Source organism: Paenibacillus contaminans, from assembly GCF_003285015.1.
Taxonomy (GTDB): Bacteria; Bacillota; Bacilli; order Paenibacillales; family NBRC-103111; genus Paenibacillus_V; species Paenibacillus_V contaminans.
The window spans coordinates 461,372-519,042 of record NZ_QMFB01000003.1 but is presented as its reverse complement, the minus strand read 5'-3'; the positions used below and the strand labels follow the sequence as shown (position 1 = coordinate 519,042).

Sequence of the window (57,671 nt, the reverse complement as noted above, 5' to 3'; positions counted from 1 at the left end):
CTGAAGGATGCCGGCATATACAAATGGGGCATGAGCTTCAATAAACTGTACGATTACATGGCGGCTTCCTTGCCGACACTCGTTCTCGGCAAAAAACAGGTTTCGACGCTGGAACAAGCGGAAGGCGGATTGCTTGCCCAAAGCCCGGAGGAACTGGCGCAAACCTTATGTCAGCTGCGGGATAACGAATTACTGCGACGGTCGTTAGGCAGCCGGGCGCGGGCATACGCAGAGAAGCATCATTCTTGGAAGACGCTTGCCGAAACGCTCCATAACGTTTTGAAGCATGATGCCGTTCAACAACAGCCGGAACAGCAGCAAATATCGAATAAGCGGGGGTTGGAAGCATGAATAGAGCACAAGCAGCGGACCGTCATACGACCGATCATGTTTCGTTTGGAGAATACGCGGTTCTTGGCCGCAATGTTACCTTCGGGCATAACGTTACTATCGGACACCATGTCGTCATTTACGACGATACGGTTATCGGAGACAACGTCACCATTCAAGATCATGCCGTCATCGGCAAACAGCCGACGAAGGCGAAACATTCCATATTAAAACAAACGTCAGCTCTACCGCCTGCCGTGATCGGCGACGGATGCATCATCGGCACCTCCTCCATTGTTTACGCCGGTACGAAGCTGGAGCGCGATGTGTTTGTTGCCGATCTGGCCACGATTCGCGAGCGGGTCGCCATAGGCAGCGGTACGATAATCGGGCGAGGAGCCTCCGTAGAGAACGACTGCACCGTCGGAGCCAGATGCAAACTGGAAACCAACTGTTATATTACCGCATACTCCGTACTTGGCGATTATGTATTCATCGCACCATGCGTTGTGACCAGCAACGATAATTACATGGGACGAACGAAGGAGCGGTTTGCCAAAATGAAAGGCGTTACGGTCAAAAACGGAGGACGCATCGGAGCCGGCGCGATAACGCTACCGGGTATCGTCATCGAGGAAGACGGCACTGTCGGCGCTGGGAGCGTAGTGACGAGGGACGTTATTTCGAGGGAGCTTGTCGCCGGAATACCCGCGCGTAAATTCCGCAATGTTCCAGAAGAACAGCTGCTGGAAAATCAGTAGATTGCACAACACGCTCGTCTTAAACGAAAAATGGGGGCAGTGAGTCGATGAAAAGGGTGTTCGATCTGGTTGTAGCGACCGGTTTGCTTGTGGCGTTTGCTCCGCTGCTGCTTATCGTGGCCTTGCTTATTCGAATATTTTTAGGGTCGCCGGTACTTTTCTTACAAGTAAGGCCCGGTTTGAATATGAAGCCGTTTACGATCTACAAATTTCGCACCATGAAAGACATCCGGAACGATGAAGGGGAGCTGCTGCCCGATGAGTTAAGGCTAACGCCCTTCGGCAACATCATTCGTAAATTCAGTTTGGATGAATTCCCGCAGCTGCTGAACGTAGTTAAGGGAGAAATGAGTCTGATAGGCCCGCGCCCGCTGTTGATGCAATATTTGCCGTATTATACCGAGAGGGAAAAACTAAGGTTTAGCGTTAGACCCGGGATGACCGGTCTCGCTCAAATTTCCGGACGGAACACGCTCGGGTGGAACAGTCTATTGGAACATGACGTACATTATGTGGAAAACTGGTCGTTTGCCCTGGATATGAAAATTTTTTTCAGGACGATCGTCAAAGTGATTCGGCAGGACGACATTAGTATTGTCACAAGCATGGCCAAAGCGGATTTGAACAGGGAACGTTCCATGAATCAACAGCCCTAAAGCCTGTTACGGAACAAATCTCCAAAGGAGCAACAATACATGAATGTTGAGCTGCTGGCTTTGAAAAGGGAGCATATAGCGAAAATACCTCAATACACGGCATCGTGGATCAGACCTGAAGTATTCGATTTGACGATTTTCTCTTGCGCCGGGTACACGGACTATTTGCTGTACTTGGAAAATCTGCCGGCCCGCATGCGTCCTAACATACTGATCGGGGCGTATTTGGGGGATGAATTGCTCGGCTTTGCGGAGTGGCGCCGCTTGGAGAACGCAATGTTCTTAAATAACTTATTCGTTCAGCCCGGCTGCAGGGGGACCGGAGTCGGAAGAATACTGGTTGATTTCGGAATACGTCTGGCTTCTGAGGAAAAGCTGTCGTCGGTTGCGCTGGATGCGTTCGATTGGGCTCCCGATACGATAGGATGGTATGAAAGATTAGGGTTTATCCAGGTTATGCGGCAATTTTATCTGACTTGCCCCAATCCGTATTCCGTCATATCGAGAGAATCCGCAGCGGTTTCGCTTCCTTCGGAAAGAAGCGGAGATGCTTGGCTCCAGAACGATTCCGGCTTCATATTGGAAGACTATCCCCAAGCTGAAGCTTCCCAGGAGCGCTTCGGCTTCTCCAGTTTCAGGGTGAAAATCGGAGGGGGTTCCGTAGTCGTCGGCAGGCTCGGCGATCGCTGGTTCCGCTTTACAACGAATACAAGCCGGATCGATGCCGAATTGCTGCAAAGTCTCGCGCTGCTCGACGACAACCGTTCTTTGCTTATTCTGTCTCAGCAAACGGACGCGGAAAACGGCTTAAAGCCAATTCCGGTATGCGGGAGCGTTCGGCTTCAGCTGAACAGATAAGGACAAGAGAAATTGTACGAAATAGATTGACATGATACATAACGTGTCATAATATGTAGTTAATGATACAAATAGTATCGGAGGATGCTTATGTTGACGCACTGGTTCGTTATGGATACGACAAATGCTTCGCAATGGCGCCGGATTATCGATCAATTGGAATGCGCCGATGTTTTTTATACGCCCGAGTATTGCAACTTGTATGAAAAGAATGGCGAAGGTATGGCGCAGTGTTTTGTCTATCAGGAAGGCGATAATCTCGTTTGTTATCCTTTCTTGCTGCGTAAGATCAAAGAGCTGCCAAGATATGCGAACAGCCAAGTTGCGGACGGACTCTACGACATCGTTACTCCCTACGGCTATGGCGGTCCGATTACGAATGTCGCGGAACCGGCGGAACGGTTGAAGCTCCTTGAAAGCTTCGAACGGATTTTCGACGAATACTGTAAAGAAAAACGTATTGTCACCGAATTTGTTCGATTCCATCCTCTGCTGCGCAATCACGATTATTATTTGGACATTGCTCCCCAGTTCAATCGCAATACCGTATATATCGACTTGCGACTCTCCGAAGAAGAAATTCAAGAGCAATTTAGCGGCCCCTGCAAAAACCGTATACGGAAAGCCGTGAAAGAAGGCTTGACCGTTCATTCTACAAAATCCGGAATCGAATCGTTTATCACCATGTACTACGCCACAATGGATAAGCTCGGAGCGGATTCCTTCTACTATTTTCCTAAGGAAACCTTCTACAACACGATGGATTTATTGGAGGGGAATTCCGATATTCTGGAAGTGCATCTGAATGAAAAAGTCATTTTGTCCGGTTTATTTCTGCACTACGGTCCATACCTTCATTTCCACCTGATCGGATCCGACAAAGATTATCTTCATCTGGCGCCGACTAATCTTCTTTTCGACTACGCGGCTAAATGGGGAAAAGCAAACGGCTTCACGTATCTTCACCTTGGCGGCGGATATAAAGCGGACGATAGTTTGTACAGATTTAAGAAGCATTTCAATAAAGGCGACGATCTCGACTTCTATATCGGCAAAAAAGTCCGCTGTGCGGAAGAATACCGCTTGCTGACGACGGAATTCGACGGAGAACGGTACGGCGATTATTTCCCGATATACCGGCACCCTCGACTGAACGATCCGATATCGATAGCTCAATAACTATTTCGATGTATAGGAGCTGGGATCCATTGTCAAACCATAACCGAATCTACTTGTCTCCCCCCCATATGGGAACGGAAGAACAAGCGTACATTGCGGAAGCTTTTGATACAAATTGGATCACTACATTAGGACCGAACGTCCAGCATTTTGAAAGTGAGCTTTCGGCAATGGTCGGAAGCAAAGGCGCTGTAGCTTTGAGCTCGGGAACGGCTGCGCTACATCTTGCCTTGCAGCTGCTTGATGTCGGCCCCGGAGACACGGTTTTTTGTTCAAGCTTGACGTTCGTGGCGAGCGCAAACCCGATCCGGTATTTAGGGGCGGAACCGGTGTTTATCGATTCGGAGCCGGCCTCCTGGAATATGTCGTACCATGCGTTACAACGGGCGTTTCGCGATGCGTTTATTCAAAATAAGATGCCGAAGGCCGTTGTCATCGTTAATTTGTACGGGCAAAGCGCCGATCTCGAGCCGCTTTGCGCGTTATGCGATTTGTATGGCGTACCGATCGTTGAGGATGCGGCTGAATCGCTTGGCGCTACTTATCAGGGGAAGGCGAGCGGTACGATCGGACGCTTCGGTATTTTTTCCTTTAACGGCAATAAAATCATTACGACTTCGGGCGGAGGAATGCTCGTCTCTGACGATACGGCCGCGTTGGAACGGGCGCGCTTTTTGTCCGCCCAGGCGAGAGAACCGGCCATTCATTATCAGCATCACGAAACCGGGTATAATTATCGGCTGAGCAACATTTTGGCGGGAGTCGGGCGCGGCCAGTTAAAGGTGCTGGATGAAAGGATTCGTTCCAAACGCGCCATATTCGAACGCTACCATACGGAGCTGTCTACGCTTCCGGGCTTCGGCTTTATGCCCGAGGCTGAATACGGCAAAGCTACGCGCTGGCTTTCGGTTATGACCGTTGATCAAGTCCAAGCCGGTACGACGGCAGATGAGATCATACAGCGCCTTCACGAGAACAATATTGAGGCACGGCCCGTCTGGAAGCCCCTTCATCTCCAACCCTTATTTGCCGGCTGTGCCTATTATCCTCATGAATCGGAAAGCAGCTTGTCGGAACAGTTATTTCGGCAGGGAATATGCTTGCCGTCCGGCTCGAGCTTGAAGGAGGAGGAGCAGCGGCGCGTCATGGATTGCATATTGTCGTGCTTGCGTCCTGTTCGTATGGTTTCCGGCGGCGGCGGTTCCTATTAAACCGCATCCTACGATCGACAGTGAGTAGAAGAGGAGAACAAGCATGCGTTCTGCGGAGTTAAACGCTCAAACCCTTTTGGTCGAGCTGACGGATTTTTTGGTTCAAACGAAGGAGAAACAACAGGCTGCGGATTCGGTGGCGCCTTATATTGAGGATTTGAAACAGCGTCTGCAGAAGTATATGCAAAATAGCGTTTATTCGGCCTAAGAGCATAGATGGCGAGAGGCGGCAGGTTATTTTGGATAAAAAAGTGATTCCGGAGCTGTTCGTTTTGCGGTGTGCGGCATGCTTGAGCATCGTGCTACTGCATGCGCTTGCTAGAGTTTACGGGGAGAATGAGCAGGCGGTCAACTATATGAGTTTGCTCTTAACTTTCGGAACTCCGGTATTCGTGTTTATTTCCGAATTTATTATTTCTTATTCTTATCCGAAGAAGCAGTCGGGACAGTTCTGGTCGAAACGGCTGAAATTCATTTTGCTTCCTTATGTGATTTTCGGCGCCTTTTACGCCTTGGTTAAAGCTTTTGAGGTGTCCTCCGCCAAAGGGATCGAATATAGCGCCGCGGCGGTTCAACTGCTGTGGAGGCATATTTTGCTGGCTGATTATCATGGATACTTTATCATCGTCATCTTTCAATTTTATCTTTTGCATAGCCTCTTTGTGAAAACGATAGAACCTCGTTACTCGCCCAAAACGGTCATCGGCGTCAGCTTGCTTATCCAATTGTTGTATTTAGGTTTTTTCAACTTTGTCCCTGCTCCTTCGTCATCCGCCGGGGCTTATATTTGGAACAAGTTTTACTGGGTTCCCTTTCTAGGCTGGTTGTCTTACTTCTCGATCGCTTTTTATTGCGGCAAATATTACGGCGAAATGAAAAGCTGGCTGCTTCTCCGCTGGAAATGGGTCGTATGGCTGCCTGTACCGGCGGCAATTTTGCCGGTCGTTTTATACGGAATGGGCGTGAATGAACAGATCATTTCGAAGAGGGTAGATATGGTGCCTTTCGTTATCGCAATGATCGGTTTCTTATTCGCCTTGTCGCTCAAGATGCGCAGTGTACCGCGCTGGATCGTTCTTGTCAGCCAATACTCTTTCGGCATGTATTTATTCCATCCTTTCTACATGGCGGTAATGAAAAAGGCGGAACCGATGATTCCGATAACGATTCATCCGCTGCTGCTCGTTTCCCTGTACTTCATTTGCGGGGCCGTCCTTTCGGCGCTAACCGTATCGCTTGTGAACCTAACAAAGATCGGCCCTTATCTTGTAGGAAAAATAGGCATCGGCATGAACAAGCAGGATACCGATAAGAGGTCAACTGCAGCTAGACCGCGAGTGAACGAAGCATAGCTCCGCATGCAGGAAATGGAGGAATGACGGTGTACGATATGAATGCATTGAAAGTCTACTGCTGTTCTTGCAACTGTTTGTTGCCGCGAGAGCAGGCTCAGCAAATTTTTCAAACCGGCTATTATAAAATCGTTTTCCCGCTTGGCGTATGCGTGAAGTGCGCTAACGACGAATCGAGCGAGCTGATGTTTTTGCCGGGGCATGCCAAGACGACCCCCATAGAAATGTGCGCATTCTAGGTTAAAACGATTTAAATCTCGGGAGGGTCATTCAAATGTGCGGGATTGCAGGAATTGTATCCAAAACAGGCAGTCGTTATGACGAATCCGTCATGCGGAACATGCTTTCGTCTATCGCCCACCGGGGCCCTGACGACGAAGGTCTGTATGCCAATGACAGCTTTATCGTCGGTCACCGCCGGCTTTCTATTATTGACGTAAGCGAACAAGGCCATCAGCCGATGCATTATAAACAGTTCACGATCGTCTTTAACGGTGAAATATATAATTACTTAGAGCTCCGGGAGCAATTGCTTAAGCTGGGTCACGTCTTCACGACCAAGACGGATACGGAGGTCATTCTTCATGCTTACGAGGAGTGGGGAGAGCAATGCTTGCAAAAGTTCCGCGGAATGTGGGCTTTTGCGATAGCGGACGCGAAGCGAAATAAGTTGTTTTGTTCACGCGACCGCTTCGGGATCAAGCCTTTCTACTATTACAATGATCCGGACCGTTTTCTGTTTGCTTCGGAACTGAAGGCGCTACTGACAGCGGGTATTCCCGCTCATGCGAATATGGATACGGTGCTGGTTTATTTGGTCGTCGGATATTCGCATATGAGCGAAAATACGTTTTTCCGCGAAATCTACCAGCTGCCATGCAGTCATTATGCCTGGATCGACTTGCATACCGGACAGATGGACATTCACAGATATTACGATCTTTCTATCGAGGATCGGTCGTCTGTCGATGCTTCTCAGTATGCGGATGCATTCGAGGAGTCCGTAAAGCTGCATTTGAGAAGTGACGTACAGGTAGGTACGTGTTTATCCGGAGGTTTGGATTCATCGACACTTGCGGCGGTTTCCGCGAGTTTTATCCAGCAGGAGAAGGAAGAGTACCCCTATATAGCCGTTACCGCCCAATCGGAAGCCAGCTACAACGACGAAAGCCATTACGCCAAACAGGTAGTGGATCATTGCAGTCTGCAATGGGAGCTTACCAAGCCGACATACCGCGATTTTGCCGATAACATCGAGCAGTGTTTGCATGTTCACGACGAGCCGGTAGGCGGACCGTCGATGTTTATGCAATATTGGGTGATGCGGGCCGCCAAGAAGGCTGGCATCAAAGTGATTCTTGACGGGCAGGGCGGCGATGAAACGCTGCTCGGCTACGAACGTTATTATCCGTCTTTTTTCTGGTACTTGTTGACGAAAGGAAACGTAGTCCGGATGCTAAAAGAATATTATTTGGCGTCCAAGCATTCCAAGCTAACCCTGAAACTGTTATCCGGCTATATGGTCTATTTTCTTATCGTATCCGTACGAAAAAAAGTTTTGTCGCGCAGAGCGTCGTCTTACGTCAAAAAAGAAAATATCGAGCGGGCCCTTAAAGTATTCGATACGATGGGAAGCCGCTCGTTGCATATCGGCGAGCTTCAAAAGACGGAACTGCTTCAGTACCAGATGCCTAAGCTTTTGCAATATGAGGACCGTAATTCGATGGCTCATTCGATCGAGGCGAGAGTCCCCTTCGTCGATCATGTTTGCGTGGAAACCGCTCTTTCTTTACCGCATGAAAATAAAATCAAAAACGGCTATACGAAGTATGCCTTGCGTCTACTTGCAGACCGTATTTTGCCTCAAAGCATAGCTTGGAGAAGAAACAAATACGGTTTTGAAGCTCCGGATAAAGTATGGCTTGTGGAGCATTTGCCGATTATGCAGGGGAAGGTCGACGCCTCGAAGCTGATACGCGAGATTTGCGCAGAAGTGCCTGACCTGAGCGGTTTGCCGCTCGAGATCCGCTGGAGGCTCTATAATATTGCGGTTTGGGAAGAACAGCATAACGTTTCATAATCGTTGATTGCGTTCGGATTGATGCCGGAAGAGGTTGTAGCATGCGCCTGAAACTGAGCGGGAAACGGAATGGCAGGAAATGGATTTCCCTCATACTGACGGTTATGGCCGTCAGTTTCGCTCTTGTCATCGCCAATAACCAGGATTCACCGCCTGTGGAGAAAGTGATCGGTATTCGGCCGAGCAAGACGAAGAGTACGATTTACACGAAGGAAAAGGTTAAGGCAGCCCGATTAAATATCAATAGGTATGAATGGGCTAAAGAGGAGCGGGACATAGCGGTTGAAAGAGCGGAGCGGTACTTGAAGCTCGGCTACGTAAAATTATGGGAAGCGGTGACGGCTCAGAGCATACCTCGCAGCATGGCCGTTAACCAGCAAGCGGGGAGTCCGGTAACCGGACGCAAGATCGACGAGTTTGGCGCTTATCCCTATAAGTTCGAGCCGCTCGAAGAACCCTGGAAGCTGGTGGACCCTTCAAGCGGCTACAAATTTCCTACTAACGATTTTGAAGCGTATTACCGCAGCGGACTGGATAAGAACGGGACGTTCTCCCCCGACCTGGCAGACAAACGTTATCTAGTCAACGAGCTTTATCCCGAAAAGGGTGAAAAGTGGGGGGTAGACGACGGGGCGGGATGGGTGGACGATCAGGGCAACAAGTTTACATTTATTGCTTATTACGCGCACTGGGCCTTATGGGACGACTTCATACGCAATGCCCTTCTTTCCTTTCGCGATGCCTATTTGTTTACCGGGCAGCAAAAATATGCCGATGCGGGCGTCATCATGCTCGACAGAGTGGCGGACGTGTATCCGCAAATGGATGTGTCTGCATTTGCGAAACAGGATGGCTTCATCAATAACGGCGGCACCGGACAAGGCAAGATTCTCGGTTCCATTTGGGAAGCCGGACTTATCCGCGATTTCATCAGCTGTTATGATGCTTTCTTTCCGGCCATGTCGAGCGACAAGGCGAGGTTTGTCGCTTTTTTGAAGGGGCAAGGCGAGAAGGGCAAGGGAGGGAAGTTAAAACAAACAGCCGCAGGCGTCAAAAAAAATATTGAGGATGGGCTGCTTCGCCAAGTTTATCCCGCTGTGAAAAAAACGCAAATTTTCGGTAATGCGGGATTTCACCAAAGCGCGCTTGCAATGGCTGCCGTCGTGCTGGATGAAAAGAATACGAGCCGGGAATGGATCGATTTTATTTTCAAGCCGGGCAACTTGACGACGGAAAACGGCAATCCGATTCTAACCGGTGGAGATTTGTCCGCCTTGATGGTGAATGAAGTGGATCGTGACGGGTACGGCGACGAAGCTTCACCCGAGTATAACAGTTATTGGCTGGAACACCTCCGGCTTGTCGCAGATATTTTGGAAGGATACAGCGGTGCGAAAGGTTACGATTTGTACGAAAATCCTAAATTCCGGAAAATGTTTTCGGGTTTTATCGATATCGTGATGGCAGGCAAGTTCACCCCTCAAATCGGCGATTCCGGGGCGGCCGGCGATGCCAGAATATATGCCCGCCTCAGCAACGTGCTGAAAGGCTTCATGAAATTCGGAGATCCAAAATTTGCCCAAGCGGCTTATCGGCTAAACGGAAATTCTCTTGAGGGGATGCATGGAACGATTTTTGACGATGAGCCTGTGGCTGTAGCAGGACGTGTGAAAACCATCATAGACCAATCAGGGGAACTGAACGCAGGCAGCGTAAACTTGACGGGATATGGCTTCGCAGCGCTTGTAAACGGAGGTTCGCCGGCAGGAGCCGAAAGCGCAGTACCTTCTTTCGAGTCTTCCGAAGACAATTTGCAGGATGTTTGGATGTACTATGGAAGAACGGGGGCCGCTCATTCGCATAAAGACGCTTTGAACATCGGTATCCATGCATTTGGTCTCGATCTGACCCCGGATATGGGATACGTTACATTCCCTACGGACAATCCGCTTCGAATGAGATGGGAATCGAATACCGTCAGCCATAATGCTGTCGTTGTCGACCGGAAGCCGCAATCTCCTGCCTGGGTCGGGCTTCCTAGGCTCTTCGACGATAATGGACGCGTCAAACTTATGGAAATGGAAGCACCTTTTGCTTACCCCCAAACGGAGAAATATCAGAGGACGACGGCGATGATTTATGCAGATCCGAACAACGGGTATACGGTCGATTTTTTTCGCATAAAGGGAGGCCAGGAGCATGTCTTCAGCTTTCACGGCGCGGAATCGTCGGTAGCCGCAGAAGGGCTCAGATTGGTTGAACAAAACGGCGGCACATACGCCGGCGCGGAGGTGCCTTATCGAGACGAGGCCTATTCGCGCTCCAATACTAGCGGGTTCAACTACTTGACGGAAGTTTCACGAGACAGCATGCCGCCTGGCAGGTTCAGCGTCGATTGGAGCATCGTCGATACGCGCAAGCTTCTGAAGAAGCCCGAAAATATCCATCTAAAGCTAACGATGCTAGGCGAGCTGAATGAGGTTGCGTTAGCGGTCGGGCAGCCTCCGCAGAACAAGCCGGGAAATCCCGAGAAGCTTCATTTTTTGCTGGCCAAACGTACCGGAACGAATCTGTCAAGTGTATTTACATCAGTCATTGAGCCCTATAGAAACGAATCGTTTATTCGGTCCGTTCAGTTGGCGGCCGTTACGCGAAACGGAAAAACGGTTGATGGGATGGAAGCCAGAGCGCTCAAGGTAGAACTGAAAAGCGGCCGCGTGGATTATATTATCAGCGCTCTCCAGCCGAATGTTTCTTATTTGATCGACGGACGAATCCAGTTCAAAGGAGCCTTCGGCGTATATTCGGAGAACAATAACGTTCCGGAGTATGGTTACGTAAACGGCGGGACGACGATAGGCGAACTGAAAAATCCTTTCGTTCAAACGGCAGGGGGAGTTGTCTCCGGAACCGTCGTGGATTTTACCCGAAGCCCTGCGGATTCCAATCAGATTACGATTCGGCTCGAACGGCCTCTAAGCGAGGAGTTGGAAAGCTTGATCGGACGTATGATTTACGTAGAGAATGATTATTTGCGGCTGGCTCCAAATCAAGCAAGAAACGCCGTTTATCCGATCAAGGGCGTCAAAGCGGAAGGAGGAAACCGGATCGTTATCGATATCGGTAACGTTACGCTCATACGGGGCTGGAGAAACCCTAACGATACCTCCCGAGGCTACCAGTACGACATTCAACCCGGAAATCAAATAACGATTCCGCTTCCCGTTCAAAAATATCGTTTTTCGTAATATTTTGTAGTTGCATGAATTTATAATAGCAGGTTATGATAGGTATGATACAAAATGTATCTTTGTGCGATGTTTGATTAAGGGAAGAAGAAGGCAAATAATGACGCATAACGTCGGGGCGACCTCCTCTAGTCTTGAGCGGAATGCGGGATGATGCGGTTAGCTCATGTATTTATAGATACATAATGTATCTATTCTGGGACACTGTGAAAAGGGAGATATGTACAATGCAAACCAAAATTTGTGTGCTTGGACTTGGTTATATCGGATTCCCGACTGCTCTCATGTTCGCCAAGGCAGGCTTCGACGTTATTGGGGTCGATGTGAATGAGAAGGTGATCGCCGCCATCCATGACGGACGTCTTCATCTGGAGGAGAACGGGCTTGACGTTTTTTTTCAAGATGTTCGCAGCAATCACCTGTTTCAAGCGATGAACGCGCCGGTAAACGCGGATGCCTTTATTGTCGCGGTACCGACTCCGATCAACGAAGATCACACGGCCAATTTAAGTTACGTAGTCTCGGCGGTCGATACGCTTCTTCCGCTTCTGAGCAAAGGCAATACGGTCATTATCGAATCGACGATTCCGCCGCGTACGGTTGACGATATCGTCGCGCCGCTTCTTCAAAACGCAGGCTGGCAGGTTGGAGAAGACATTTACTTGGCGCATTGCCCGGAACGGGTGCTTCCCGGTAAAATATTGCGGGAGCTCGTCGAGAACAATCGTATAGTGGGAGGCTATAATGCGGCTTCGGCGGACAAAGCGGCGGCATTGTACGAGTCGTTCGTAAAAGGCGAAATCGTTCGGACTACGGCGGTTTCTGCCGAAATGATAAAGCTGATGGAAAATACTTACCGCGACGTCAACATCGCTCTGGCAAACGAGCTTGCGATTATTTCTTCCAATCTGGGAATCGATGCTTTGGAGGTCATTCGTTATGCCAATAAACACCCCAGGGTTAATCTGCATTCCCCGGGGCCGGGCGTAGGCGGACATTGCATTGCGGTAGATCCGTATTTTATTATCGAGAAAGCGCCGTTCCTAACGCCGCTTATGACAACTGCCAGAGAAATCAATAACGCGATGCCGGAATTTGTTGCCGAACAGGTCGAAAGAATCGCAGGAAGGGCACCCGATAGAACGATAGCCGTTTTTGGCGTAACCTACAAAGGAAACGTGGACGATATTCGAGAAAGTCCGGCGCTTGAAGTCATTTCTCTGCTGGAGATGAGAGGGTTCCGGGTAAAAGTTCACGACCCCCACGTTTCTCAGGAGAATGCGCCGTTCCCGTTATATTCGCCGGCCGACGCCTTGCAAGGGAGCGATTGCATGCTTGTCCTCGCGGATCATAACGAGTTTAAGGATTTGAACGAACAGCTGTTAACCCGGATGAATCGAGCGGTTATATTCGATACGAAAAATTGTATCCGGCTGAAGTCGGCTGTGCCTGCTGCGTTATACAATTATGGAAATCTTCACGAGGCTCATACGGCCGAATCGGCGGAACATACCAAACAAGAAATCGCAACGGCTATGGAGTAAAAACGGCCAAAAACAAAGCCTTAAGGAATCGCTTACGATTCCCAAGGCTTTGTTTTTCAAAATATCGGGAATTTATAAGTGTTACACCCAGCTTGATCCGTTCCACAATAAAATCCTGTCGACGGACCGGTCCTTGTATAAATATCCCGCATCGTTCGAGGTAAGCGCGGGACGTTGTGCGGTTGTACCGAAGCCGCAGCCGGTAGCGCTCCATGCCCCCGGGGTGCCGGATGCGACACAAGTCCATAAAGCAATGTTTTTGACAAGGGTAGGCGCATTATTGACGATTTGGTCGCCCTGCTTCCATGTTCCCGAGACCGGTGCAGCGTTTCCTCTGCCCGTTACGTTACCGTCGGCATAGCGCTCAGTCAGACGGCGCGCCTTGGACACGGAGAAGGTGCCCGTGCTGTTGACGAACGTATTGTTATTCTCGTAAAAATCGCTTGCAGAAGGGACCTGGATGGGACCTTTAAAGTTCTCGAAACGCGAGTAGCGAATACTTAACGTTCCGGTGTTGTTGAAATTGCTGGGACTGGAATTGGTTCCGGAGAGTATGCTGTTCTCCACCTCCACGTCATTGAAGCCCGTCGTATTATAGATGACGGTTGTACCGTCCCTGCTTGTGGACAGATTGGCGTTGCGGATAGACAGCCGGTTTGCCGCAGGCAAAACATCCAAATAAATATTGTTTCCGTTCGCCTTATAGGATCCGCCGTCAATCGTTAATTCGTTGATTTGCCAAGGGGTATTGCCGGTTCTGCCGATGAATAGGGTGAAGTAGTCATCGCTTGCGATATCGTTCCCGCTTAGCTGCAATTTGTTTATTTTAGCGTTCGTATGGCTTGCGTCATAGGGCTCGACGTTAATGCCTCTTTTATTTGATCGCACGTAATTGTTCTCGATTTGAAGCAAATCGATCATGACGTTCGGTGCAAATGTCATGATGCTGATCCCGAATACGTTAGGATTCGTAGCATTTTTCGTAAAGATCCGATTGTTCTGAATCAGCATGAAATCGCCGCTCATCGTCGGCCAGAAATGGATGCCGCTTCTGTTATCGCCATAAATCAGGTTGTTGTTGACTACTCCGTTCCTTCCCAAATAAATCATGCCGTTATAGATGACATTATTGGTAACCGTATGCAATTCGTTGTTTCCGTGAAAATCGAGAGACGGCTGTCCGGATGCATGATAATTATCAATGACGTTTTCCGTCACGAGACAATTTCGCGTCGGCTCCCAGCCGCCGTGGGCGATGGCATGCCGTCCCCCGGAGAAATGATTGCCTCTTTCGGTGATGTTTTGGCAGGTAGCGACCATTAGTCCGTAGCTGGTTCCAGTGTTCGGATTGTAAAAGTCGTAAGCCTCGTTATATTCGACTGTGCCGCCGAACGTGTAGCTAAGGTAGAAGCAGCGTTCGCGGGCGCCGGTAATTTTACAGTATTTGACCGATACGTCCTTGGCGCATTCTATCCATAAACCTGCCTGATCCGAGTTTCGAATGATATCGATATGCTCGACAATGACCTGAGGGGTGGTCATCGCATATACGATCGTCGTGGATGACCTGTAGCTGTCGTAGAGAGGATACTTCAGCGTGATTGTCGTTCCGGAGCGGCTTCCCGCTTCGATCATCTCGCCTTTGGCAAACACCGATTGGCTGTCGTTCCATAAATCTTTGGAGGTAATCAGCATGACGTCGCCGGATTTGGCGGGTAAGTTCACCGAAACCGAAGTGCCGCCTGCGGTTGCGTTCGCCAGCATAGGAGCGGATGTCCCGAATTTGCCGCCCAAATGGATCAAATACATTTCCTTGGATGCGGTGCCGTCGATCAGCGTGCCCGGCTCGCCAAGCAACGTTATATTGGTTTCGGAACGGTATTCAAGACCTCCGTTTACCTTATACGTGCCTTTAATCAGATATACGGGTCTGCCTGTATTCAGCGCAGATTGGATAGCACTCGTATCGTCTCCCGTTCCGTCTCCTTTGGCACCCCACCATTGAGGGTAAACTTTCTCGACATCGCCAAACCCGTTCACGATTCCCGTTCCGCTAAAAATCGGATACAGCCCGGCATCGAGCGGACCGTTGACGGTTATTCTAATGCTGGTATCGATTTTGACGGATGCGCCGTTACTGAACATAACCGTGACGTTGGCCGGGATAATCAGGTTTCTCCCGATCCGGTAAACGCCTGCAGGGAAGTACACGGTACCTCCGCCGGGCAAACTGCTAATTGCCGCATTAACAGCGGTGGAATCATTTGTAGTTCCGTTTCCAGTGGCTCCAAAAGCTCGGACATTGGCCACATTGATCGTCGTCAATGACATCTTTATGCCTCCTTCTATTATCGTTCTGTCGTTCGAAATACAAGTTTTGCTGATGAAGCGCGCTGCGAGTGCCTTGGGGTCTATAAACATTTTGGTAGCTATTTAATAATTAGTAATGTGATAGTCCAGTTTATGATGCAGAAGTCCCTTCCGTGAGTACGAAGACCCACTGTGCAGCTTAAATTATACTGAGTAAAATTTGTAATAAATTGGTTGCATCAAAACGATGTAGCCGTTACAATTATTTTGATACATTTTGTATCTATTCGAAAAACGGGAGAACGATGCGGATTGAGTGCGAAAATTGGAGTAAACCGCTTTGCTAAAGACTCGCTTATCTACATCCCATGTAAAATTTTGGAGTGTGCGCTAGGCTTCGTGACCATGCTGTATTACACACGATTGTTCGTCCCAGAGGAATACGGTGCTTATTCGCTTATTTCGAGCGGTGTCGCTTTTGCCGTAACCGTATCGACAGGCTGGTACAACCAAGCGGCAATCCGTTATTATGACGAGTCGAAGAACAGCGCGCACTATTTCTCAGGGCTGCTAACGTCATGGATCACCGTGAACGGAGTTATGCTGGTTTTGTTCCTAGGCAGTTTGCTGTTATTCCAGGGCAGTGACTTTCATTCATACGGCGTATATATCGTCTTGCTGTATATTACAGCCAATAGTTATGCGATCATGCAGAGCTTGTTGAGCGTATCGCGTAAAGTCGTTACTTATGCCGTGCTTTCCGTTACGATCCTGACTTTGCGTTTTTGTTTGACGGTATACTTGTCTTCGGTTCATGGGATGGGGATAACGGCGCTTTTGGCCAGCACGATCGTGTTTGACTTGATTGCTTTTACTTTTTGCATCTTCAGAATGAGGTTTCACCGCAGCCTGTCGATTCGAGGATGGGAATGGGCGTCGATACGCCCGATCGTTACGAAATTTTTACGTTATGGGATACCTCTCATGGGGTACCATGTCGTCTCCTACGTTCTGACCGTATCCGACAGATACATGATCGCGTACTTTCGCCATGTGGAGGAAGTGGGCATCTATGCATTCGGTTATACGCTGGTGCAGTCTTCTATGTACTTATTCATTAGCAGTATCATGCAGGCGGCGTTTCCTCATATTATCGAATCCTGGAACCGATCGGACAAGGAGTCGACCGAGCGGCTCGTATCGCGATTCGTATCGGTATATTTTTTTCTGATGATCCCTGCCGCAGTTGGCATTACGATGCTTCGGCAGCCCATTTTTTCCATACTGGCGGACCAAAGCTATTTTGATGGAAGCCGCATTCTTCCTTGGGTGACTTTGGGTGTATTTTTTATGGGACTTACCATGTATTCCAACAAAATTTTCGAGCTTACGGAACGGACAAAGCATATTTTGTATATGTCCCTTTTGGCAGCGATCGTTAACGTAGGACTAAACATGCTGGCGATTCCGGCTTATGGTTATATAGCCGCAGCGGTTACGACGTTTGTCGCCTATTTGTTGTATTTCGTTCTTTCCGTAACGTTGTCGAGAAAATCGTTTCGTTTCCTCATTGAATGGGGAGTTCTTGTTAAAATCGTCGCCGCTTCCATTGGAATGGCAGGTTTCCTGTATACGTGCAAAAGTTATATCGATTCAATCGGCATGTTGGCCGTTAGCATTGCCGCAGGCGTTATCGTCTACTTGATTTTGCTGCTTTCATTCGGACTAGGCCGCGCGGAAGCCCAATCCGTACTCCTGCGAATGAAACGAATGGCGGCGGGACGCAAATCTCGAACGGTAAAGGCGGATGCGGAATCTTGATATAAAATGTTGGATGGAGGAGTGTCATGCTGGTCGAGTTTTTGCAAGCCTTGTATACAAGGCGGCCTTTTCATACGGAGAACCAAGAAACCTATAAAACGATCGCGTGCGAAATGAAGAAAGCGGCGGTTGCCCCGCAGCTTTTTACTTTGATGAAACATACTGGCAGCTTGGAAAAAGCGCCTGATTTTTTCCTTCGCGAGCTTCGGCATGCTTACGAGTTAACCGTATATCAAAACCTTTTTCTTCTGTCGGAGGAGCAGCGGATACGGAACTGTTTTGAAAGCAATAAGATCGAAGTGATACCGCTAAAAGGAACGCGATTTGCCGAACGGGTTTTTGGCGATTTTGCAGCCAGGGGTACTGGCGATATCGATTTACTGGTGCGGACCTCTCAGATGCCCTCTGCGATCGCTTATCTGCAAGCATTAGGATATACGCAAGACGATGAGCAAGCGAAAGACCATTTTCATTTGACCTTCAGTAAACCATTGGAGTCGTCGAACGAGTCCGTTTGCGTGGAGCTGCACTGGAATTTGGTCAAAGAACGTACTTCGCGACTTCGAATCGAGGAATTTTGGCATGATGCGGCGTGTTTGAAAGGATTCATTTTCAATAAAGAATTGTCTGTGCAGCATACGTTCCATGCGATTTGTCTGCACGGCGCCAATCACTATATGGATTCTTTGAAGCATGTTCTCGATATTGTACAGATGATCGAAAAGTTCGCAGACGAAATTGACATGGATAAGCTCCTTCAAGATGCCAGAAGGGACTTGCATTTTACGAAAGTACGGTTCGCTCTTTCTTCCGCATACAGGACGTTTCCTCATCTTCAGGCGATTAAGCCGGTTCAATTGGACGAAACAAGCCGGTTTTGGAAATACGTCACAACGCGAAACAAATCTAATGAATATCCTAGTTTCCTTTATCTTGTTTTCTTCTCAGCGGCAAAAATATGGCTGCACGATCGCTGGAGCTACCGGTTTCGCTCTATTCGAGAGTGGTTTTCCGAACAAAGATCCAAACGCAGAACGGCACGCGCCTTCTATCGCAGGCAAGGAAAACCTGGCGCCGGGCCGGCGGAGCTTCATAAGTAGCTGTGCCAAACACCTTTTACAGGAAAGCTCGACCCGGGCTTCCGCTAGGAGGTGTTTTCGGACTGCGCCGATTGAAAAACCATTGCTTGCCAACTCCGAGCTTGTGCTGAGATAATAGGAGCAGCTTCAGATTCACTACACAGCAGGGGGGAATTAATAGTGATCGATGTGCAACTAAGCAGAAAAAATCAGTTGGCCTACACGGGCATCACGGAATCCGATTTGCAATTGTTAAAAAGCAAGCAAGCCTATTTTAAGCAAATTACAAATGTGGTTGTGGACGAGCTCTATGCGGAGATCGTAAAACAGCCGCATCTTAAGGCGATTATCGAGAAGCACAGTACACTGGAGCGGCTGAAGGAAACGCAGCGCTGGTATTTCGAATCGCTGGCGCAAGGCGTGATCGACGAAGAATATATCCGCAAGCGGCTCATCGTCGGCCATGTTCATTCCAGCATCGGTCTGACGACGGACTGGTATTTAGGCACCTATATGCTGTACATAGATATTTCTACCCAGCATTTCAAACGCGTGGCTCCGAATGAATGGCTGCAAATTCTGAATGTGCTGACCAAGCTTATTAATTTCGATTCCCAGCTCGTTCTCGAGGCTTACGAGAAAGACGAGAAGGCAAGCATCGAGCGGCTGGCCCAGAAGCAAGGGAATATGCTTACCGGCATCAGTCAAGCGGTCCAGGAGCTGGCGGCCATGATGCTCGAGTTGAACAGCAGCAGCCAAACCGTAGCCGAAACGGCCATTCATACGGCCGAAATTCAGGAAAGATCCCATCAGATGGTGAAGAAGCTGAACGGGGAGCTTGAAGATATTCAAGATATGGGGACGTTAATGAAGGAAATATCCGATCAGACCCATTTGCTCGGCCTGAATGCGGCGATTGAGGCGGCCCGCGCAGGCGAGAACGGACGCGGCTTCGAGGTTGTCGCCAATGAAGTCCGCAAGCTCGCGACGCATTCGAAGTCGGCTCTTGAGAAAATCAACGCGAAAATAACGACGATTTCCCAGCACCTGCAAAATTTGAGCAAGGAATCGGAGCAAACGACAATTTATGCGCAGCAGCAAGCGGCAAGCTCGCAGGAATTGTCCTCATTCGTTCAAATGATCGAAAACGTAACGTCCGATCTGGAACAGCTTAAGAAAACGGTCGAGCAATAAATAGTGAAGGAGCCTGCTCCATGCGGACAGGCTCCTTTGCTTTTCGCGCTAATCTACGCTTTCCACGTTTTTTTTGGGCTGCACCCAAGGAGAGTATAGGTTCCGGGACGTCTGCTTCAACTTCGCGTCAACGACAATCTCAAGCTCGGCTTCCGGCAATATGCGGTCTTCCCAATCTTGTTTCACTTTTTCCCATACGGCGGGCTGACGGTCCTCCAAGTCGTTGCCGAAGGCGAATACGTCCGAACGGTAAACGCGGACCGCTTTTTCGAAGGCTGCGCTTATCTCTTGTTTGACTACATCGGCAAATGCATTCTCCAAATATTTGGAATACGATTCCGTCGTCGTATTATGCTTGCTCGATTTATCTCCTACGTTGAAATCCGCCCGCACCTTCAGGCGAACCTTCGCTTTGCCGTCCTTGTACTCGGTGTGCAAGGAGGTTTTGCAGGCCGTGTTCATATTCAGAGATATTTTGCATTCCTTGTTTTGATTGTTTCGGCAAGGAACAATGACGACGGTGCTTGATATTTTGTCTTTTTTGGCCCACATCAGGCCCCGCGATTCCTTTTCGTTCAACAACCCCACCATCTTTACTCCCTTAAAAACGGCTACTCCTCCCGCTTCGTAAAAAGGCGATACTCTTCCTCCCATATCTTTGCTTGGAGCGGTTCCGATCTGTTCCTTCGCCATCTCCCCGGCGGGGTACAGCTTGATAACCGGCAAATAAGGCTGCGCCCCCAACGGGTCGGCAAGCATCCGGTTGAATTCGGAAAAGCGAACGGTAGGATATTTTCCCGAGAAGGATCCCATTTCCAAAACGTCATGCAAATGAAGCGAGGGCAAAAGCGAGAAATTCGGCTTTAGACGAATCGCGTCGGAAGCCATCCCTTTCACAACCGTCAAATAGGCCGTGCCGCGCAAGCGCGGATCCGCCGCAAAATATCCTAAATAAGGCTCGACGCTCTCCTTAACGGCTTCTTCTCCGAATACGATGACCTGATTATGCGACCAGAACAGTTTTTTGCCCACCGTACTCGTATAGGCGCGTATCGCCTCATAGGCCGAACGCCCCTTAATGCTGATCGTCTTTGTAGAATCCTTCCCCTGCGAGCCTCCCCCCGTCTGCTTAAGCGAATCCAGCACCGGCGACTGAATGGTCAGCACGACATCCTTCTCTTCATTCAGATCGATGCCGACGGCAAGGACGTAATCCAAACTTTGAGCCTCATTTCTTCCCCAACAGCCTGTCAGAGACAGCGCGACAAGGAGAAAGGCGGCAGCGATTGCCGTTTTGCGCAGCATGTTTCGAAGGAATGACGGATGGCTCATATGCGGCCCATCTTTCTTCGGACGGTCGATATGAGCAGCAGAAACCCGACGACGCCGAATGCATACCATACGAATAAACTCCCCTTAATCTCTTCGTACTCCAAAATGGCCTGAATCATATTTTGGGGCAAGAGAGAAATAAAGTAGGTGATGACGCACACCGGGATAAGCACCTTGCGATAATTTTTCAAGCCGCAGCATTGCTGAACGATAATGGAGCTCACATACAAGGAGAAGGAGCCCTTCGTAAGATTCATAAATACCCAAACGGCCAGAAAAATAGCTTCCAAATGCTCGATGAATTCAAAAAAGCTGATATCCTTGATCATCTCAATGACCGGAAAAGCGAATCTTTGCGTAGATGCGATGCCGTAATTTCCAATTGTAATGAAATAGGTAGCTAAATACAGGACGGCTGCCAGTGTAACGGTTCGCATAAGCGTACGTCTGATTTTGGATGTGTCGCTGATTTCGGTTTTGACGAACAGCACGACCATCGTTTGCGTAAACGCGCTGCACATCATCAGCGTAGCGGTTAAAATGCCGGGAATCGTACCGTTCGACAACGGCAAAATCCGGTCGCTCGACATGTTGATGGCGGCAAGCCCGTACAGTCCGATTAGAATGATGGTGACGCCCGGCACGACGAATTGCCCCCAGCGTCCGACCGCGTTAAGCCCCCCGTACACCAACTGCAAGCGGAGCAGCAGCTCCATGGCAAGGAGCAAGCCGATCGGAGTCTCCGGCATAATTAGCGTAACGAACATTTCAATCAGGATACGTCCGGTAAACGCCGTGAAGAGCAGGGAAGGGAGCAGCAAAAATACGATTGAAAACATACGCCCGAGCCAAGGTCCCAGCAGTTTATTGCAGTAGGTGATGAAATCGACGTCTTCCATATGCGAAGCCAGCTTGGCCACCATCCAGCAGAACAGCAGACTGATGAACGTAGCCAGAACGATGCCGATCCATCCGCTATGCTGGGCGGAAACCGATAACTCGCGAGGCATTGTGATAAACACAGTGCCGTAAATGACGAAGATGAGGATGATCATCAACTGTTTATGGCTGAGCTGAACGGATGGCATTGGCAACCCCCCTCTGGAAAACGAACGTTACGAACGCGGTCTTGGCTTTTGCTTGGAACGCAAATATTTCAGCTGGTGCTTCAAGCTGAACGAAGGCTTGCGGAACAGCAGCGAGTCGTCGATTTGATTCAGCTTGTCCGGCATGAACGGAGCTAAATAAGGAACGCCGAACGATTTCAGCTTGAGCAGATGAATCAAGATGACGGACGCGCCGAACACGATGCCGAATATGCCCAGCGTAGCCGCCAGGATCATGATCGGGAAACGCAGCAGCCGGATCGCGACCGACGTATTGTAGCTCGGAATGGCGAAGGAACCGATGGCCGTAAAGGAGACGATGATTGTTAAGACAGGCCCGACCAGGCTTGCCTGAACGGCAGCTTGTCCGATAACGAGAGCGCCGACGATGCCGATCGTTTGACCCATCGTGGTCGGTAACCTGAGGCTGGCTTCCCGCAACAGCTCCAGACTGATTTCCATAATGAGCGCTTCGATCAACGATGGATATGGAATATTCGTCCGGTTGGCGGCGATGGCGATCATGAGCTCGGTCGGTACCATTTCCTGGTGAAAGGTCGTCACTGCAATATAAATCGACGGCAGCAACAGCGCCATGTGCAGAGCCAGCACCCGAATCCAGCGGATGAACGTCGCCGAGTAGTAGTTCGTATAGTAATCTTCCGGCGTAAACATCAGGTAAACGAGCGTCACCGGCGCGATGATTGCGAAGGGGGTCCCGTCCATCAGGATGAGAATGCGCCCTTCATAGATGGCGGCGGCGGATCTGTCTACTCGTTCCGTAAAAGCCATTGCGGGAAAAGGCGAGTAAGGGTTATCCGTTAAGCCGTCTTCGAGCTCCCCCGCATCCAAAATCGCATCGGTTTCGATTTTTTTAAGCCTTCGCAGCACTTCCTCGACCGTTTTCGGATTTGCTACATCCTGCAAATAAAGGACGGCAATATCGGTTTTGCTGCGGGAGCCGATCTTGAGTGAGCGAAGAACCAAATTCGGATCCTTGATTTTTCGCCGCATAAGCGCAGTATTGATGCATAACACTTCGTTGAACGCATCCTGGGGTCCGCGAAGCGCAGGCTCGAACCGCGGCTCGGTCACCTGCCGATGCTCCCAGCCCTCCGATGCGATTACGATCGCTTGCTCTTGGCCGTCGATCAAAACGATGGTGCTTGAATAAAGCAAAGAAGCGATCAGCTTGGTGTACTCATTTACGATTTTCACGTTGCTCGCCAGCAGCACGCTGTTTGACAATTCCTCAAGCAGAGCGGTTTTGGGCTTCGTATCCAGCAAAGGTTCGATGACGAATTCGTGTATAAGCGCGCGATCGGCCAGACCGTCCATGAAAATGACGGCGCCGGGTACGGAAGTCCCGTCCGCAAGCGGAATTTCAAGCCGCCGAATGACAAGGTCGAACGGGTCATGCAGCGTTTGTTGAATAAACCCGATGTTATCGTCAAGTGTGACGAACAGTTCATTCCGGTCAAGCTTCATTTTATCCGCGGTATGATCGGGAGTAGGCTGTTCGGGAGTCTGATTGCGGGTGCTTCGTTTAAAAAAAGACAATAAATCCATCATCATTCGCCATCCTCGTAAAATTGATGGAAAATACGCAGCGTCGAAACGATACTGTCGGCCATTTTCGGGAAGTAACCCAACCAGTATGCGATGGACAAGCCAAATCCAACGGCTGACAAAACGATGTAGACCGGCATAATACGGCCATCATGCTGACGATCGTTGCTGCGGGGAATGCCTGCGACTAAGAACGCGATTGTCAACAGCATCGTAATCATGAGCCTGTCTCCTCCATTATGGTCAAAGATGGAAGCCATTCGTCTGACCGATAGTATCCCCGAAGGTCAAATAAATATGAATGTCATCTTGATAATGATAATCGTTTTCATTAAAATAGAAAGGGGATTGTTTTTGCAAAGGAGTCGTAGCGTTTGATGGACGATCTTATCGAGGAGTCATGGGATACCGGATCGATTTCCGCTTCCGGGGTAGAGGGGGAAGGCGGCTCCGTTGAAAGGCTCAAGCTGCGCAGCGGGATGGAAATCGTCATCGCCGATAATCGTTTCCGGGAAAAGATGCAAGACGATAATGGCGGTGACGGCACTTTGCAGCTCTTTTTTCGCTTGGAGGGAAGCTTCTGTAGTACGCATACGGAGAACGAACGGGCTATGGGGACTTGTGTGCAGGAACAAACGTTACTTGTCGAAATCAAGCTCAATCCGAAGCTTTTCGAAGAATATGCCGAAGCGCATCCTGAATTCGATTATTTTCAATTTGCGAACGGGGTCAAGCCGGCTGATGCAGGACATCGCCGGGAAGAACTGCAGCCGGCGGAACGAATGCTGCTTGCGCAAATCGTCCAGTGCGACTACCCGCCGCCGATCAAAAAAATATTTGTCGAGAGCAAGATATTGGAGCTGTTATCGATATATTTCCTAAGATACATGGCCGATTCTTCGTGTGACCGCAAAGTGTCCGTACTGCGGGCGGACGATAAGGACAAAATCGAGTTGGCCCGGGAGCTGCTCTTGCAGCATTTGGAACAGCCGCCGTCCCTGCTGGAAATGGCTCGCATGGTAGGGTTAAACGATTACAAGCTGAAGGCGGGCTTTAAAGAAGTATTCGGGATGACCGTATTCGGTTATCTTCGGGAGAAACGTCTTGAAAAAGCGTTGGATTTGCTGGAGCAGGGGGCGTTGAACGTCGGCGAGGTCGCCTGCGCGATCGGTTATTCGAACCCGAGTCATTTTACCGCGGCTTTCAAACGGAAATACGGCATTAATCCGGGCAAGCTGCTCCAATCCAATAAATCGCAAGGATCTTGAAAATCCGTCCTCCGTTAAAATAAATCCGTGTCTGGGCAGAACCTCTTGGTTGAAAATGATAATCTTTCTCATTGAGAGGTCAATTTTTAAAACTAGAGGGTGATGGAATGGGTTTATTGTTTGATGTCGTGGAACAGCTTTCGGGACGGGCGGATCAAGCAGGCCGCAAATCCGTACTGCCGATTGCCGAATTTGAACATATAAACGACACGGAACGCGAAACGGAGGGCGAAGAGATTGAAGAAAGTTATTGTGGTATACGCTAGCATGACGGGGAACACGCAAGATATGGCCGAGGCGATAGCTGAAGGGCTGCGCGAGCAGTGCGAGGACGTAACCGTCAAGGAGGCGTTTGATGCTAACGCGTCGGAGCTTTTGGATTATGACGGTATTTTGCTTGGCGCTTATACGTGGGGAGACGGGGATTTGCCCGATGAGTTTCTCGATTTCTATGAGGAAATGGAAGGCCTGGACCTGCAGGGCAAGCTGGGGGCCGCATTCGGCTCGGGCGATACGAGTTATCCGTTATACTGCGCTGCCGTTGATACGATCACGGTAAAGCTGCGCGAGCTTGGCAGCGAGGTGAGACTGGATGGCTTGAAGATGGAGCTGTCCCCTAATTCGGACGATAAGGAACTGTGCCGCCAATTCGGACGCACCTTTATATCGCATCTGCTCGCCATGCAGTAACCGTAATTTTTAAATAAAAGTCGATGACTGGGGGCATATAGGTGAGTATAACTATGGATACGGAAACGGCGGTTCATTTAATCGGTACGGATAAGCTTCTGGATTATGAGCTGGAGCAATATTGGCATTGCCCCGGCTGCTTCGAGCGCAATCGCGCGAACGGACACAGCTGCGGACCGAGCTGGCAGCAGCTTGTACAGTATGCCGTAAACCATGCCATAAACGACTACTACATGCTCCCGTCGGATCGGCGAACGGCTATCGCGATACTCGACAGTCTCGATAAACGTTGGACGAACAAAGTCAGGGCGTTTGCATCGAAGGAGCATTTTGATCGGGTCAAAAAGGTCGTTTCGCACTACTTGGTTATCCACTTGCTGCGGGATTCGGGCGCTCAAGAGCCGTTCTGTTTATTCGAGCAGCACTCGGTACGTTTGCCGGAGCTGAGGACGGACTTATCGATGATTTTTCAGGTGGCGGAGTGGGGCAGCTCTTCGCTCGTCATCAAAAAGTTTATCGTCCATAACGACCCGAATATCGTGCGCGCATTTTTGCATATGACGGTCGCATTCGCCGACCGCGCGTTCGGGAAGCTGCCGGAGCGGATCGAGGTCCATACGCTGCTGGACGGCGCAACCTATACGGCGATTCCCGTAGAAGAGGATATTCCCGCTTCGCTGGATTATCTGCTTTTGATGCGCGGATTGATGAAGGGCGGTACAACTGCGCCGACTTTTAGCCATTAACACCGACTGCTGCGCGAAAACACGGTATTTGTCGAAAAAAAGAGATTGTATATGGGAGCTTGGTCCCAATATACAATCTCTTTTTATTCTGGTAAAATATGTAGGTGGTATTACATCCAAGCTCCGTTTTTGGGTTGAGGTTGATTTTTAGTCATGTTGGATTTAAAGACGTTAGTCAATGCTTCCTGTTCATCAACGGAAATAACGGAAGATGCACTGTTTTGGTTTTCCATTCTTTTCATACCTTTTACAGCCTTTTTGAGTTCTGGTGTCCAGATTGCTGCTTGCATGGTATCAACCCTCTTTCTACTAGTTTTTTACTACTATTACATTATAGCAAATATTGACGAAAAAGGTGGAAAATTAATGAAAAAATATTTTTTTACTTTTTCGCTTTTAACATCGTTTGTCTTATTGCAAATTTGGATGATTCACGTTATATTCAGCTATTCCGTTAGCGGAATAATTGTTGCTCAGCAAGGGAATGAGTGGAAGATCGCGAAGTTTGAATCAAAAAATATTTCAACGGAAGCCGGATTAAAAATCGGCGATACTATTGTGAGCATAAATGGGAAAGATCCAGCCGATTACATATCAGTTATTAAGTGGAGAAGTCTAGACCAGTTTGAAGAAATTGTCGTTTCTCGTGGCGGAAATCAATTTACTGTTTTCGAAAAGGGCAATTTTTTTGCTTTTACTTATGACTTATTTCCTATAGTTGGCGGTTTCCTATCATTTTTAATGGCAATTTTAATCTATCGAAAAATTCACAATTCAAAATCAGCTCTTATTTTATCTTATGTTTTTCTGGATATAGGACTTGTATTTACGAGCTTAGGCGCATCATTGAGAGGAGATACGGTTGGTAAGTTCATTATAAGTGCAGGTGTCATTTCGCTTCCCGTAGTATTTTTGCATTTCCTAGTTGTCTTAATGGAGGAAAAGGGAAAAATACGACTTGCTACAAATTATGTGAGATATTTATATATACCGGTAGTTTTAGCGTTTTTTGTATTAATGACTACTTTTTTGCCGATGCATGTGACGTATTACATTTACTCATTCTCTGTGCGTACAACGATGATTTTCTTTTTAGTCGGTATCATATTAAATTTTTATTTACTACTATACTTATACGTAAAATATGGAAGACAAAAAAGTTATCTTTCCACTCTGATCAAAATGGTTTGGTGCTCTCTAATTATTTCATTTTTGCCGCTGGTGACTTTTTCTTTTATTCCAAAATTACTCATGGGCCATGAATGGGTGGATTCTTTCTTTTTAAGCTGGTTCGTCTTATTTTTTCCAGTCTCGTTCGCTTACTTGATTATCACAAAACAGTTGTATAATATCGATACCATTTTGCGCCGCATACTAATGACAACAATTATCGCTCTCTTGCCGAGCGGGGTATTTACCGGGCTTATTGCAATATTTTATCAAAACGAGAACAGGGACAAGCATCTTGTTTTACTTTTTATTGCAATGGTCATCATCCAATCGTTCTTTCTCTACTCGCTAGAATATTTTATGACGAAGCTGCAGGCCATCCTGTTCCCGCGTAAGCATCTGCTGCAAACATCCATCCAGAAAATCGCGAAAAACCTGACTTCGATTTCCAGCTTTAATGAATTGAAAGAAATTATTTTGGTCGATATCGTCAAAACGCTTGAAGTATTCGGCGGTGCCGTGGTTTTTAAATATAAGGATACGATGGAAACGATCAGTGAAGGGGACATCGATGTCGCCGAGGTCGAGCGTTTTGTCGAGTCGGGTGAAACCGAGCATTCGGAATTTTCCTGTTTGCAAATCAACAGCCATGAAGAATATTCGAGCTATTTGATCATGACGCGCACCAGAACGAATACGCTGCTCGGTATGGAAGAGATGCAATGGCTGAACATCATCATCTCGTATTTGGCCGTCAGCCTTGAAAATTTGCACCTGATCCGCAAACTGAACGTCAAGCTGCAGCATTTGGCCGCACAAATGCCGAACGAGCAGGAAGCGAACGATTTCGTCTGGTTCCGCAAGCTGACCTTCGAGCTGCAGGAGATGGAAAGAATGCGCATTGCGACGGACCTGCACGATACGACGATGCAAGATCTGTTTTTCTTGAAGCGCAGACTGGTCGGCGTGATCCAAAGATATGCTTTGTCCAAAGAAGACCAAGATCATATGAGCAGTCTGATCGAATATATCGAGATCATCAATACGAATTTGCGGCAGAGCTGCTTCGAGCTTCACCCGCATTTGCTTAAAGAAATCGGGCTCGTGCAGACGCTGGAGAAAATTATCGAACGGGAAGCTTACGGCAGTCCTTTTGAAATCGATTTTCAGACGGATCAGGAAAACCGCATTGAAAAACGCGACATGGAAACGAAGCGCCATCTGTTCCGCATGATCCAAGAGCTGCTTAATAACGCCAAAAAGCATTCCGAGGCATCGAAGGTTGTCATCCGGCTTCGAGCAAACCAGGAAGGCATGACGCTTTCGTATGAGGATGACGGCGTCGGATTCGATCCTACCCGCACCGCGCCGAGGCAAATCGGCTCCTCAGGTATCGGCATGGAGCAGTTGAAGAGCCGGGTTCTCCATTTGAACGGCTTATGGGAGCTGGAAACCGGCAAAGGCTGCGGCGTCAAAATCCGCATAGCGCTGCCTGCCTTCGAAAGCATGAGCGCGTAAGCGTATGCCTACTAATATCGCCAGAAACGAGGGGTCATAAATGAACGAAGCGGTCCATGCTCAATTAAACGAGTTGGTTGACGAACTGGTGGATGTACCCGAATTTAACCATTTGCTAAAAACGTTTATTCGCGATAAAGCGGGCGAACGCTCCAATTGGGGCAATATAACCGAGAGCACGCATAGGATGCTCGGCGGCAACTCCCCGCATATCCAACGTTATGCCGCGTTAACCGAAATGCTTATCTTATCGCTGGACATTGCTGACGATCTTCAAGACCGAGACAACGACACGAAAACCTGGTGCCAATGTCCACAAGAGCTTGCTTTGAATGCCGTCTTGGCTTTCCTTGCCGGAGCTTTTGCGGAGATCGGCAGGCTTGGAGGCGAAACGATCGGCGGCGGGCCGGATGCAGGTCAAATCGCTAGCATCGTCATGCGTTCGGTAAACGGCCAATACCGCGATCTTGCGGTGACTGCCGAAACGGAAGAAGCGTACATCGCGATGGTGGCGGATAAATCGGGCTCGCTGCTGCGTTTGGCATGCTGCATGGGTTATTCGGGCTTGAAATTGCCGAAGGAGACCGTTGACCAATTGGATGAATTGGCAATCTATCTAGGCATCATCGCGCAAATTGACAACGATTTGAACGATTTGCTCCGGTTCGATACGAAAAACGACGTTTTCCAAAGAAAACGTACGCTGCCGGTTTTTTACTTGCTCGAGGACGACGACGAATCGTTTCCGTATCTCCGTCAATACTATGGCGGAGAGCTGTCGCAGGAGGATTTTATCGTACATAAGCAAGCATGTATCCGTTATATCGAAAATTCGGGCTGCGTGGAATATTCACGGATCATTCAACAGTTGTACATGAAAAAAGCGGAAGCGTTATTGGCCGGAATCGATGCGGTATCCCCCTGGAAAGAAAAATTTATGGAAGCCAATTTCATCCCCGTAACTACCGCTTAGCTGATAAACATACGGAGCCGACGTTCCTTTAATGGAACGCCGGCTTTTTTTATCGAATCAGCAGAGGTTTTACCCCGTCAATAACGGTATCCAGCTCCTTGGAGCACTGCTCGTACATCCATTTCGCTTGTGCGTCGTCCGTCGAAAGGCCGAACATTTCCAAATCGGCTTCGCATTTTTTTAATTGCGCGAGCAGCGAAGCTTTTTGCTGGGGCTGGGGGACAATAAGCTGGTCGTCGAATAAGTCCACATACAATTGTCCGTATGCGTCGACTTGGCCCAGATACACGTTTTCGATAGCTACGCCCAGCTTTTCCAGCTCGGTAAAAAGCCAGCCCCTATTCAGACCGAGCCTGGAAAGCGGCTCATCCATAATGTTGCCGTCCATGATGACGGATTCCGGTTCCTTCTCCGGCCCGACTTTGATACCCAAATGGGAGGGGGTCAACGGCTGATTTTCTTTCTTCAGAAGCACATTGATGCCGCCGTTCGGTTCGATGATGGCAAATTCGACGTCGGCAACCTTGAAAATGTTTTTGCTGCGCAGCTGCTCTAGCAGCTCGTCGGAAGTCAAACGTTCTTTTTTCATATTGTCTTCAAGAACTTTGCCGTCTTTGATAAGCACGGTCGATTTGCTGTCCAGCCAGTCCCGGGCCGTTTTGCTTTTCATTTGCAAATATTCGATGCCTAGGGAAACAGCCACCCAAACCACTAAGGAAATGAGGCCCAAATACCAGGTCGATTCCAAATCAAGCGAAATATAGGCGGCAAGGCTGCCGATGGTAATGCCGGTTATATATTCGAATAGCGAAAGCTGGGAAACCTGTCTTTTGCCAAGCAATCTGGTCAGCAAAAAAAGAACGACTACGGCGCATAACGTTCGCCATACGACTTCCAACCACTCCGGCATCGCTCACACCTCCATCAAACGATTCAACTATATCTACATTATTTAACTCCGGAAGTTTAAATAAACGGATTAAATAAAGGATGTCGATCACGGATTTGGCAATCCGGCAGGATGGGCCCATATTGAATAACCGGTACGATCCGATTATGATGGTAAGCATGAATGGGAATGGCCGCAGACAGCCGGGCAGCATAGCGGCAAACGGCAAGAGCAACCGAGCTTGAGAGAGGAGACACCGCAAATGGCATTCCTACAGCGCCTGCTCTTCGGGATGAAGCTGCAAAATAAATTGATCATTACGTATTTGGCGATCGCGATTTTACCGCTCGCACTGCTGGGAGCGTTCTCCTATCAGCGTTCGTCGAAGGTCGTGCTGGACAAGGTTTGCCAGACCGTATTGGAAAATTTGTCGCAGGTTAACTACAGCCTGGCATATTTTGTGAAAGATATCGAGCAGCTGTCGATGTACGTATACGGCAATCGCGAAATTCAGGAAGTGCTTGCCAAGGACCGAAGCAGGCCGCTTGCGGAAAAGTATCAGGATGATAAACGCATTAATCAGCTTCTGGACAGTTTTCTCGGCTTTAAGAAATGGGATATCAACCTGTATGTGCTCGGGGAGAACGGCGACCGTTATTTGACGGGAGAGCTGCTCCCAAATCAATACGACGAGTATAACGTCAATTGGGGATTATTCCGTAAAGCTCAGTTGGCGGGCGGAGGCGTCGTATGGGATACGCATTATTCGATGAAAAAAACGGATGATTTCGGCATCGTGCTGAGCTCCGGCCAAATGCTCAAAACGATCGAAACGGGAAAGCCGCTAGGCTATTTCGTCATCGATATTATGGAATCGGCGCTTGCCGACAAGTACAACAAAGCGCAAATCGTGCCGGGCGGCCAAGTGTTTTTGCTCGACCGGAACGGCTACATCGTCTCAGGCATCCCGTCGAAGCGGCAGGTCGGAACGAAGCTGACGGAGCCGTATGTGGAACGCGTGCTGGAAGGACGCAAAGGATATTTTACCCAGAGGGACGGGTTTTCCTCTCCGCATATGGTTATTTTCGATACGTCCGAAGCGACCGGCTTCAAGCTTGTCAGCATCGTGCCCGTCACGGCCTTGACTAAGGAAAGTGCCGGCATACGCGATTTGACCGTGCTTATTATCGCCGCCGGCATCGTGATTTCGTGCTGGCTTGCCTACAAGCTGTCCGTGAACATAACGAACCCGCTGCGCAAGCTCCGATCGTTGATGAGCCGTGTCGAGGACGGAAATTTGAATGTGTCGTTCGCATCGAAACATGACGACGAAATCGGCCAGCTCGGAAGAAGCTTCAATGCTATGCTTCAGCAAATCAAGCTGTTAATCGACGAAGTGTATAAAAAGCAGCTGATGCTCCAGGAGGCGGAAATCAAAGCGATTCACGCCCAGTTTAATCCTCATTTTTTGTATAATGCGCTGGACTCGATCAACTGGATGGCGCGTTTGCACAAGCTGGACGATATTAGCCGTACGGCGGTTTCGCTCGGCGAGCTGCTCCGGTTTAGCATCCGCAAGGGCAATCATTTTATCCCGATCGGCGAAGATATGCAGCAAATTCATAACTATTTGGTTATCCAAAAAATGCGGTATAGAGACAAGTTTGAGGTTTTCGTCGATATCGACCCGGAAATGGAAAAACTGTATACGCTTAAGCTCCTGCTTCAACCGCTCGTCGAAAATGCGATTACCCACGGTCTCGAAACGAAGCGGGGCAAAGGCAAGCTGAATATAACCGGGCGCAAGCTGGAGGATCGGGTACGTTTTGTCATAAGCGACGACGGCACGGGCATGCCCCCAGAGGTTCTGCAGAGCATGAAGCTGGGCCGTTACAGCGCTTCGAGCGAGCGTACTACGGGACTCGGGCTTGAAAATTTACAGAAGCGGCTGCAGCTGTATTTCGGCAAAAACTTTTTGTTCGAAATCAACAGCGAGCAAGGCCGCGGCACGACGATTTCGCTGGAAATTCCGGCGCTGACGCAGGCGGATGCGATGACTCGCGAGTCGGGAGCCGCGGAGGCCGCAGATCAGGAAGAAAGCGGAACCCGTGAAACGCGGGATTCGTCAAGGCCGCAAAAAACGGAGAAGAACGGCTTGCCGGAGGTGAAAGGCGATGTATAAAATCGTCATCGTCGAAGACGAATGGCTGGTGCGCGAAGGATTAAAACAGACGATACCATGGAGCGATCTCGGCTGCGAGATTGCCGGCGAAGCCGAGGATGGCGAAGCGGCGCTCGAGCTTCTGGAGCAAGCCGTTCCGGATATTATGCTGTCCGATATCCGCATGCCGACGATGGACGGAATCGAGCTGGCGAGGCGCGTTTCGGAACGATGGCCGGAGGTAAACATCGTATTTCTGACGGGCTTCGACGATTTTGCTTATGCGCAGCAGGCGGTGAGGCTCGGGGCGGCAGACTATGTGCTGAAGCCGACGAATCCGGACGAGCTGGAGAAGGTCGTTCGGCGTATTACCTCCAAGCTGGACGAAGCGCGAAGCAAACGGCAGCTTGCAGAGCAGCAGGATAAGCATTGGGCGGAAGGACGTCCCGTCGTAGCGGGCCTCGATAAGCGGGAAACGGGCGAAAGCCGGGAGTTCCAGCAAATTATGGATTACTTGTTGACTCACTTTCAGGAGGATGTGCCGCTGCAAAGCATGGCCGACCGGATGAAGGTAAGCGAAAGCCATTTCAGCAGGCTGTTCAAAAAGCATGTCGGGGTCAGTTTTCTCGAATACGTAACGAACCTGAGGGTTCAAGCGGCGAAGGAGCTGCTGGCGGACCCAAGGTTCAAAATGTATGAAATTGCAGAACGCGTAGGCTATCAGGATTCGCGGTATTTCAGCCAAATTTTCCGCAAAAGCACGGGGGAAACGCCTTCGGAATACCGGAAGCGGCTCGGGATCTCAACCGTGTAGCGGTAAAACGGCAGCGATGAAATCCGCCTTATAGAATCGTAACAAAACTTCGTAAGCGGCCGCCCGCTTGCGAAGTTTTTGCGTTTTTTTCCACCTTAGCTTGAGCAAAATATTCAACAAAAGACGCAATTCCGTCACATTGAAAGCGTTTTATAACGCCTTTATAGTTAAGTTATCGCTAGCGACATCGTACTTAAACAGAAACGAAAGGGGTTTCATTACAACCATGAAAAAATTATTCTCGGGCGCAATCGCCGCATTATTGGCCATTACGGTTGCAGGCTGCGGAGCAGGTCAAACGACAGACAATAAATCCGGAGGGGCTAACTCCCCGTCGCCGTCCAGCTCGGCCGACCCATCGACTACGAAAAAAGGCGGCAAGCTGACGCTTTATTCACCGAACGCGGCGGAGGTCAATAACCCGATCGTCAAGGAATTCCAGGATCGTACGGGCATCGAAGTGCAGCTCATTTCCGGCGGGACCGGGGAATTGCTGAAGCGCGTGCAAGCCGAAGAGAAAAATCCGCTCGGCGACGTGTTCTGGGCAGGCGGCGCGGATTCTTTGGAAGCGTTCAAAGCTTACTTCGAGCCATACAAATCCAAGGAGTTCGACAATCTGGCTCCTGAATATATCGATAAAAACAGCGTGTGGACACCGTTCGCGGCGCTTCCGATGGTCATCATGTACAACAAGGAGCTCGTCAAAACGGGCGAGGAGCCGAAAACGTGGAAGGATCTGCTCGATCCGAAATGGAAAGGCAAAATCGCCTTCGCCGATCCGGCCAAATCGGGTTCCTCCTATACGCAGCTCGTGACGATGCTGACGGCATTCGGCAAAGACGACAACGCAGGCTGGGATTTCGTGAAGCAGTTCGTCAAAAACCTCGACGGCAAAATTTTGTCCAGCTCCGGTATGGTATACAAAGGCGTAGCCGATAAAGAATTCGCGCTCGGCGTTACGTTAGAAGAAGCTGCGCTACGTTACGTGGAAGGCGGCGCCAAGGTTGGAATCGCTTATCCGTCGGAAGGCACCTCGGCGGTACCGGACGGCGCGGCGGTTATCAAAGGCGCCAAAAATATGGAGCAAGCCAAGCAATTCATCGACTTCCTGGTGGGCAAAGACGTGCAATCGCTCATCCAGAAGGAGTTTAAGCGCCGCTCGGTGCGCAAGGATGCGGAAACGATTCAAGGCATTCCGGCTTCCAAGGATATAAAGCTTGTACAGTACGACTTCGATTTCGCGGCAAGCAAAAAAGACGAAACGATCAAAAGATTCGGCAAAATCGTTACCGGCCAAGAGTAAGCGGCGTTTTCCACTGAACAAGGTGCCCGAATGCGAGCAGGGCACCTTGTTTCTTAAATCGATCAACCGAACGGCAATATCCTACATTTATATGCTTCATAGCGGAGGTTAACGATGAAAAAAATCGTGTTCGATCACGTGACCAAATATTTCGGTACTGCGAAAGCGGTTAACGATGCGCATTTTACGATTCAGGAGGGCGAGTTTTTCACGCTGCTTGGCCCGAGCGGCTGCGGTAAAACGACGCTGCTGCGTACGATCGCAGGCTTCTACAGGCAAGAGGAAGGCAGCATATATTTCGGCGACCAGCTGATGAACGACGTGCCGACGCACAAGCGGAATATCGGCATGGTGTTCCAAAACTATGCGATTTTCCCGCATATGACGGTGTTCGATAATGTCGCATACGGCTTGAAGGCCCGCGATGTCGGCAAGAAGGAAATCGAAACGCGCGTTTTGGAAGCGCTTGAAATGGTTCAGCTTTCCCATCTGCGCGACCGGATTCCGTCCGATATGAGCGGAGGCCAGCAGCAGCGTATCGCGCTTGCGCGGGCGATCGTCATTCGTCCGGGCTTGCTGCTCATGGATGAGCCGCTGTCCAATCTCGACGCGAAGCTGCGCATCAAGATGCGCTCGGATATCCGCAAGCTTCAGAAGGAATTGAACATTACGACGATTTATGTCACGCATGACCAGGAGGAGGCGCTTGCCGTATCCGACCGGATCGCCGTACTGAATGAGGGGCGGATTCAGCAAATCGCAACGCCGCAAAACATTTATGCTTACCCGGAAAACAAGTTTGTTGCGAATTTTATCGGCACATCCAACTTTCTCGAAGGCTCGTGCGGCAACTATGACTCGGTTACGCAAGAAGCCGACATTTCCTTGCTTGGGCGCTCGTTCAAGCTGCGCCTGAACAAGCCTTATGCGGGCGGCGTCAAGTTCGCGATTCGTCCGGAGAGGATCAAGCTACAACCCGACAGTGCAGGCAGCGATCGAAGTAATTTCCGCGGCGAAATCGCGACGGTAACGTATTTGGGCGAAAAAGTGAGCTATATCGTCAAGCTCGCCGACGGCAGCGAAATCGACGTGCAGCAGCACGCCATAGAGCCGCATCAGCTGCTAAGCGAGAAACAGCCCGTATTGATCGATCTGCAGCTTGCCAAAGCGGCCATGTTCGACAATGAGGGCGGGGAGGTCATCTACAGTGCAGACCGCGATTAAACCGACGTTGGCCAGACGGCTTAGCCTGCGGCATTGGGATTTTTGGACGTGGGTGACGCTTATCGTTTATGTGTTTCTGTTTGCTTTTATCGTTTATCCGCTCTTTACGCTGCTGTTCAACAGCTTTTTTAACGACAAGGGCGCGTTTTCGCTGGAAAACTACGGCAACTTCATCAAGCTGAAATACTTCCGAAGCGCGCTGCTGAACAGCTTGCAGGTTTCGGCGCTGGCGACCGTATTCGCGATTTTGATCGGCGTTCCGCTGGCATACGTGACGGCAAGGTACGATATTCCCTGTAAAGGACTCATTCAGATTCTGGTAATTATGTCCTTGCTGTCGCCGCCGTTTATCGGAGCGTATTCCTGGATTTTGATGCTCGGCAATAACGGGTTCATCACCCGGTTCTTGCACGACGTCGGCATTCCTTTCGGATCCGTATATGGCTGGAAAGGGATCGTGTTCGTTTTTACCTTGCAATTTTACCCGCATATTTACTTGTACGTTTCCGGCGCGCTGCGCACGATCGACACATCGCTTGAGGAAGCGGCGGAAAGCCTCGGCCGTTCCAGCTTCCGGCGGATGACGACGATTACGCTGCCGCTCATTTTTCCGACATTGTCGGCAGGCGCGCTAATGGTGTTTATGGCCTCGTTCGCCGACTTCGGGACGCCGATGCTGCTGGGGCAAGGCTTCAAGGTACTGCCGATCCTCGCTTACGAGCAGTTTATAAGCGAAATGGGCGGCAATCCGGCGATGGCCAGTACGCTCAGCGTGATTCTGATTTTGTGCTCGACGAGCATTTTGTTCGCCCAACGATATTTTGTTTCCCGGAAAAATTATACGATGTCGGGGATGCGCACGCCGAAGCTCAAAAAGCTGAAGCCGCTGCAGAAGGCTTTGTTCACTGCTGGGGCGCTGACGATCGCGCTGGTGTCGATGATCCCGCAGGCCACCGTGCTCGTTACTTCGTTCATCAAGACGAAAGGGCCGGTGTTCCATCCGGGCTTTAGCCTGAACAGCTACCGTGAAATTTTGTACCGCGTTCCGAAGGCGATCATTAACACGTACACGTATTCGTTAATTTCGATCGTCATCATGATCGTGGTCGGCATGCTTATCGCTTATGTGCTTGTGCGCCGGAAATCGAAGCTGACCGCCATGCTCGACGGCCTGCTTATGATTCCGTACGTCATGCCGGGAACCGTTCTCGGGATCAGCCTTATCATCGCGTTTAACAAGCCGCCGATCGTGCTTACGGGCACGTGGATCATTCTCGTAATCGCGTATGTCGTTCGCAAGCTGCCTTATACGATTCGTTCGAGCACCGCGATTTTGCATCAGCTCGACCGGAGCGTCGAAGAGGCGTCGATCAGCCTTGGCGTGCCTCCGATGAAAACATTTTTCAAGACGACCGGAAGGCTGATGGCCCCGGGCGTGTTGTCCGGCGCGATTTTGAGCTGGGTGACGACGATCAACGAGCTGAGCTCGACGCTAGTCCTCTATTTTGGCGCGACGGCGACGATTTCCGTCACGATTTACAGCGAGGTATTTACGTCCAACTATGGCACCGGCGCGGCGCTCGCTTCGATTTTGACGGTGAGTACGCTAATCTCGCTCATTATTGCGAACAAGCTGAGCAAGAAAGGGCTGCAGTTGTAGGGCTTTAGCGGCATCGTTCGCAGATTCGCGCATTCTTGCATAACGGACGCCTTCCCGATAATGGTTTTGCCGGCGACTGTGATATGATGAAGGAAAACGATTCGGGGACGCGATGGGATGGTCAGAAAAATGCTCGGCTGGCTGGCGGCGGCCGTTGTTGCGGCAGGCTTCGCAGCCGTATATATCACGATGACGGGAGTTCCCGACGATACGGGCGGCCGTTTCGGTCAAGCTTCGGACAGCTCGGAATCGGTCGCCATATGGGTGCATAGCGAAGGACTGGCCGAAATGCTCGGCGAGTTTCAGACCGAGCATCCGGAGCTTGAGCTGGACATTCGAACTTTCCGTTCGGGGATGTTGCTTTACGAAGAGCTTACGGCGGCCATTTCGACCCGGACGACGCCGCATATCGCCGAGCTTGACAGCTTGTACGGCGTAGCGCAGCTTGCCGAGACGGGGGCGCTGCTTCCGGTCGAGAGCGAAATGGAAGATACGCCTTGGAAGGATAGTATGCCCAGGGCGTTCACCGCTCCGTTTCGGTATAGAGAGCATGATTGGGCAGTCCCGTTCGGAGCGGGATTGCCGGTATTATATGCGAATATGAGTTTGCTGAAAAATGCGGGGTTTCAAGCTCAGCCTTCTTTCTCCGGCTGGGAGGAGGCGCTTGCCGCTTCCGAAAAGATGACCAAGGATGTGAATGGGGACGGCTCGAACGATTTTTGGGGAATAGCCGTCGACCGCGAGCAGTCCTGGTACTTTCAGAGCCTGCTTTCGGACAAGGAAGGCAAGCTTGATGACGGGAACGGAGCAAGCTCGGCTTTTGCGCTATGGAAACGGTTTGTTTACGGCTCCGGCGTCATGAAGCCTTTGCAGCACAGGCTGGCGGCAAGCGATTTTATTAACGGCAGAGCGGGGTTATTCGTCAGCGGCTCGGATAGGCTGCCCATGCTGGAGCGGTATATCGGCGGCAAGTTCGCCTTCGAAATGACGCCTTTGCCCCGCTTGGCGCAAACGGCGATTTTGCCGGAAATCCGCGCACTGGCACCGATCCGCTCGACGCCGGAGAAGGAGCGGGCTGCTCTCCGCGTTATCAAGCACATGATCGGCGACGAAACCCAGCAGCGCATCATCAGACAGCTGGGGCTGCTGCCTTCGCGGATCGATATCGCGGATAAGCTGGCCGGCGAATCGAATTTGTCCGAGCGCGAGCGCTACGTTCTGGAGGCTGCCGGAAGCTTGGCGGTAAAGACGGCGGCTGCCGGAGACGCCAAACGGTGGAATAAAATCGGCGAGCTCCTCGAGACGATCGAGCTGATGCCGGACGCATCGGCTGAGAAGGCGGCGGAATCGCTGCGTTCTGCAGCGGGCGATTAAGCGAATTCGGGAAGAAGCTGGCGAATGAAAAAGGGTGAATGGCAGGTATGCATGCCGAGAAAAACAAACCCGGCTCGTCAATATGCTGAGCGCTCGAAAGGAACTATGAACGATTAAGGGACACGGACAATGCCCCCTTGGCGAGCGCATATATCAAAGGTAACGGATGACGAGCGCCGTAATAATTAATGTTCGAGCGGGAGAATCCGGATTTTTTTAGGATGCAGATAATGGAACGAACGGGACGTTTAAATGGGAGGCAGCGAGATGAAGGTAGAGAAGCTTACGATCCGGGGAACTAGCGAGTGGAATGAGGATGCATGGGTAGTAAACGAAGGACTTCATTTGTACGGCGTAATAGACGGTGCGACTTCGCTGACGCCGTTCCGGGGACCCAATAACGAGACGGGCGGCTATATGGCTTCTCATTCGATCAAAGCTTATTTGGAAGCTTTGGGCGAGGAACGGGACGGCCCGCTTCGGCTGGAGCAGGCGGTTTTGGAAGCCAACGACGGTTTGCGCGAACAAATGAAATCGTTCGGCATCGATACGGCCGACAAACAAGCCGTATGGTCAGCCGGCATTGCCGCGGTCCGCGTACTGGAGAAGCATATCGACTACGTACAAGCGGGAGATTGCATGATCTACGCGTTGTATAAGGATGGAAGCGTACGCACGGTAACGCGCGATCAAGTCGGACATATCGATGCCAAGACCAAACTTCTGCTAATCGAAGGGATCCAGCAAGGCATCACCAGTCAAGCGGAGCTTCGGAAGCTCGTTACGCCGGCGATACTTGCGAACAAGCAAACGATGAATACATTCGACGGCTACTCGGTCATGAGCGGGGAAAGCGCTCTTGCCGACCATCTGGAATACGGCCGGATCAACCGGATACAGCTGGAAGCGCTGCTGCTCATTACGGACGGCCTCTTCCCGCTGCAAGCGCAGCTCGACGATTTATTCGACCCGCAAGCGCTTGTCGCGGAAATACGCGAGCGGACGCTGCAAGGCTACGCGCAGGCGCTGCTCGACCAGGAAGCATCCGACAGCGAATGCCAGAGGTATCCGCGCTTCAAAACGTCCGACGACAAAACGGCCGTCTGGATCCGCTTCGACTAAACCGGCAGCTTTCGTTACTAGCTGCGAGCTGCCGCCAAGTTTAGTACCTAATGCGCTGACTAATGTGAATTTTAGGATACTGAGGATGGCAGATGTACTTCAACCATGAACCAAGGCTTCGCTGAAGCGGAACCATCAAGTACTATGCTCATTTTAGTTACGAAAGCAAACACGGATATCGTAATGGGTATACACGAACGGTGCGATTAGTGGAGAAAACCTTTCTGTTCATGAGGCTGTCCTCACTATTCCATCGGAAAAATGCTCGTTCTAGTCAAATAGTGAGGCAAACGCAACTATCAATTTTGTTTGCCTCACTATTAGTTGCGTTTGCCTCACTAGCTCGCTTGAACACGGGTTTACGGCGAGAAATAGTAAGGCTTGCCTCATTATGCCTATAAAACATAGCTTTTCGACGAAAGATATCTTGCCTTATTAGAAAGTACCGTATACTCTTCACGGCAAGTCGGGTAGTAAATCTAATAGCATAGGCAGTCAACCTAATAAAAGCATTTACCAAACAAATAAGCTTCCACTACCTCTTTAGAGTGATTTTGAAAGCTTATTTGTTTACATATTGGGATTGGTTCATTCTCCACTCCCCTTTGGGACAACCCCAGCAGCGCCTCAACCTGCTAACGAGCCGCAGTTCGCTTACCGCTCCCCGGGTTCCTCTTCGTCGGAGGGCGCGAGGCGCTCCGCCGAATCGAGCAAAAAGCGGGCGAAGCCGATCGGATTGCGGTAAGTCGCTTTCCACTCCTCGAGCATGCCGCCTTCGCGAAAGCTGTAGCGCTGATCGCGGCCGTTGCACTCGATCAGCATCGGGAAGCCGTCTTCCCGCAAGCCGATGTCCAAGCCAAGATCTGCGGCCATCGGGAGTCTTATGCTCAAGTGCTCGGCGACGCGAAGCGCGAGAGTCTCGATATTCGCTTTTACTGCCTCTGCATCAAGCTGCGGATACGAGGAAAGCAGCGTTTCGAGCGACATGACTTTGCCTCCCTGCGCAACGTTCGTAACGAACGCTCCGCGCCTGGCTACTTTGCCGATGATGCCGGTTATTTGCCAATCGCCGCTCTCATCGCGTTGGACGGAGACGCGCAGGTCGAAGGGACGTCCGTCGTACAGCGCCAGCGGAATGCGCTGCTGGACGAGATATCTCTTGGCGCGAAGCCTGGCCAATAGGCGGCGAGGGAGCGCGCTGCCGAACACAAGCCGAATGCGGCCTTTGCCGAAGCGGCCGACGGGCATCAGCAGCTCCCAAACGCTTTGCTTGATCAGCTCCGCCTTCATCACCCCAATCCCGACGCTGCTGTTGTCGGGCTTCAGAATAAGCGAATCGTGGGTGCGCAGCATTTGCCAAATGTTTTTGACCGTAGCAAGGCGGGACTCCGGCAAATGAGGCTTTAGCGATTCGTCGTTCGACAGCCAGTTATGGACGGTCAGCTTCCCGTAGCGGTTCCAACCGTTAAACAGCATCGAACCGGCTTGCCCAAGCAAGGCGGCTTTGCGCACCGACCGTTTATCGAAAAATATCGCCCGGTTATGGATTACTTTCGGCACTTCCACCGTTTCCTTACGGTATCGGTTTCCTTTGCGGACATAGGCTCTCATCGTCCGGTTCCGGAATGGAATGTCCGTAAGCCGGAAATAGCAGGGGATAAGCCCGTACTGTTCGGCCGCCTCCTCATACAATGCAGGAGCTTCGTACCCCGTTCTCCCCGAAGGAAGCTTCCGGTATAACGATTGGTTGACCATAATGCCTACGTACGACTGTTTCATTCCGATACCTCCCGTTGAATGGTTAAGACGAGTACCTCATTGACAAGCGACGCAAGCCTTGCGGAACGGTTGATGTAATGTATGTTTTTACGTCCGGCCGGGAGTGGACGGGCGCATTGTGCAATCAACCATTTTTCTCAACAAATGGGACCCGCTGTATACAATACATTAATCGCAGCAGGTGGCTAGGGCGTTTTTTAAGAGAGGTGGTTCGTGCGATGAATAAACCGCGAGTAGCCGTCGTAACCCCCGGCTCCTTTGTCGTGCCGTCCCCGCGCAGCAGCTCGGTAGAGCGCGTAGTATACGAGGTGACGAGACTTTTGCAGGAGCAGGTCGATTGCCATGTATACGGTATTCGTGCGGGCGGTTATGCCGCGAATGAGAATATCGGAGGCGTACATTACATTCGCGTGCCCAGGAGCAAGCGCAATGGCTATATGCGGGCGGTGAACAACCGGATCAGAAGGCAGCGGTACGATTTGATTCAGGTGGATAACCGTCCGAGGCATGCCCGTTTTCTCAAAAGAAAGCATCCCCGAACCCCGGTATGGCTTTTTTTGCATTCGCTTAATTTCGTCAATAAGCCGCATATCGGGCGTAAGGAGCTCGCTTCCTGCTTCCGCCACGCCGATCGGATTCTAGTAAACAGCAGTTTTTTGCTTGAAAGGATGGCTGAGCGGTTTCCGGCGATCCGCAGCAAGCTGAGGGTGAATTATTTGGGGGTCAACCAGGAGCAGTTCATGTCCCGGTGGTCGGAGGAAGGGGAGCGGTTTCGAGAAAATATGCTTGCCCGCCTGGGCTTGCAAAACCGCAAAATCATTTTGTACGTCGGCCGGCTGATTAAATCGAAAGGGATTCATCATTTGCTTGAGGCTATGCCGGATATCGTGAAGCAGGAGCCGGAGGCGATGCTGCTTATCGTAGGCGGCGCATACTACGGCTCGCGAAAGACGACCGCTTATGCGAGACAGCTGCACCGGTTGGGACGCAAAATGCCGGAGCATGTCCGTTTCGTGCCCTACGTGCCGTACAACCAAATTGCCAATTGGTTTCGGATTGCCGATGTGACGGTAGTGCCTTCCTCGCAGCGCGAAGCTTTCGGACTGGTCAACGTCGAAGCGATGGCGTCGGGTATCCCCGTGATTGCGACGTACGCAGGCGGCATGAAAGAAATTATCGATCACGAAAATACGGGTTACCTTGTCCCGCTCCAAAGGCTGCAGGAAGAGCTGGCCGACAAGATCGTCAAGGTTATCGGAAACGACGAGCTGCAGCGTAACATGGGGGAGCAGGCGATGCAGCGGGTCGAATCGACGTTTACATGGCGGCATACGGCGGATCGTTGGATGAAGCATTTTTGCGAACAAACCGGCGCCGTTTTTGCCGATCCCGGAGGCCCGTGCTTGTAACGGAATGCCGCCGCAGCGAAACCCTTCCCTAAACGCGCCCGCAGCTTGTGAACCTCCGGGTTGAATCGTCGTTAACCCGATATGATCCAGTACCGTCCGGAAACTTTCCGGGCGGTTTTTGCGTTTAGCGGCCTTTCGACCGCCAAGAGAAATAACAGAGGAGCGATGAAGGCGCGGACTTCAAAATTTTCCGGGCGAGTGACCATGGGCTGGGGAGGAGCATAGGATACAAAAGACCAAGTACAGCAGAAGTGTTCAAATCCCCCTTTGTTCCCGTTCAGAAGAAAAGAATTACGAAACGGCTTCCTGCCCGGTAGCGCAAGCTGCCGCAGGCCGCCAAATCAGACTTTGTTGAAAAGGGTACATGTTGAACATGGACGATAAGTCAGAAAGGAGCATCTCATGAAAAAAAAGAAATCCTCTCCTGATCGGTCAAACAAACGCGGGGCTCGCGGCATCGTTTACAATGCGTACAACACGATGGAGTTAAGCTGGATCGACGACGTTAAACAGAGCGGCAATAACAAGCAAGCCGGCACGGGCGGCGAGGACAAGGCTGCAGGCGGCGCGGAGCTTGCCGATAAGCAGGAGAAGCAGGAAAGGCAGCTAAGACAGGAGAGACTTGAACGTCAAGAGAGGCTCGAGCGTCAAGAGAGACTCGAAAGACAGGAGAGACTCGAAAGGCAGGAGCGGCTCGAGCGTCAGGAACGGCTTGAGCGTCAGGAAAGGCTGAATCGGGAAAGGCAAGAGAAGGAAAGACTGGAACGCGACCGTTTGGAGCGGGAGAGACAGGAACTCGCAGCGAAACAACGGCTTCAACAGAAGCTGGAGCTGCAGCGCAAGCTGGAAAAGGAGGAGCGTGAGCGTCAGGAGGTTGAGAGCCGCGAGCAGCAGCAGATTATCGTGTCATTTCAGCAGGAGCAGGAGCTGCTTGCATTGACGGAAGCGTCTGAAGCTGCCGAGCAGAATGACGCCGAGCAGGAAGCCGGGGAGGAGGAAACGGCGGAAGCTTTCGAACCGTTGTTCGGACCGGTGTACGATGAGCATACGGAGCCGGACGTCGACTTGGAAATGAACGGGAAGGAAATCGAGCCCGCAAGGCCGGCCGATCCAGAACCGGTACGTGGAATAGTGAGCGACAAGGATAAATATCCGGTACAACGGGATAAAGAAAATTTCGTTATCCAACAGCAAAAGCTCCAGTCCCACGAGCAAGCGCGGAACGAAGAGCTTGTCAGTCTGCACTGGCATACCGCGCAGAGCAAGTCGAAACCGGCCGCCAAGCAGCCGAGCGTAACCATCAAGAGGACAGATACGCCGCCAAGCGGGAAGCAGGTTGAGCCGCCGATGGAAGTATGGTCGGAAACCGTAGAGGTCGTAAATGCGCGTAAGGTCGAATCGGGCGGCGCACCGATTATTTATACGGACGATATCGTCGACGAAGGCATTACGACCGAGAAAATCGCCAATCATGCGATAGACGGCAGCAAAATCAAACCCGGCAGCTTAGGGACCGACAGCTTAAGCGATTTTGCCGTCGACTCGACCAAATTGAGAACGCGATCCGTTACAACGAGCAAGATCGCCCCGCATGCCATCGAGGAGCAGCATGTGGCCAGCGGCGCGATTACGGGCGAAAAGCTGAGAGATCGTTCGATTTCCGGCGAGAAGCTGATGGATAACAGCATCACGTCCGAAAAGCTGGCGGATAAGACGATCGATGCGATCAAAATCGCCGACGGCTCCATTCAGACAAAGCATTTGCACGGCCAGTCGATTACGACGGACCTGGTGCAGGATCAAGCCATCACGCATGAGAAAATCAAAAGCGGCGCGATTCAAGCGAATAACCTGGCGAACTACATCGTCAGTTCCGCCAAGTTGACCGACGGCGCCGTCACGACCGATAAATTGCGCGACGGAGCTGTAACGGAAAGCAAAATCGACAGCGGCACGATCATGGGCTATCATCTGCGTCCCGACATTATTAGCGGCGAGCATATCAGGAACGATTCGGTCGGCACCGAGCATATCCGCAATCACGCCATAACGGCCGGCAAGCTTTCGCCGGATGCCGTTCAAGCGCATCATATTCATGAGCTGTCCGTCCGCTCCGAGCACTTGCAGAGCGAAGCGGTAACGAGCAGGGTCATACGCGACGGCTCCATTTCTTCGGTGAAAATTTCAACGGGCGCAATACTCGGTCTTCATCTCGGCGACGGTATCGTCGGATCGCAGCATTTGATCGACAACTCCGTCACGGAAGAGAAGCTGGAAGATCACGTCGTCTCGACGCTTAAGCTGCAAGATGATGCCGTTACCGGAGAGAAGCTCGCCGACTGTTCCGTTACAGGCAGCAAAGTCGCCGACGTTTCGATCGGAACGCAGCATCTTGTGCACGGTTCCGTTACTTCGGATATTATCGACCAGGCTGCGATCGAAACCCGCCACTTAACCGATCACGTCGTACAATCGGTCAACATTGCCGATCAGGCGATCACGACGCAGCTTCTCAAAGACGAAGCCGTAACCGGTGGCAAAATCGCCAATTCAACGATCGGCGGCGATAAGCTGAAGACGGACTCGATAGACGGCAAACATATTTTGACGGAGGCCATTCGCGGCTATCATATGCCAGCTGGCGTAATCAAATCGTTTCATTTGGACAATGCGGCGGTAACGGACGATAAACTCGGCGATTACGTCGTTGGCAGCAGCAAGCTGAAAGGGCTCGCGGTTCGCACCGATCATTTGGCCGACGGTTCCGTAACCGGGCAGAAAATATCGCCGGAAGCCGTTCAATCCGGACATTTGGCGAAGGAGTCTGTGCAATCGAGCCATGTGGCGCCGCAATCGATCGGGACGGAGCATTTGCGGGAACAAGTCATCACGACGCAGGTACTGAAGGATCAAGCGATTACGTCAAGCAAGCTTGCACCGTATTCGATCACGAACGATAAGCTGGAGACGGAAATCATCGAAGGCAAGCATATCCGGCACGAAGTGATTCAAGGACGGCATCTGCAGTTCGGAACGATAACCGGCAAACATATCGAGGATGGCACGTTGAGCGAGGATCATTTGAGCCCTATGTTCCGGCTTGAGGCTTCTAAGATCATCAACCTTCATATAACGACCGGTCAATTGAGCGACGGGGCCGTTACGGACGCCAAGTTGGCGGCTGAATCGGTCAGAAGCGATCACATTGCGCCTAAATCGATCGGGACGTTCCATTTGGGATCCAAAGCCGTCACCGACGAGCATTTGCAGCACCACATCATTCACAGTCATCACATTCAGCCTGGCGCGATCTGCCAGCAGCATCTCGATAAAGCCGTATTTACGCTTGAGAACGTACAGGAGCGCAGCATCGGCAGCGAGCTGCTGCAGCCCGGCGCAATCGGCAACGAACAGCTGGCGCCCGGCGCCGTTTCTTCGGACAATATTTTGCCCTTATCGATTCTAAGCGGTCATCTTTCCGACGGCGCGGTCGAATATTCGCATCTGGCCGCCAAATCTGTAGGCGCCGATCAAATTCAAGACGGTGCCGTGCACGGCATGCACCTGCAGGCGGGCAGCGTCGACAGCCGCCATATCGGCAAAGAAGTCGTGCTCAGCGAGCATATCGCGGGGCAAAGCATCGGCAGCGAGCTTCTGCGCCCGGATGCGGTGGAAAGCGCGCATATCGCGGACGGCGCCGTTACAGGGGAGAAGCTGGCCTTCGGAGCCGTCAAGAGCAAGCATCTTGCGAACGAGTCGATTGCATACGGCCATATCCGCATGCAATCGGTAGGCACGCACCATATTCGGGAGCATTCGATAAACAGCGCTTTGCTGGCTGCCGCCAGCGTCACGGAGGGCAAACTGGCTTCGCAAGCCGTTACGTCGGAGAAGCTCGCATCCGCTGCAGTCGAAAGCAGGCATCTGTCGGAAGGCGCCGTACAGGGCGCGCATATCGCCGGCGAAACGATTGCGGAAGCGCATCTTGCGAAAGGCAGCATTACGGGAGAGCGCATTGCCGAGCAGAGCATCGGCGGCGAGAAGCTGCAGTCGGGAGCGGTAAGCGAATCGCAGCTCGCCGACGGGGCGGTTACTTCCGCGAAGCTCGCCGGGCGTTCGGTCAGAGGCGAGCATATAGCCGCGCAAACGATCGGGCCCGAAAATATTCGCGCGCTTGCGGTGGAAACGGCGCATATTCGCGAAGGGGCGGTTGACGAAGCTTCACTGCGCGATGGAGCCGTTTCGGCGCAGAAGCTTGCTCCCGCTTCCGTAACGGGCGAAAAGCTGGCCGCCGGAAGCATCTCCAGCCTTCATGTGAACGACGGTGCAATTGCGAGCCTCCACATTGCGTCTGGCGCCGTGCTTGGCGTTCATCTAGCGCCGGGAGCCGTGCAATCGGAGCATCTCGCATCGCAAAGCATCGGCGGCGAGCTGCTTAAGGAAGGGGCGGTAGGCAGCGCCCAGCTCGCTTACGGATCGGTAACCGGCAACAAGATCGACCGCGAAGCGGTCCGGGGAGACAATATCGCTCCCGGCGCCATCAAGACGGTTCATCTGACGTCCAAAGCGATCGGTCCCGAGCAGCTTCAAGAAGGCTCGGTGCACGGCAATCATATGATCGGAGGCTCCGTAGCCAGCAAGCATCTCGGAAAGGCTGTTGTGCTTGGCGAGCATATTGCCGAAGAAACGATCGCATCGGGGCACATCCGGGCTCAGGCCGTCGGCACCGAGCATATTAGGGAGCGGGCGGTAGGAGAGGCGCAGCTTGCCGCAGGGAGCATCACGGAAGCGAAGCTTGGAGCAAGCGCCGTAACCGGCGAGAAGCTCGCTACGGGAGCGGTGGAGACGAGACATCTGTCCCATCAAGCGGTGCATGGGGAGCATATTGCACCGGGATCGGTTTCCATGCAGCATTTTGCCGAAGGCGGCTTTAACGGCGATATGTTCGCCGAGCGGAGTATTACGAGCGGCTTGCTGCAGTACGGCGCCGTAGCTACGGAAAATCTTGCCGACGGCGCAGTGACCGGCGAAAAGCTTGCTGCTGCTTCCATTCGCGGCGAGCATGTGGCGAACGGTTCGATCGGCGCCGAGCAAATCGGCAGTCAGGTCGTTGGAACGGAGCATATAAGCGAAGGCGCGATTAACGAAGCATTATTGCAAGACGGAGCGGTGTCGCCAAGCAAGCTGACGCCGGGAGCCGTAACCTCCGAGAAGCTGGCTGTAGGCAGTATTGCCAGCAAGCATGTAGCGGACGGAGCCATCGGCAGCGCCCAGATTGGCGCAGCTTCCATAGAAGCGCATCATTTTGCGGTAGGGGCCATAACGCCGGAGCTATTGCCGGAGAACAGCATCGGCGGCGACCGCCTGCAGCCAGGCGCCGTCGGCACCGAACAATTGGCGGTCGAGTCGGTTACCTTCGACAAGCTGGCGCTTGCCTCGGTACGCAGCGAGCATCTCGCGAACGAAGCGATTTATTCCGAGCATCTGGCATCGCAATCGATCGGCACCGATCACATTCAAATCGCCGCGATCGCGGAAGCACTTATTGAGGATGGCGCGGTTACCGAAAACAAGCTGGCGGACAGCGCGGTCACCGGAGCGAAGCTATCTGCGGGAAGCGTCGTCTCGGAGCATATTACGGAGAACGCGGTCGACAGCGAGCATATCGTCAGCGGAGCCATACTGAGCGAGCATCTGTCTCTCGGTTCGGTACTGCCGGAGCATCTGGTCGAGCAAAGCATCGGCGGAGAGCTGCTGCAGCCTGGCGCCGTCGGCAGCGATCAGCTGGCCAACGAATCGGTCACATCCGAGAAGCTGGCGCTTGAATCCGTACGCGCGGAGCATATCGCCAATGATTCGATTTTTGCCGAGCATATTTCGTCGCAAGCCATTATCGAAACGCATATCGAGGATACCGCGATATCGACCGATAAGCTGAGGGATCTGGCAGTGACCGGCGAGAAAATCGCCGATCGCACGATCACGGGAGACAAAATCGCGACGGCATCGATATCGAGCGTTCATCTTGCCGCAGGCAGCGTGAGCGAGAAGCAGCTTTCCTTCGCGCCGGTCCAAAGCACGGCCGCGCAAGCCGGCTCGCTGCAGCAGTTCGGCATGGGGGCGTTCACGCTGGAAGAGGAGGTGGGCAGCATCGTCATAACGGTGCCGTTCGACCAGCCGTTCGCAAACGATCAATATGCCATCGTAGCGATGTCGAGCGATCCCGGCTGCTATACGTTGCTGAAATTGAGGAAGCAATCGGAAGCGGCGATCGAGATCGTCCGCGTCAAAGCCGGAGGAGCCGTGCAAGGCATGTTCACTTGGATCGCGATTGGAGCCAAAAAAGCGTAAGCATACCGGGCGAAACCGGGCTGGTTTGCGGAATCGGAACGGCTAGTTCGAAGCACGGAAAGACTCCCGTAAACTCATAATCTACAACTAGCGAAAAGACGCCTGACAGACGGCCGGACGGCCCTGTAGGCGTCTTTCGCGTTTTGCGGGAGGCGCATGGATATGTTGTACAAATGCCGTTCCGTATCGTTTTCCCATACATACAATGGGGTGTAATTAAACTATAATTTCGCTCGCTAGGGAAGTAGAGAGGCATTACTCTATCCTACTTATGGGTGAATGCTAGCCGATATGTACTGATGGGCGAAGGCTTATTCATAGGCTTAAAAGTTTGGAGGGGAACCGAATTTGGAGGGGGAACCGATGGCGCTCACGAGCATCGTCATACCGACATATAACGCCTTGCATTTGCTGACGGGCTGCATTCAGGCGATTCGCACGCACACCCATGTTCCGTACGAACTGATCATCGTCGACAACGGCTCGACGGACGGTACGGCCGAGTGGTGTGCGAGGGAGGACGTCCATGTAATCGGATTGGCTTCAAACGAGGGGTTCCCGAAGGCTTGCAACATCGGGCTTCGGGAAGCCAGGGGCGATACGCTTCTGTTGTTGAACAACGATGTCATCGTCACTCACAACTGGCTGCCGAATATGCTGGCGTGCTTGAACAGCGCCTCGAGCGTCGGCATTGTCGGGCCCGTATCGAATTACGCCAGCGGAAGACAAAAGCGCAAAGCGGACTACCGGACGATCGATCAATTTCATCTGCGGGCGCTGCGGCACAACCGGCATAATCCGAGAAGATGGCGGAGGGTGCGGCGGATCGTAGGGCTATGCTTCTTGTTCAGGAGGGATCTGATGGAACGAATCGGCGAGCTGGACGAATCGTTCTCGCCCGGCTATTACGAGGATGACGATTACTGTTTTCGTGCACGAAGAGCCGGATACCGGCTCATGCTGGCCGGGGATGTCATGGTGCACCATTATGGCAGCGTCAGCTTCCGAAAGGAATACCGGCTGAGCCGAATGAGACTCCTGGCGGCGAACCGTCGTAAATTCATTCACAAATGGGGGGTCGATCCCCGCCGGTTCGTTTGAACGTCTCGGGCAAGGTCCGAGGAATCTTGCGGGGATTATGGGGAAAGGTGGGGAAACGATGAAAGGAATCATCTTGGCGGGAGGTACCGGCACGAGACTTTATCCGCTGACAAAGATCGTCAACAAGCATCTGCTTCCCGTAGGAAAGCTTCCGATGATTCTATACGGCGTCGGCAAGTTTCGTGAAGCGGGCATTCGCGACGTGATGATCGTGACCGGAAAGCAGTCTGCGGGCTTGTTCATGGAACTGCTTGGCAGCGGCGGCGAATGGGGGGTAAGCCTGACCTACCGGATTCAAGACGAGGCGGGCGGCATCGCACAGGCGCTTTCGGCGGCGGAGTCGTTCATCCCGCAAAAGGAAAAATTCGTCGTCATGCTCGGCGACAATTTGTTCGAGGCGAAGCTTTCCGGTTACATCCAGGCTTTCGCAGAGCAGCCGGAAGGCGCGATGGTACTTCTGAAACAAGTGCCCGATCCGGAGCGCTACGGCGTTCCTCATATCGAGAACGGAAAAATCAGACATATCGAGGAAAAACCTGCCGTTCCCTCCAGCGACTACTGTGTCACCGGCATTTACCTATATGATTCGTCGGTGTTCGAGATCATCCGCAAAATCAAGCCGTCCGCCCGCGGGGAGATGGAAATAACGGATGTCAACAATGCGTTCGCCCGGACCGGCAATCTTACTTATTCCGTATTGGACGGCTGGTGGACCGACGCCGGAACGTTCGATTCGCTGGCGGAGGCGTCGGCGTTCATGGCGGGCAGCGGAACGAAAGAGGACTAGGAGGGTTCCAGTATGCCCAAACCGAAAAGATCCCGGGCGCTAGGCCGAGCTGCCGGTTATCAATCCGGATGGAGCGAAGGCCATCATTACGGGGTTTGCCAAGCGATAACCGCAAAACACGCCGAGCCGGAAGGCGTCTTGTTCGACCTGCATGTCGCTTATATCGAGGAAGTGATGTTCGGCGTCAACGACGGCATTATCGAATCGCTTAGCGGCCTCGTCACCAAGTTTTCACGGTGTTTGCCGTACGATAATCCGGTTGCCAAAATCGCACAACTTCGCCCGGATCTCGTACTCGTCCTAAACGGGATTCATCTGATCGGTCCGGCGGTCGTCGACGCGATTCGCGCCCTGGGCATCCCGGTTGCCGTCTGGTTCGTCGACGATCCGTATTTTACGGACAAATCGGCAATGATCGCGCGCCATTTCGATTATGTGTTCACGCATGAATTAAGCTGCGTGCCGTTCTATCGGCAGCTGGGCTGCGCGCAGGTGCATCATCTGCCGCTCGCCGCAAGCCGCAAAATCTTTCATCCGCGCCAAGTGCCGTTACATTTTCGCAAGGAAATAAGCTTTATCGGCACCGGTTTCTGGAACCGAATCCGCACGATCGACCAAATCGCCCCTTACCTGGCTCGCAAAGATACGTTCATAGCGGGAGGATTATGGAGAAGGCTGCAGAGCTACAGAAGACTTGCGCCCAAAATCGTAGCTTGGACGCAGCTGGCGGAAACGGTCAACTACTACGTCGGTTCCAAAATCGTCATCAACATCCATCGTTCGCATGACGATGCGCAGCATAACCGGAACAGCAGACGGCTGCTCGGATTGTCGGTGAACCCGCGAACCTTCGAAATCGCCGCGTGCGGCACCCTCCAAATTACCGACGTCCGAAGCGATCTGACGAACTTCTACATCCCTGGGCAAGAAATCGAAACGTTTTCGACGCCCGGCGAATTGGCGGCCAAGATCGAACATTATTTGCGGCACGAGGATCAGCGGCGGGCCATTGCGGCCAGGGCGCTTCACCGGACGATCGCCGAGCATACCTATAGGCGCAGACTGCACACATTGCTCGTGACGACGATGGGAGCGGGAAGTTTGCTCGCCAATAAAAGGAAGCCGGCGTTTGCTCCTCCGGCTGTCGAGCCCGGACCTCGTTCCGGCGGGCCGTCTTGGGGGAATGGCTCCGAAACGGTTTCGGACGGGCAAGGAGCGGACGATCAATCGCTTGGGAGGGAAGAGACATGAACAGCAAACCGGCCACCAAAATAAGAAGAGGGAGCGCTCCCTTGGTTAAAAGAAGGGCGACCAAACGTACGGCGGGACCGCGCCGGAAAGCCGCGGGCGGAAGTTGGAGCCGCGGGAGGGCGGACGGCTATAGAGAAGGCATAAACGACGGTAACTACTTCGGAGAATGCAATGCGGTCATCGCCAAAATTCCGAAGGATCATTCGCCCCGGATCGATCTGAAGGTGCTGTACGTAACGTCCGGCAAAGGGTTTCCGTATTCGCCGCTTGACGAAGGCGTCATTCAGGCGTTATCGGAAGTGGTAACCGCCCGGCACGTCGTTTCGCCGAACGCCAACGCGGTCGCGGCAGCCAGACAAATCCGTCCGGATCTCGTACTGGTGCTGGAAGGCATGGAGTTTTCTCCGGAGCACATAAGAGCCATCCGGGCGGAGGGCATTCCAACGGCCATATGGTTCACGGACGATCCGTATTATTCCGATTTAACGCCGCGACTTGCCGCCCACTATGATTACGTGTTTACGCAGGATGTCGGCTGCGTCGATTTTTACAGGAAGCTCGGCCATTCAAGCGTACATCATATGCCGCTTGCGGCCCATCCGGTCGTTTACCGGCCGCTGCCGATCGCACCGAACTACCGCAAGGACGTCAGCTTCATCGGCTCGGCGTTCTGGAACCGGGTCCACTTTATGGATCAGGTGTCCGGTGCGCTTGCCAGAAAGCGGGTGCTGATTTCCGGATGGTGGTGGCAGCGGCTCAAATCTTACCGAAAGCTTGCTTCGCAAATCAACACGAAGGCCTGGATGGGACCGCTCGAGACGGCGCGCCATTATTTCGGCTCGAAGATCGTCATTAACATTCACCGTTCCGCAACGGACGATTCTTGGAACAGCAACCGCAGGCGGATTCCGGCGCAGTCGGTAAATCCCAGAACGTTCGAAATCGCCGCTTGCGGAGCTTTCCAGCTAACGGATATCCGGAGCGACCTAAGCACGATGTACCGGCCGGGGGAAGAAATCGTGACGTATGACTCCCCGCATGATTTCGTCGAGAAGATGAACCATTATTTGACGCATGAACGGGAGCGGAAAAATATCTCGCTGCGCGGGCTGCGGCGAACGCTGCTCGAGCATACGTATCCGAAGCGGCTGCGTGCGATTTTCAAAATCATATTTCCGCACAAGTTCGTGCCGCTCGCCGAGCCCGAATACGTCGATCTGGAACAAATGATGCCGAAACATGTAGAGCTGGAAAAAGAAGTGCAAATACCGGAGGGCGAGCCGGATGGAACGGAAGTGCCGGCCGGCAAAGAAGAAGGAGGGTATGCATGAAAACCGTACGGAACAGGAGAATTCCGCGTCCGGCCGGCCGGGCAATCGGGAAAAGGAAAGGCAAGGCGGGACGTAAAGGGAGAAAGGGAGGCCGGCGGCTCGCCAAGCGTCGTTCCCGGCTGCTTACACCTTACCAGCGAGGTTTCCATGAAGGTTATAATGCCGGCTTTCCGGTAGGCGCCGCGCAAGGTTATCAGGCAGGCATGGGGTAATATCCGGCTTTCAATCCCGACAGGAGGTGTCGATCCCGTGTCCCGAAGAAAAATCATGTTGTTTTCTCACATTTGCTACACCGATCATATAACCGGTGCGGAGAAGCTTCTGCTCTTCCTCCTAGGAGAGCTGAAGCGGATACACGACTGCATATTGGTCGTGCCGAACGAAGGGATTTTATCCGGCGAAGCGCGCAAAATCGGCATCGATGTCATCGTTCAGCATTATCCGATTACGGAAGCGCTCTGGGAGCCTCAGCAGCTTACGCAGGCGAAGCTGGAGCAGGTTCTTGTCGCCGGCTATGTCAATCCGCTGATTGATATCATGCACATTCGACAGCCGGATGTTGTCGTAGCCGTCACATGTGTCAATCCGGTTCCGGCCGTCGCCGCGAGACGGCTCGGCATTTCCGTCATATGGCTTGTGACCGAGATGCTGCTGGAGAACGAATACACGAACGACGCCGTCGCGTTCATGAACCAGCATTCCGATCTGATCGTAGGCATCAGCCATACCATGCTCGCTCCGTATCTCAGGTACGGGTTGTCGTACAAAACGAACGTCCTGTACCCGGCCTGGAACGGTACCGTCCGGAGCGGCACAAACGCCGTTTACCGGAAGACGCTTCGGGACAACTTGCGGCTGACCGAGGGCAACCCGCTCGTCGCGTTCATCGCTGCCGACCTTGTTCCGAAGAAAGGGCTGGAGCATTTCATTTTCATGTCGACGGTACTAAGCCAGTCGCTGCCTGCGGCACGTTTCCTGATCGTCGGCAATCCGACCGAACGCGGATACTATGACGCTTGCATGCACCATGTGCGGCTATCGGGCGCGGCGCAGCGTTTCTTCGTCGCGCCGTTTACGAAAAAAATCGAAGCGGTGCTGCCTGCCATAGATGTGCTGGTCATGCCCAGCTTGGTCGACGAAGGATTCGGGATGACAGCCCTTGAAGGCATGATGTTCGAAAAAGCGGTCGCCGCTTATTCGTCGGGCGGTCTGGCCGAGCTGCTTACGATGACGGGGAACGGCAATCATCTCGCGCCCAAAGGCGACGCCGCCGCCCTTGCCAGAATCGTCGGCATTTTGGCCGCAGACACAGCTTACCGGCAAGCGGTAGGGGAAACGAGCAAAGCGAATGCGACCCGCCACTTCGGCATTGCGGCTTACCGCGAACGGCTCGCGGACATTATAAACCGCATCGTCCAATGGGCGAATGAGGTCAAAAAGGCAAGAGAAGCGCTGCCGCCGCTCGATTGGCCGAACGGAATCGTGCTCATGGCGGATTCGAACGCGCTCTTCTTGCTGGAAGACGGCAAGAAGCGTCCGTTCGCCAGCGAGCAATCGCTGTACTTTTTCGGATACGGCTGGAATCGCGTCGTCGTTGCGGACCATGCCATACTGACACGATTTCCGACCGGCCGGCCCGTATGCTGCGAAAGCCTGCTGCCGGCCGATGCGCCGAGGCATATGCTCGTGGCGGCTTCGGACGGAGTCTACGTCGTCAGCGAAGGAATTCGCCATAAAATTGAATCGTCCGGGCTGTTGAAGCAAATCGAACGGGCGGCCGGCGAAGCGCTTCGCGTGCCAGACCCGTACTTGCACATTTTCAAGGAAGGCGAGCCGATCGACGACCGGCGATTCCAAAGCGGCGTGCTGATCGATTATGAGCTGTACGCTTCAGCTGACGGCAGCTTATATTACGCGGAAAGACAGAAGCTGCGTCCGGTTGAGAGCGAGCAGGCGCTATATTCGTTTCTGCTGCGATACGACAGAATCGTTGCGCTTGCCGAAGTCGAATTCGCCTCTTTCGGGCTCGGCAAACCGATTCGGCTGTAGCTGCTTCCGTCTGATCGAAGGGAGAGGGCTGCCGCAGGAACGGAGTTTAACGAATGGAGCGAACGTTCATGAATATCGTGACGATTCTCGGTACGCGGCCTGAAATCATCAGGCTTAGTTTAGTGATTCGCAAGCTCGATTTGTATGCCGATTCGCATACGCTCGTTTTTACGGGGCAAAATTTCGTCCCTTCGCTAAGCGAAGTGTTTTTCCGCGAATTAAACGTGCGACAGCCGGATTATATACTTGCGAACAAACAGCTTTCGCTTGGCGGGCAGCTGTCGGTTTTGTTCAGCGAAACCGAGCGCATTCTGCAGGCGGCAAAGCCGGATAAGGTGCTCGTGCTTGGCGATACGAACAGCGCGCTAAGCGCGATAGTAGCCGAACGAATGGGTATTCCGGTCGTTCATATGGAAGCCGGCAATCGCTGTTACGACTGGACGGTGCCCGAAGAGAAAAACCGCCGTGTCATCGATGCGATCGCAAGCATAAACATGCCCTACACCCCGCAAAGCAAACAAAATCTGCTTAGGGAAGGCATCTCGAACGCTTGCATAGTCGAGACGGGAAATCCGATTTTCGAGGTGCTGCGGCATTTTGACGAAGAAATTGCAAAAAGCGCGATTCTGGAACGACTGCAGCTGGAGCGGGAGCCTTACTTCGTCGTAACGGTGCACCGCGCGGAGAACGTAGACAATCCGGTTCATTTGAAGGCGATCGTAGACGGGCTGAATCGGGTAGCCGCGAAATACGGAAGACGGATGATATGCAGTCTGCACCCGCGAACGCGATCCAGACTGGAAGGCGACCCATCGCTGACGCTTCATCCGCTCGTCGAATGCTACGAGCCGTTCGGTTTTTTCGACTTCGTTACGCTCGAGAAGAACGCTTGCTGCGCCTTGACGGACAGCGGTACGGTTCAGGAGGAGTGCTGCATCTTCCATGTACCGACGGTAACGATCCGCAACAGCACGGAACGTCCCGAAACGGTCGATTGCGGCAGCAACGTCGTTTCCGGCGTAGAAGCGGACAGAATTGCCAAGGCTGTTGACGCGATGCTGTCGATGCCGG

General features: G+C 51.8%; 45 protein-coding genes (2 of these 45 running past the window's edge). 37 read left to right on the top strand and 8 right to left on the bottom strand.

Annotated elements, in window-relative coordinates; all coding sequences use genetic code 11:
* From DQG23_RS08765 to DQG23_RS08715, 12 genes are all read left to right on the top strand, one after another.
* On the top strand, positions 1-351 hold the 3' end of the coding sequence (locus DQG23_RS08765) for a glycosyltransferase family 4 protein (protein ID WP_113030426.1). 939 nt of this gene lie to the left of the window's left edge; only the last 351 of its 1,290 coding nucleotides appear in the window; its start codon lies off the left edge, out of view; it ends in the stop codon at positions 349-351.
* Entirely contained in the window at positions 348-1,091 is a 744-nt protein-coding gene (locus DQG23_RS08760) for an N-acetyltransferase (RefSeq protein WP_113030425.1), read from the top strand. Before DQG23_RS08765 ends, DQG23_RS08760 begins: the two co-directional genes overlap by 4 nt.
* 47 nt (positions 1,092-1,138) lie before the next feature.
* Positions 1,139-1,747 (top strand): sugar transferase, encoded by a 609-nt coding sequence (locus DQG23_RS08755; protein WP_113030424.1) that lies wholly within the window; start codon positions 1,139-1,141, stop codon positions 1,745-1,747.
* Between the two features lie 39 nt (positions 1,748-1,786).
* Positions 1,787-2,605, top strand: coding sequence for a GNAT family N-acetyltransferase (locus tag DQG23_RS08750; protein WP_113030423.1), 819 nt, complete (start codon positions 1,787-1,789; stop codon positions 2,603-2,605).
* A gap of 90 nt (positions 2,606-2,695) precedes the next feature.
* Positions 2,696-3,784, top strand: coding sequence for a lipid II:glycine glycyltransferase FemX (locus DQG23_RS08745; RefSeq protein ID WP_158560362.1), 1,089 nt, complete (start codon positions 2,696-2,698; stop codon positions 3,782-3,784).
* 29 nt (positions 3,785-3,813) lie between these two features.
* Positions 3,814-4,995, top strand: coding sequence for a DegT/DnrJ/EryC1/StrS family aminotransferase (locus DQG23_RS08740; RefSeq protein WP_272949035.1), 1,182 nt, complete (start codon positions 3,814-3,816; stop codon positions 4,993-4,995).
* Positions 4,996-5,038: 43 nt separating this feature from the next.
* Positions 5,039-5,203 (top strand): hypothetical protein, encoded by a 165-nt coding sequence (locus DQG23_RS42085; RefSeq protein WP_158560361.1) that lies wholly within the window; start codon positions 5,039-5,041, stop codon positions 5,201-5,203.
* A gap of 31 nt (positions 5,204-5,234) precedes the next feature.
* The gene (locus tag DQG23_RS08735) at positions 5,235-6,347 is read left to right on the top strand and encodes an acyltransferase family protein (RefSeq protein ID WP_158560360.1); all 1,113 of its coding nucleotides are present in this window, start codon (positions 5,235-5,237) and stop codon (positions 6,345-6,347) included.
* 29 nt (positions 6,348-6,376) lie between these two features.
* Positions 6,377-6,586 carry a hypothetical protein gene (locus DQG23_RS08730; RefSeq protein ID WP_146762267.1) on the top strand — a complete coding sequence of 70 codons (210 nt, stop codon included), beginning with the start codon at positions 6,377-6,379 and terminating at the stop codon, positions 6,584-6,586.
* 35 nt (positions 6,587-6,621) lie between these two features.
* Positions 6,622-8,427: an asparagine synthase (glutamine-hydrolyzing) gene (asnB, locus tag DQG23_RS08725; protein WP_113030418.1), complete on the top strand. Its 1,806-nt coding sequence runs from the start codon at positions 6,622-6,624 to the stop codon at positions 8,425-8,427.
* A 41-nt stretch (positions 8,428-8,468) separates the two neighbouring features.
* Complete coding sequence (locus DQG23_RS08720) at positions 8,469-11,675, top strand: heparinase II/III domain-containing protein (RefSeq protein WP_113030417.1); 3,207 nt, start codon at positions 8,469-8,471, stop codon at positions 11,673-11,675.
* A 227-nt stretch (positions 11,676-11,902) separates the two neighbouring features.
* On the top strand, positions 11,903-13,219 hold the full coding sequence (locus DQG23_RS08715; RefSeq protein ID WP_113030416.1) for a nucleotide sugar dehydrogenase: 1,317 nt from the start codon (positions 11,903-11,905) through the stop codon (positions 13,217-13,219).
* Positions 13,220-13,300: 81 nt separating this feature from the next.
* On the opposite strand, the gene DQG23_RS08710 is transcribed toward DQG23_RS08715, so the two are convergent.
* Positions 13,301-15,550 carry a right-handed parallel beta-helix repeat-containing protein gene (locus tag DQG23_RS08710; RefSeq protein WP_158560359.1) on the bottom strand — a complete coding sequence of 750 codons (2,250 nt, stop codon included), beginning with the start codon at positions 15,548-15,550 and terminating at the stop codon, positions 13,301-13,303.
* A gap of 291 nt (positions 15,551-15,841) precedes the next feature.
* Between DQG23_RS08710 and DQG23_RS08705 the strand changes: the two genes are divergently transcribed.
* The 3 genes from DQG23_RS08705 to DQG23_RS08695 all read left to right on the top strand — a co-directional run bounded on the left by DQG23_RS08705 (position 15,842) and on the right by DQG23_RS08695 (position 19,623).
* A complete protein-coding gene (locus tag DQG23_RS08705; RefSeq protein WP_158560358.1) occupies positions 15,842-17,350 on the top strand; it encodes a lipopolysaccharide biosynthesis protein in 1,509 nt (502 codons plus the stop codon).
* 26 nt (positions 17,351-17,376) lie between these two features.
* Positions 17,377-18,450 (top strand): nucleotidyltransferase domain-containing protein, encoded by a 1,074-nt coding sequence (locus DQG23_RS08700; RefSeq protein ID WP_113030413.1) that lies wholly within the window; start codon positions 17,377-17,379, stop codon positions 18,448-18,450.
* Positions 18,451-18,609: 159 nt separating this feature from the next.
* Positions 18,610-19,623: a globin-coupled sensor protein gene (locus tag DQG23_RS08695; protein WP_113030412.1), complete on the top strand. Its 1,014-nt coding sequence runs from the start codon at positions 18,610-18,612 to the stop codon at positions 19,621-19,623.
* Positions 19,624-19,671: 48 nt separating this feature from the next.
* On the opposite strand, the gene DQG23_RS08690 is transcribed toward DQG23_RS08695, so the two are convergent.
* The 4 genes from DQG23_RS08690 to DQG23_RS08675 are packed head-to-tail and all read right to left on the bottom strand — an operon-like array spanning position 19,672 to position 23,851.
* Positions 19,672-20,955 (bottom strand): Ger(x)C family spore germination protein, encoded by a 1,284-nt coding sequence (locus DQG23_RS08690; protein ID WP_158560357.1) that lies wholly within the window; start codon positions 20,953-20,955, stop codon positions 19,672-19,674.
* Positions 20,952-22,043 carry a GerAB/ArcD/ProY family transporter gene (locus DQG23_RS08685; protein WP_113030410.1) on the bottom strand — a complete coding sequence of 364 codons (1,092 nt, stop codon included), beginning with the start codon at positions 22,041-22,043 and terminating at the stop codon, positions 20,952-20,954. The genes DQG23_RS08690 and DQG23_RS08685 overlap by 4 nt, the downstream gene beginning before the upstream one ends.
* A gap of 27 nt (positions 22,044-22,070) precedes the next feature.
* Entirely contained in the window at positions 22,071-23,636 is a 1,566-nt protein-coding gene (locus DQG23_RS08680) for a spore germination protein (protein ID WP_113030409.1), read from the bottom strand.
* A complete protein-coding gene (locus tag DQG23_RS08675; RefSeq protein WP_113030408.1) occupies positions 23,633-23,851 on the bottom strand; it encodes a hypothetical protein in 219 nt (72 codons plus the stop codon). The genes DQG23_RS08680 and DQG23_RS08675 overlap by 4 nt, the downstream gene beginning before the upstream one ends.
* A 156-nt stretch (positions 23,852-24,007) precedes the next feature.
* Here DQG23_RS08675 and DQG23_RS08670 point away from each other — a divergent pair, with 156 nt between their 5' ends.
* From DQG23_RS08670 to DQG23_RS08660, 4 genes are all read left to right on the top strand, one after another.
* A complete protein-coding gene (locus DQG23_RS08670; RefSeq protein ID WP_113030407.1) occupies positions 24,008-24,898 on the top strand; it encodes a helix-turn-helix domain-containing protein in 891 nt (296 codons plus the stop codon).
* A 107-nt stretch (positions 24,899-25,005) separates the two neighbouring features.
* Positions 25,006-25,164, top strand: coding sequence for a hypothetical protein (locus DQG23_RS42080; RefSeq protein ID WP_158560356.1), 159 nt, complete (start codon positions 25,006-25,008; stop codon positions 25,162-25,164).
* Positions 25,136-25,588, top strand: a complete 453-nt coding sequence (locus tag DQG23_RS08665) for a flavodoxin (protein ID WP_113030406.1) — start codon at positions 25,136-25,138, stop codon at positions 25,586-25,588. The genes DQG23_RS42080 and DQG23_RS08665 overlap by 29 nt, the downstream gene beginning before the upstream one ends.
* 41 nt (positions 25,589-25,629) lie before the next feature.
* Positions 25,630-26,334: a hypothetical protein gene (locus tag DQG23_RS08660; protein WP_146762265.1), complete on the top strand. Its 705-nt coding sequence runs from the start codon at positions 25,630-25,632 to the stop codon at positions 26,332-26,334.
* Positions 26,335-26,444: 110 nt separating this feature from the next.
* Here the strand turns inward: DQG23_RS08660 and DQG23_RS42075 are convergent, their stop codons facing one another.
* On the bottom strand, positions 26,445-26,624 hold the full coding sequence (locus DQG23_RS42075; RefSeq protein WP_158560355.1) for a hypothetical protein: 180 nt from the start codon (positions 26,622-26,624) through the stop codon (positions 26,445-26,447).
* 1,087 nt (positions 26,625-27,711) lie between these two features.
* Here DQG23_RS42075 and DQG23_RS42070 point away from each other — a divergent pair.
* Together DQG23_RS42070 and DQG23_RS08650 are read left to right on the top strand one after the other, a co-directional pair.
* Positions 27,712-29,022, top strand: a complete 1,311-nt coding sequence (locus tag DQG23_RS42070; RefSeq protein WP_158560354.1) for a sensor histidine kinase — start codon at positions 27,712-27,714, stop codon at positions 29,020-29,022.
* A gap of 40 nt (positions 29,023-29,062) precedes the next feature.
* On the top strand, positions 29,063-29,995 hold the full coding sequence (locus tag DQG23_RS08650) for a polyprenyl synthetase family protein (RefSeq protein ID WP_113030403.1): 933 nt from the start codon (positions 29,063-29,065) through the stop codon (positions 29,993-29,995).
* 49 nt (positions 29,996-30,044) lie between these two features.
* Here DQG23_RS08650 and DQG23_RS08645 read toward each other — a convergent pair whose 3' ends face one another.
* Complete coding sequence (locus tag DQG23_RS08645) at positions 30,045-30,905, bottom strand: DUF421 domain-containing protein (protein ID WP_113030402.1); 861 nt, start codon at positions 30,903-30,905, stop codon at positions 30,045-30,047.
* 241 nt (positions 30,906-31,146) lie between these two features.
* Here DQG23_RS08645 and DQG23_RS08640 point away from each other — a divergent pair, with 241 nt between their 5' ends.
* From DQG23_RS08640 to DQG23_RS08610, 7 genes are all read left to right on the top strand, one after another.
* On the top strand, positions 31,147-33,066 hold the full coding sequence (locus DQG23_RS08640; RefSeq protein ID WP_113030401.1) for a cache domain-containing sensor histidine kinase: 1,920 nt from the start codon (positions 31,147-31,149) through the stop codon (positions 33,064-33,066).
* Entirely contained in the window at positions 33,059-33,859 is an 801-nt protein-coding gene (locus DQG23_RS08635) for a response regulator (protein ID WP_113030400.1), read from the top strand. The genes DQG23_RS08640 and DQG23_RS08635 overlap by 8 nt, the downstream gene beginning before the upstream one ends.
* Positions 33,860-34,085: 226 nt before the next feature.
* On the top strand, positions 34,086-35,162 hold the full coding sequence (locus DQG23_RS08630; protein ID WP_113030399.1) for an ABC transporter substrate-binding protein: 1,077 nt from the start codon (positions 34,086-34,088) through the stop codon (positions 35,160-35,162).
* A gap of 114 nt (positions 35,163-35,276) precedes the next feature.
* Positions 35,277-36,386, top strand: coding sequence for an ABC transporter ATP-binding protein (locus DQG23_RS08625; RefSeq protein ID WP_113030398.1), 1,110 nt, complete (start codon positions 35,277-35,279; stop codon positions 36,384-36,386).
* Positions 36,370-38,046 (top strand): ABC transporter permease, encoded by a 1,677-nt coding sequence (locus DQG23_RS08620; RefSeq protein ID WP_238177803.1) that lies wholly within the window; start codon positions 36,370-36,372, stop codon positions 38,044-38,046. Before DQG23_RS08625 ends, DQG23_RS08620 begins: the two co-directional genes overlap by 17 nt.
* A gap of 117 nt (positions 38,047-38,163) precedes the next feature.
* Positions 38,164-39,420 carry an extracellular solute-binding protein gene (locus tag DQG23_RS08615; RefSeq protein ID WP_113030396.1) on the top strand — a complete coding sequence of 419 codons (1,257 nt, stop codon included), beginning with the start codon at positions 38,164-38,166 and terminating at the stop codon, positions 39,418-39,420.
* A 267-nt stretch (positions 39,421-39,687) separates the two neighbouring features.
* Positions 39,688-40,542, top strand: a complete 855-nt coding sequence (locus DQG23_RS08610; protein ID WP_158560353.1) for a protein phosphatase 2C domain-containing protein — start codon at positions 39,688-39,690, stop codon at positions 40,540-40,542.
* Between the two features lie 654 nt (positions 40,543-41,196).
* On the opposite strand, the gene DQG23_RS08605 is transcribed toward DQG23_RS08610, so the two are convergent.
* Positions 41,197-42,321 carry a YheC/YheD family endospore coat-associated protein gene (locus tag DQG23_RS08605; RefSeq protein ID WP_113030394.1) on the bottom strand — a complete coding sequence of 375 codons (1,125 nt, stop codon included), beginning with the start codon at positions 42,319-42,321 and terminating at the stop codon, positions 41,197-41,199.
* 218 nt (positions 42,322-42,539) lie between these two features.
* Between DQG23_RS08605 and DQG23_RS08600 the strand changes: the two genes are divergently transcribed.
* The 9 genes from DQG23_RS08600 to wecB all read left to right on the top strand — a co-directional run.
* Positions 42,540-43,730: a glycosyltransferase family 4 protein gene (locus DQG23_RS08600; RefSeq protein WP_113030393.1), complete on the top strand. Its 1,191-nt coding sequence runs from the start codon at positions 42,540-42,542 to the stop codon at positions 43,728-43,730.
* 402 nt (positions 43,731-44,132) lie between these two features.
* A complete protein-coding gene (locus DQG23_RS08595) occupies positions 44,133-50,081 on the top strand; it encodes a WIAG-tail domain (protein ID WP_113030392.1) in 5,949 nt (1,982 codons plus the stop codon).
* Positions 50,082-50,444: 363 nt separating this feature from the next.
* Positions 50,445-51,182: a glycosyltransferase family 2 protein gene (locus DQG23_RS08590; RefSeq protein ID WP_113030391.1), complete on the top strand. Its 738-nt coding sequence runs from the start codon at positions 50,445-50,447 to the stop codon at positions 51,180-51,182.
* A gap of 58 nt (positions 51,183-51,240) precedes the next feature.
* Positions 51,241-51,969, top strand: coding sequence for a sugar phosphate nucleotidyltransferase (locus DQG23_RS08585; protein WP_113030390.1), 729 nt, complete (start codon positions 51,241-51,243; stop codon positions 51,967-51,969).
* Positions 51,970-51,981: 12 nt separating this feature from the next.
* Positions 51,982-53,220: a CgeB family protein gene (locus DQG23_RS08580; RefSeq protein WP_113030389.1), complete on the top strand. Its 1,239-nt coding sequence runs from the start codon at positions 51,982-51,984 to the stop codon at positions 53,218-53,220.
* Positions 53,217-54,551 carry a CgeB family protein gene (locus DQG23_RS08575; RefSeq protein ID WP_113030388.1) on the top strand — a complete coding sequence of 445 codons (1,335 nt, stop codon included), beginning with the start codon at positions 53,217-53,219 and terminating at the stop codon, positions 54,549-54,551. Before DQG23_RS08580 ends, DQG23_RS08575 begins: the two co-directional genes overlap by 4 nt.
* Positions 54,548-54,763: a hypothetical protein gene (locus tag DQG23_RS08570; protein WP_113030387.1), complete on the top strand. Its 216-nt coding sequence runs from the start codon at positions 54,548-54,550 to the stop codon at positions 54,761-54,763. Before DQG23_RS08575 ends, DQG23_RS08570 begins: the two co-directional genes overlap by 4 nt.
* 37 nt (positions 54,764-54,800) lie before the next feature.
* A complete protein-coding gene (locus DQG23_RS08565; protein ID WP_113030386.1) occupies positions 54,801-56,600 on the top strand; it encodes a glycosyltransferase family 4 protein in 1,800 nt (599 codons plus the stop codon).
* Between the two features lie 68 nt (positions 56,601-56,668).
* Positions 56,669-57,671: the 5' portion of a non-hydrolyzing UDP-N-acetylglucosamine 2-epimerase gene (wecB, locus tag DQG23_RS08560; protein ID WP_113030487.1), read on the top strand. 86 nt of this gene lie beyond the right edge of the window; the window shows 1,003 of its 1,089 coding nt (coding positions 1-1,003); the start codon lies at positions 56,669-56,671; its stop codon lies off the right edge, out of view.

Excerpts from the sequence above, each read along its gene's own strand:
- DQG23_RS08760 (WP_113030425.1), top strand. The coding sequence starts at position 348 with ATGAATAGAGCACAAGCAGCGGACCGTCATACGACCGATCATGTTTCG.
- DQG23_RS08755 (WP_113030424.1), top strand. The coding sequence starts at position 1,139 with ATGAAAAGGGTGTTCGATCTGGTTGTAGCGACCGGTTTGCTTGTGGCG.
- DQG23_RS08750 (WP_113030423.1), top strand. The coding sequence starts at position 1,787 with ATGAATGTTGAGCTGCTGGCTTTGAAAAGGGAGCATATAGCGAAAATA.
- DQG23_RS08745 (WP_158560362.1), top strand. The coding sequence starts at position 2,696 with ATGTTGACGCACTGGTTCGTTATGGATACGACAAATGCTTCGCAATGG.
- DQG23_RS42085 (WP_158560361.1), top strand. The coding sequence starts at position 5,039 with ATGCGTTCTGCGGAGTTAAACGCTCAAACCCTTTTGGTCGAGCTGACG.
- asnB (WP_113030418.1), top strand. The coding sequence starts at position 6,622 with ATGTGCGGGATTGCAGGAATTGTATCCAAAACAGGCAGTCGTTATGAC.
- DQG23_RS08720 (WP_113030417.1), top strand. The coding sequence starts at position 8,469 with ATGCGCCTGAAACTGAGCGGGAAACGGAATGGCAGGAAATGGATTTCC.
- DQG23_RS08715 (WP_113030416.1), top strand. The coding sequence starts at position 11,903 with ATGCAAACCAAAATTTGTGTGCTTGGACTTGGTTATATCGGATTCCCG.
- DQG23_RS08710 (WP_158560359.1), bottom strand. The coding sequence starts at position 15,550 with ATGTCATTGACGACGATCAATGTGGCCAATGTCCGAGCTTTTGGAGCC.
- DQG23_RS08700 (WP_113030413.1), top strand. The coding sequence starts at position 17,377 with ATGCTGGTCGAGTTTTTGCAAGCCTTGTATACAAGGCGGCCTTTTCAT.
- DQG23_RS08690 (WP_158560357.1), bottom strand. The coding sequence starts at position 20,955 with ATGAGCCATCCGTCATTCCTTCGAAACATGCTGCGCAAAACGGCAATC.
- DQG23_RS08685 (WP_113030410.1), bottom strand. The coding sequence starts at position 22,043 with ATGCCATCCGTTCAGCTCAGCCATAAACAGTTGATGATCATCCTCATC.
- DQG23_RS08680 (WP_113030409.1), bottom strand. The coding sequence starts at position 23,636 with ATGATGATGGATTTATTGTCTTTTTTTAAACGAAGCACCCGCAATCAG.
- DQG23_RS08675 (WP_113030408.1), bottom strand. The coding sequence starts at position 23,851 with ATGATTACGATGCTGTTGACAATCGCGTTCTTAGTCGCAGGCATTCCC.
- DQG23_RS08670 (WP_113030407.1), top strand. The coding sequence starts at position 24,008 with ATGGACGATCTTATCGAGGAGTCATGGGATACCGGATCGATTTCCGCT.
- DQG23_RS42080 (WP_158560356.1), top strand. The coding sequence starts at position 25,006 with ATGGGTTTATTGTTTGATGTCGTGGAACAGCTTTCGGGACGGGCGGAT.
- DQG23_RS42075 (WP_158560355.1), bottom strand. The coding sequence starts at position 26,624 with ATGCAAGCAGCAATCTGGACACCAGAACTCAAAAAGGCTGTAAAAGGT.
- DQG23_RS42070 (WP_158560354.1), top strand. The coding sequence starts at position 27,712 with ATGACAACAATTATCGCTCTCTTGCCGAGCGGGGTATTTACCGGGCTT.
- DQG23_RS08650 (WP_113030403.1), top strand. The coding sequence starts at position 29,063 with ATGAACGAAGCGGTCCATGCTCAATTAAACGAGTTGGTTGACGAACTG.
- DQG23_RS08645 (WP_113030402.1), bottom strand. The coding sequence starts at position 30,905 with ATGCCGGAGTGGTTGGAAGTCGTATGGCGAACGTTATGCGCCGTAGTC.
- DQG23_RS08640 (WP_113030401.1), top strand. The coding sequence starts at position 31,147 with ATGGCATTCCTACAGCGCCTGCTCTTCGGGATGAAGCTGCAAAATAAA.
- DQG23_RS08635 (WP_113030400.1), top strand. The coding sequence starts at position 33,059 with ATGTATAAAATCGTCATCGTCGAAGACGAATGGCTGGTGCGCGAAGGA.
- DQG23_RS08630 (WP_113030399.1), top strand. The coding sequence starts at position 34,086 with ATGAAAAAATTATTCTCGGGCGCAATCGCCGCATTATTGGCCATTACG.
- DQG23_RS08625 (WP_113030398.1), top strand. The coding sequence starts at position 35,277 with ATGAAAAAAATCGTGTTCGATCACGTGACCAAATATTTCGGTACTGCG.
- DQG23_RS08615 (WP_113030396.1), top strand. The coding sequence starts at position 38,164 with ATGGTCAGAAAAATGCTCGGCTGGCTGGCGGCGGCCGTTGTTGCGGCA.
- DQG23_RS08610 (WP_158560353.1), top strand. The coding sequence starts at position 39,688 with ATGAAGGTAGAGAAGCTTACGATCCGGGGAACTAGCGAGTGGAATGAG.
- DQG23_RS08605 (WP_113030394.1), bottom strand. The coding sequence starts at position 42,321 with ATGAAACAGTCGTACGTAGGCATTATGGTCAACCAATCGTTATACCGG.
- DQG23_RS08600 (WP_113030393.1), top strand. The coding sequence starts at position 42,540 with ATGAATAAACCGCGAGTAGCCGTCGTAACCCCCGGCTCCTTTGTCGTG.
- DQG23_RS08595 (WP_113030392.1), top strand. The coding sequence starts at position 44,133 with ATGAAAAAAAAGAAATCCTCTCCTGATCGGTCAAACAAACGCGGGGCT.
- DQG23_RS08590 (WP_113030391.1), top strand. The coding sequence starts at position 50,445 with ATGGCGCTCACGAGCATCGTCATACCGACATATAACGCCTTGCATTTG.
- DQG23_RS08585 (WP_113030390.1), top strand. The coding sequence starts at position 51,241 with ATGAAAGGAATCATCTTGGCGGGAGGTACCGGCACGAGACTTTATCCG.
- DQG23_RS08580 (WP_113030389.1), top strand. The coding sequence starts at position 51,982 with ATGCCCAAACCGAAAAGATCCCGGGCGCTAGGCCGAGCTGCCGGTTAT.
- DQG23_RS08575 (WP_113030388.1), top strand. The coding sequence starts at position 53,217 with ATGAACAGCAAACCGGCCACCAAAATAAGAAGAGGGAGCGCTCCCTTG.
- DQG23_RS08570 (WP_113030387.1), top strand. The coding sequence starts at position 54,548 with ATGAAAACCGTACGGAACAGGAGAATTCCGCGTCCGGCCGGCCGGGCA.